The sequence below is a fragment of the Fictibacillus iocasae genome (assembly GCF_042665465.1).
Lineage (GTDB): Bacteria > Bacillota > Bacilli > Bacillales > Fictibacillaceae > Fictibacillus > Fictibacillus iocasae.
Genome location: NZ_JBHTCP010000049.1, coordinates 1 through 57671, shown reverse-complemented (window position 1 = coordinate 57671; position 57671 = coordinate 1). Strand labels below are relative to the sequence as shown.

At 44.4% G+C, this 57671-nt stretch carries 53 protein-coding genes and 1 pseudogene (1 of these 54 running past the window's edge); 46 read left to right on the top strand and 8 right to left on the bottom strand.

Annotated elements, in window-relative coordinates; genetic code table 11:
* The 5 genes from ACFQPF_RS15375 to ACFQPF_RS15355 all read left to right on the top strand — a co-directional run.
* Window positions 1-641, top strand: partial view of a class I SAM-dependent methyltransferase gene (locus ACFQPF_RS15375; protein WP_379750586.1) — the 3' portion only. 364 nt of this gene lie to the left of the window's left edge; 641 of the gene's 1005 nt are visible here — the last part of the coding sequence; its start codon lies beyond the left edge, outside the window; the stop codon is at window positions 639-641.
* Window positions 642-686: 45 nt separating this feature from the next.
* Window positions 687-1244, top strand: a complete 558-nt coding sequence (gene rfbC / locus ACFQPF_RS15370) for a dTDP-4-dehydrorhamnose 3,5-epimerase (RefSeq protein ID WP_379750585.1) — start codon at window positions 687-689, stop codon at window positions 1242-1244.
* A gap of 10 nt (window positions 1245-1254) precedes the next feature.
* The gene (locus ACFQPF_RS15365; RefSeq protein ID WP_379750584.1) at window positions 1255-3066 is read left to right on the top strand and encodes a glycosyltransferase family 2 protein; all 1812 of its coding nucleotides are present in this window, start codon (window positions 1255-1257) and stop codon (window positions 3064-3066) included.
* 49 nt (window positions 3067-3115) lie between these two features.
* Complete coding sequence (rfbG, locus tag ACFQPF_RS15360; protein WP_379750583.1) at window positions 3116-4198, top strand: CDP-glucose 4,6-dehydratase; 1083 nt, start codon at window positions 3116-3118, stop codon at window positions 4196-4198.
* A 110-nt stretch (window positions 4199-4308) separates the two neighbouring features.
* Window positions 4309-4617, top strand: coding sequence for a DUF5658 family protein (locus ACFQPF_RS15355; RefSeq protein ID WP_379750582.1), 309 nt, complete (start codon window positions 4309-4311; stop codon window positions 4615-4617).
* Between the two features lie 42 nt (window positions 4618-4659).
* Here the strand turns inward: ACFQPF_RS15355 and ACFQPF_RS15350 are convergent, their stop codons facing one another.
* The 3 genes from ACFQPF_RS15350 to ACFQPF_RS15340 are packed head-to-tail and all read right to left on the bottom strand — an operon-like array spanning window position 4660 to window position 7323.
* Window positions 4660-6453 carry a hypothetical protein gene (locus ACFQPF_RS15350; protein ID WP_379750581.1) on the bottom strand — a complete coding sequence of 598 codons (1794 nt, stop codon included), beginning with the start codon at window positions 6451-6453 and terminating at the stop codon, window positions 4660-4662.
* Window positions 6453-6920 carry a PulJ/GspJ family protein gene (locus ACFQPF_RS15345; RefSeq protein ID WP_379750580.1) on the bottom strand — a complete coding sequence of 156 codons (468 nt, stop codon included), beginning with the start codon at window positions 6918-6920 and terminating at the stop codon, window positions 6453-6455. Before ACFQPF_RS15345 ends, ACFQPF_RS15350 begins: the two co-directional genes overlap by 1 nt.
* Window positions 6910-7323 carry a type IV pilus modification PilV family protein gene (locus ACFQPF_RS15340; RefSeq protein WP_379750579.1) on the bottom strand — a complete coding sequence of 138 codons (414 nt, stop codon included), beginning with the start codon at window positions 7321-7323 and terminating at the stop codon, window positions 6910-6912. Before ACFQPF_RS15340 ends, ACFQPF_RS15345 begins: the two co-directional genes overlap by 11 nt.
* Before the next feature lie 153 nt (window positions 7324-7476).
* On the opposite strand from ACFQPF_RS15340, the gene ACFQPF_RS15335 reads away from it, so the two are divergent.
* The 16 genes from ACFQPF_RS15335 to fliT all read left to right on the top strand — a co-directional run bounded on the left by ACFQPF_RS15335 (window position 7477) and on the right by fliT (window position 21542).
* Entirely contained in the window at window positions 7477-8625 is a 1149-nt protein-coding gene (locus ACFQPF_RS15335) for a hypothetical protein (protein WP_379750578.1), read from the top strand.
* 57 nt (window positions 8626-8682) lie between these two features.
* Window positions 8683-9393: a PRC-barrel domain-containing protein gene (locus ACFQPF_RS15330; protein ID WP_379750577.1), complete on the top strand. Its 711-nt coding sequence runs from the start codon at window positions 8683-8685 to the stop codon at window positions 9391-9393.
* Between the two features lie 15 nt (window positions 9394-9408).
* Window positions 9409-10779, top strand: coding sequence for a VanW family protein (locus tag ACFQPF_RS15325; RefSeq protein ID WP_379750576.1), 1371 nt, complete (start codon window positions 9409-9411; stop codon window positions 10777-10779).
* Window positions 10776-12440, top strand: a complete 1665-nt coding sequence (locus ACFQPF_RS15320) for a GspE/PulE family protein (RefSeq protein WP_379750575.1) — start codon at window positions 10776-10778, stop codon at window positions 12438-12440. Before ACFQPF_RS15325 ends, ACFQPF_RS15320 begins: the two co-directional genes overlap by 4 nt.
* Window positions 12441-12449: 9 nt before the next feature.
* On the top strand, window positions 12450-13490 hold the full coding sequence (locus ACFQPF_RS15315; protein WP_379750574.1) for a type IV pilus twitching motility protein PilT: 1041 nt from the start codon (window positions 12450-12452) through the stop codon (window positions 13488-13490).
* A 3-nt stretch (window positions 13491-13493) separates the two neighbouring features.
* Window positions 13494-14705 carry a type II secretion system F family protein gene (locus ACFQPF_RS15310; RefSeq protein ID WP_379750573.1) on the top strand — a complete coding sequence of 404 codons (1212 nt, stop codon included), beginning with the start codon at window positions 13494-13496 and terminating at the stop codon, window positions 14703-14705.
* 38 nt (window positions 14706-14743) lie between these two features.
* Entirely contained in the window at window positions 14744-15160 is a 417-nt protein-coding gene (locus ACFQPF_RS15305; protein ID WP_379750572.1) for a type II secretion system protein, read from the top strand.
* Window positions 15161-15330: 170 nt separating this feature from the next.
* On the top strand, window positions 15331-16314 hold the full coding sequence (pilM, locus tag ACFQPF_RS15300; RefSeq protein ID WP_379750571.1) for a type IV pilus biogenesis protein PilM: 984 nt from the start codon (window positions 15331-15333) through the stop codon (window positions 16312-16314).
* Entirely contained in the window at window positions 16308-16913 is a 606-nt protein-coding gene (locus ACFQPF_RS15295) for a PilN domain-containing protein (RefSeq protein WP_379750570.1), read from the top strand. Before pilM ends, ACFQPF_RS15295 begins: the two co-directional genes overlap by 7 nt.
* Window positions 16903-17646, top strand: a complete 744-nt coding sequence (locus ACFQPF_RS15290; protein ID WP_379750569.1) for a hypothetical protein — start codon at window positions 16903-16905, stop codon at window positions 17644-17646. Before ACFQPF_RS15295 ends, ACFQPF_RS15290 begins: the two co-directional genes overlap by 11 nt.
* A 99-nt stretch (window positions 17647-17745) precedes the next feature.
* A complete protein-coding gene (locus ACFQPF_RS15285; RefSeq protein ID WP_379750568.1) occupies window positions 17746-17922 on the top strand; it encodes a YjfB family protein in 177 nt (58 codons plus the stop codon).
* A 74-nt stretch (window positions 17923-17996) separates the two neighbouring features.
* Window positions 17997-18761 carry a prepilin peptidase gene (locus ACFQPF_RS15280; RefSeq protein WP_379750567.1) on the top strand — a complete coding sequence of 255 codons (765 nt, stop codon included), beginning with the start codon at window positions 17997-17999 and terminating at the stop codon, window positions 18759-18761.
* Between the two features lie 112 nt (window positions 18762-18873).
* Window positions 18874-19215 carry a flagellar protein FlaG gene (flaG, locus tag ACFQPF_RS15275; RefSeq protein WP_379750566.1) on the top strand — a complete coding sequence of 114 codons (342 nt, stop codon included), beginning with the start codon at window positions 18874-18876 and terminating at the stop codon, window positions 19213-19215.
* Between the two features lie 13 nt (window positions 19216-19228).
* A complete protein-coding gene (locus ACFQPF_RS15270) occupies window positions 19229-20758 on the top strand; it encodes a flagellar hook-associated protein 2 (protein ID WP_379750565.1) in 1530 nt (509 codons plus the stop codon).
* A gap of 29 nt (window positions 20759-20787) precedes the next feature.
* Window positions 20788-21189: a flagellar export chaperone FliS gene (gene fliS, locus ACFQPF_RS15265; RefSeq protein WP_379750564.1), complete on the top strand. Its 402-nt coding sequence runs from the start codon at window positions 20788-20790 to the stop codon at window positions 21187-21189.
* Complete coding sequence (fliT, locus tag ACFQPF_RS15260) at window positions 21189-21542, top strand: flagellar protein FliT (RefSeq protein WP_379750563.1); 354 nt, start codon at window positions 21189-21191, stop codon at window positions 21540-21542. Before fliS ends, fliT begins: the two co-directional genes overlap by 1 nt.
* Before the next feature lie 7 nt (window positions 21543-21549).
* Here the strand turns inward: fliT and ACFQPF_RS15255 are convergent, their stop codons facing one another.
* Window positions 21550-21822, bottom strand: coding sequence for a YqhV family protein (locus ACFQPF_RS15255; protein ID WP_379750562.1), 273 nt, complete (start codon window positions 21820-21822; stop codon window positions 21550-21552).
* A 220-nt stretch (window positions 21823-22042) separates the two neighbouring features.
* Here ACFQPF_RS15255 and ACFQPF_RS15250 point away from each other — a divergent pair, with 220 nt between their 5' ends.
* Together ACFQPF_RS15250 and ACFQPF_RS15245 are read left to right on the top strand one after the other, a co-directional pair.
* Window positions 22043-22240, top strand: coding sequence for a cold shock domain-containing protein (locus ACFQPF_RS15250; protein WP_379750561.1), 198 nt, complete (start codon window positions 22043-22045; stop codon window positions 22238-22240).
* An 82-nt stretch (window positions 22241-22322) separates the two neighbouring features.
* The gene (locus ACFQPF_RS15245; protein ID WP_379750560.1) at window positions 22323-22586 is read left to right on the top strand and encodes a hypothetical protein; all 264 of its coding nucleotides are present in this window, start codon (window positions 22323-22325) and stop codon (window positions 22584-22586) included.
* Here the strand turns inward: ACFQPF_RS15245 and ACFQPF_RS15240 are convergent.
* Entirely contained in the window at window positions 22560-23057 is a 498-nt protein-coding gene (locus ACFQPF_RS15240) for a GNAT family N-acetyltransferase (protein WP_379750559.1), read from the bottom strand. The genes ACFQPF_RS15245 and ACFQPF_RS15240 overlap by 27 nt on opposite strands.
* A 774-nt stretch (window positions 23058-23831) precedes the next feature.
* Here ACFQPF_RS15240 and hpf point away from each other — a divergent pair.
* From hpf to ACFQPF_RS15225, 3 genes are all read left to right on the top strand, one after another.
* A complete protein-coding gene (gene hpf / locus ACFQPF_RS15235) occupies window positions 23832-24392 on the top strand; it encodes a ribosome hibernation-promoting factor, HPF/YfiA family (protein WP_379750558.1) in 561 nt (186 codons plus the stop codon).
* Window positions 24393-24710: 318 nt separating this feature from the next.
* Window positions 24711-25442, top strand: coding sequence for a LytR/AlgR family response regulator transcription factor (locus ACFQPF_RS15230; protein WP_379750557.1), 732 nt, complete (start codon window positions 24711-24713; stop codon window positions 25440-25442).
* Window positions 25443-25614: 172 nt separating this feature from the next.
* On the top strand, window positions 25615-25911 hold the full coding sequence (locus ACFQPF_RS15225; RefSeq protein WP_379750556.1) for an STAS domain-containing protein: 297 nt from the start codon (window positions 25615-25617) through the stop codon (window positions 25909-25911).
* 18 nt (window positions 25912-25929) lie between these two features.
* Here the strand turns inward: ACFQPF_RS15225 and ACFQPF_RS15220 are convergent, their stop codons facing one another.
* Window positions 25930-27912 carry an ATP-binding protein gene (locus ACFQPF_RS15220; RefSeq protein WP_379750555.1) on the bottom strand — a complete coding sequence of 661 codons (1983 nt, stop codon included), beginning with the start codon at window positions 27910-27912 and terminating at the stop codon, window positions 25930-25932.
* Between the two features lie 351 nt (window positions 27913-28263).
* Here ACFQPF_RS15220 and ACFQPF_RS15215 point away from each other — a divergent pair, with 351 nt between their 5' ends.
* From ACFQPF_RS15215 to ACFQPF_RS15155, 13 genes are all read left to right on the top strand, one after another.
* Complete coding sequence (locus tag ACFQPF_RS15215; protein WP_379750554.1) at window positions 28264-31311, top strand: PAS domain S-box protein; 3048 nt, start codon at window positions 28264-28266, stop codon at window positions 31309-31311.
* A complete protein-coding gene (locus ACFQPF_RS15210; protein WP_379750553.1) occupies window positions 31308-32042 on the top strand; it encodes a LytR/AlgR family response regulator transcription factor in 735 nt (244 codons plus the stop codon). The genes ACFQPF_RS15215 and ACFQPF_RS15210 overlap by 4 nt, the downstream gene beginning before the upstream one ends.
* A gap of 302 nt (window positions 32043-32344) precedes the next feature.
* The gene (locus tag ACFQPF_RS15205) at window positions 32345-33799 is read left to right on the top strand and encodes a putative bifunctional diguanylate cyclase/phosphodiesterase (protein WP_379750552.1); all 1455 of its coding nucleotides are present in this window, start codon (window positions 32345-32347) and stop codon (window positions 33797-33799) included.
* A 78-nt stretch (window positions 33800-33877) separates the two neighbouring features.
* Window positions 33878-34207, top strand: a complete 330-nt coding sequence (locus tag ACFQPF_RS15200) for an STAS domain-containing protein (protein WP_379750551.1) — start codon at window positions 33878-33880, stop codon at window positions 34205-34207.
* Between the two features lie 70 nt (window positions 34208-34277).
* Window positions 34278-35942, top strand: coding sequence for a sensor domain-containing protein (locus ACFQPF_RS15195; protein ID WP_379750550.1), 1665 nt, complete (start codon window positions 34278-34280; stop codon window positions 35940-35942).
* Between the two features lie 67 nt (window positions 35943-36009).
* The gene (locus ACFQPF_RS15190; RefSeq protein WP_379750549.1) at window positions 36010-36816 is read left to right on the top strand and encodes a sulfotransferase family 2 domain-containing protein; all 807 of its coding nucleotides are present in this window, start codon (window positions 36010-36012) and stop codon (window positions 36814-36816) included.
* A 118-nt stretch (window positions 36817-36934) separates the two neighbouring features.
* Entirely contained in the window at window positions 36935-37420 is a 486-nt protein-coding gene (locus ACFQPF_RS15185) for a DinB family protein (protein WP_379750548.1), read from the top strand.
* A 66-nt stretch (window positions 37421-37486) separates the two neighbouring features.
* Entirely contained in the window at window positions 37487-39049 is a 1563-nt protein-coding gene (locus ACFQPF_RS15180) for a fatty acid--CoA ligase (protein ID WP_379750547.1), read from the top strand.
* A gap of 20 nt (window positions 39050-39069) precedes the next feature.
* Window positions 39070-40689, top strand: a complete 1620-nt coding sequence (locus ACFQPF_RS15175; RefSeq protein ID WP_379750665.1) for a long-chain fatty acid--CoA ligase — start codon at window positions 39070-39072, stop codon at window positions 40687-40689.
* Between the two features lie 644 nt (window positions 40690-41333).
* The gene (secA, locus tag ACFQPF_RS15170; protein WP_379750546.1) at window positions 41334-43850 is read left to right on the top strand and encodes a preprotein translocase subunit SecA; all 2517 of its coding nucleotides are present in this window, start codon (window positions 41334-41336) and stop codon (window positions 43848-43850) included.
* 477 nt (window positions 43851-44327) lie between these two features.
* A protein-coding gene (gene prfB / locus ACFQPF_RS15165; protein WP_379750545.1) for a peptide chain release factor 2 occupies window positions 44328-45429 on the top strand; the annotation gives its coding sequence in 2 pieces (ribosomal slippage) (window positions 44328-44399 and window positions 44401-45429; 1101 coding nt in all).
* 307 nt (window positions 45430-45736) lie between these two features.
* On the top strand, window positions 45737-47491 hold the full coding sequence (locus tag ACFQPF_RS15160) for a DegV family protein (protein WP_379750544.1): 1755 nt from the start codon (window positions 45737-45739) through the stop codon (window positions 47489-47491).
* The gene (locus ACFQPF_RS15155) at window positions 47491-48321 is read left to right on the top strand and encodes a DUF1295 domain-containing protein (RefSeq protein WP_379750543.1); all 831 of its coding nucleotides are present in this window, start codon (window positions 47491-47493) and stop codon (window positions 48319-48321) included. Before ACFQPF_RS15160 ends, ACFQPF_RS15155 begins: the two co-directional genes overlap by 1 nt.
* 475 nt (window positions 48322-48796) lie before the next feature.
* On the opposite strand, the gene ACFQPF_RS15150 is transcribed toward ACFQPF_RS15155, so the two are convergent.
* Entirely contained in the window at window positions 48797-49429 is a 633-nt protein-coding gene (locus ACFQPF_RS15150; protein ID WP_379750542.1) for a response regulator transcription factor, read from the bottom strand.
* Window positions 49430-49642: 213 nt separating this feature from the next.
* Window positions 49643-49900, bottom strand: coding sequence for a hypothetical protein (locus ACFQPF_RS15145; RefSeq protein WP_379750541.1), 258 nt, complete (start codon window positions 49898-49900; stop codon window positions 49643-49645).
* Between the two features lie 271 nt (window positions 49901-50171).
* On the opposite strand from ACFQPF_RS15145, the gene ACFQPF_RS15140 reads away from it, so the two are divergent.
* The 7 genes and pseudogenes from ACFQPF_RS15140 to ACFQPF_RS15110 all read left to right on the top strand — a co-directional run bounded on the left by ACFQPF_RS15140 (window position 50172) and on the right by ACFQPF_RS15110 (window position 57506).
* Window positions 50172-50300: a hypothetical protein gene (locus ACFQPF_RS15140; RefSeq protein ID WP_379750673.1), complete on the top strand. Its 129-nt coding sequence runs from the start codon at window positions 50172-50174 to the stop codon at window positions 50298-50300.
* Window positions 50251-50667, top strand: a pseudogene (locus ACFQPF_RS15135) (DUF1796 family putative cysteine peptidase). Before ACFQPF_RS15140 ends, ACFQPF_RS15135 begins: the two are co-directional and overlap by 50 nt.
* Before the next feature lie 415 nt (window positions 50668-51082).
* Window positions 51083-51949 (top strand): YitT family protein, encoded by an 867-nt coding sequence (locus tag ACFQPF_RS15130; RefSeq protein WP_379750663.1) that lies wholly within the window; start codon window positions 51083-51085, stop codon window positions 51947-51949.
* A gap of 1145 nt (window positions 51950-53094) precedes the next feature.
* Window positions 53095-53781, top strand: a complete 687-nt coding sequence (gene ftsE / locus ACFQPF_RS15125) for a cell division ATP-binding protein FtsE (protein ID WP_379750540.1) — start codon at window positions 53095-53097, stop codon at window positions 53779-53781.
* Complete coding sequence (ftsX, locus tag ACFQPF_RS15120; protein ID WP_379750539.1) at window positions 53771-54664, top strand: permease-like cell division protein FtsX; 894 nt, start codon at window positions 53771-53773, stop codon at window positions 54662-54664. Before ftsE ends, ftsX begins: the two co-directional genes overlap by 11 nt.
* 46 nt (window positions 54665-54710) lie before the next feature.
* Window positions 54711-55916, top strand: coding sequence for a murein hydrolase activator EnvC family protein (locus ACFQPF_RS15115; RefSeq protein WP_379750538.1), 1206 nt, complete (start codon window positions 54711-54713; stop codon window positions 55914-55916).
* A gap of 129 nt (window positions 55917-56045) precedes the next feature.
* Window positions 56046-57506, top strand: coding sequence for a S41 family peptidase (locus tag ACFQPF_RS15110; protein ID WP_379750537.1), 1461 nt, complete (start codon window positions 56046-56048; stop codon window positions 57504-57506).
* Window positions 57507-57671: the final 165 nt, after the last annotated feature.

Genomic DNA, 57671 nt, shown 5'->3' with positions numbered 1-57671 from the left:
TTGATTCAAAATTTGATGCTATTAGTATAATTGAAGTATTAGAACATCTTGAACAACCTGTCCTTTTGTTTAAGCTAGCTGCAAATTTATTAAATGAAAACGGTATTCTTCTGGTCGAAGTTCCTAATGGACAACGAATTGTTGAAAACCGCCTATATTATAATTTATCCACAGACCATATTCAATATTTTTCTGTGAACAGCTTGGCCACTATGGCATACCGAGCAGGACTAACAATTGTTTGTGTTCAAGAATCTTTAAATGCTAATTTACTCGAATTATATGTGAAAAAAGTTCCAAAATCCTTAGATACTTTTAGCACTAGAAGGCAATTTGAGCTCGATAGGATTACTTCTCAAATACCTTGTAATGCTAAACTAGCGGCATGGGGAGGGGGAGCCGAATCAGCTTGTTTTCTCGCTATGCTTGAAGGGAAAATTAAAATTAACTGCATATTTGACAGTGATGAAGCTAAACATGGACGAAGTATTGCATGCATACCAATTGTAAAGCCAACAAGTGAAGCAGTATGCGAATTTGAAATAATTATTCTCTTTGCCAATGCACATAAGGAACAAATACAAGATCAGTTGATATCTCTAGGATTTAGGGGAAAGTTTTTAACATCAATAGATGTATAGTTATGAATTTGTATTGCATTAAATAAATTAACAAAGGGAGGCAAAATGGTTATACATCCTACACCATTGCATCAAGCAGTTATATTAGAAATGCAGCCAATATTGGACAATCGGGGTTATTTCGTTAGAAGTTTTTGCAAGAAAACATTGGATGATCACGGAATATCCTTTGATAATGTACAATCTAATATCGCATATAACAGAAATCACGGTACGCTAAGAGGGATGCATTTTCAATTACCACCTTATTGTGAAGATAAGATAGTTTCTTGCATTCAAGGTTCTATTTACGATGTTATTATTGATATAAACAGGGAAAGCCCTACTTTTGGAAAATGGTTTGGAATAACATTATCTGAGAACAACCACATGTCTTTATATGTCCCAAAAGGTTTTGCTCATGGTTACCTAACTCTAAGCTCTAATACTAGTATCCATTATATGGTTAGTAATTATTATGCACCATCCTATGAATCTGGAGTCCGTTGGGATGACAAAACATTTGGGATAAATTGGCCTTTAGAAGATAATCTTATTATTTCTGAGAAGGACAAACAGTGGCAAAACTTCAATATGATTACTGACGGGATAATATTATCTTAGGGGGTGAAACATGGATAATCAAACAGCAAAAAAAATTCTAACAGTTTTACAGGCAGGGCAAGAAGGTATTAATTATTTAGAAAACTGTATTAAGCATGGTGAAATAAGTTTATCTGATATAAGTATTTTAGATGTATTAGTTGAAATGCTGGAATCTGTTGGAAATTCTATTCTGCAAGTATCAGTGCCTAATCGTGTAAACAATATAATTAATAATATTCAATTTTATATTGATAGACTTAAACAAAATGCATATAACGATTATGTGGAGGTTTTCGTATACGATTTCCGCTTTCATTTGTGTTCGTTGTTTAAGATTTTAGAATATGAAATTGCATATATAGTGGAAGGCATAGTAAATAAAGAAGAATACCCTCAACTATATCCAAAAGTAGAAGTGGTTGACCATAACGATATTCTTTTAAAAGGATCCAAAGCCCGCTTTAAAGTTAGTATAGTTCTACTTGCATACAATAATTTGAGTTATACACGTAATTGTGTAGAAAGCATCTTAAAGAACACTAATGATATTGATTATGAATTAATACTCGTGGACAATGGTTCAACGGATGGAACAAAGGAATATTTTGATTCAGTTTCAGGTGCAAAAGTAATACACTTAAAGTATAACTTACATATTGTAAAAGGTTTCAACATTGGTTTAATGGCTGCTGAAGGAAAATATTGTGCTGCAGTTTGTAATGATTTTATTTTCACACCAAATTGGTTAAAAAATTTAATTATTTGTATAGAGTCAGATTCAAACATAGGTTTTGTTTCTCCAGGAGCGACATCCATTTCCAATATGCAACAAATATCTATTCCACACAATTCTATAGAAGATTTTTTAGAAAAGGCTAGAGATTACAATAATAGTGATTCTACTAAATGGGAAGAACGGGTTGTGTTGTTACCAAATGTCTTATGTTGTCCTACTGCTCTTTTGGAACGAATAGGATATTATGACACCCGATTTTATCGTGGTGAATTTTTAGACGATGATATTAGCTTTAAAATTAGGCGTGCCGGCTACAAACTTATCTACTGTGCAGATACAGTAACCTACCACTACGGAAGTTTAACCACTGCGAGTGACCATCAAACAAATTCTTTGGAAGAAGGTAGAAAAACCTTCTTGAATAAATATGGGTTGGATGCTTGGTTAGATGCGCGAATGACTGCATCTTATCTAAACCTTAATTATAATCAATTGAGCAATGTGAAGTCAATTATGGGTATAGATGTAAAGTGTGGAGCAACCTTATTACAAATAAAAAATCAAATATGGGCAAAATTTAAAATGAAACCGCATCTTTCTGTTTTTACTACTGAACAAAAATATGAAATCGATCTTAATACAATTAGTGAAGATGTGTTCATGTTTAATACTTTTGATCAGCTATCATGTGGATTTAACAGTAGTACAGATTTAATATATATTGAAAAGCCTCTCGATTGTTATTCTGATAATTTGGATATTATTTTCGGAAATCTAGCAAAGCTTATGAATACAAAGGGTAAAATAATTTTTATGGTCAACAATAATCTAAGTATTGCATCATTGTATGAGCAAATTAATTCGTTACACTCTATACATAGCCGTAAAATTTACATACGAGATATGGTTTGCTTAAAGGCAAAAGAGTATGGGTTTGACCATTTATCAATAATTAATTTTAAGGAAGAATTTAATCCTGAAAGTAATCAAGTTGTGGGGGAGTTAGCCCGACTTTTATCCAATGGTGAAGAATTACAAATTAAGTATTTGGAGTCATTATTTCATACTAATTTTACGATGTATCAAATGAACTATATTAACTAATAAATTATGGGAGAATAGTTAAATATTTTGGAAGGTCAGGAGTTTTAATATGTGCAGAGCAAGCATAGTGGATCATTCGTTTTGGGAAGGTAAGAAGGTATTCCTCACAGGTCATACAGGATTTAAGGGAAGCTGGCTCAGCATATGGCTGAATAGTATGGGGGCAAAAGTGACAGGTTATTCGTTGTATGCTCCCACTACACCTTCCCTTTTTGAATTAGGAAATGTAGAAGACGTATTAGTGGAATCCGTTAGGGGTGATGTAACCGACCTGGATATGTTAAAGCTTTCTTTACATAAGACCAATCCTGAAATCGTTATTCACATGGCAGCGCAACCATTGGTCAAAAAATCCTATGAGGACCCAGTTCATACTTATAAAACGAATGTTATGGGAACTGTAAATGTAATGGAAGCTGCGCGTACATGTAATTCAGTACGTGTAATTTTAAATGTAACAACTGATAAATGTTATGAAAATAAAGAGTGGTATTGGGGATACCGTGAAAATGAGTCATTAGGCGGGTATGATCCATATTCAAGTAGCAAAGCATGTGCAGAACTAATTACCTCAGCCTATCGTCAATCTTTTTTCAAAACGACTGATATTAAAGTAGCAACAGCGCGAGCGGGAAATGTCATTGGTGGTGGCGATTGGGCTGAAGATCGTTTAATACCTGATATCATAAGAGCCATGATAGAACAAGGGCAAATCCAAATTAGGAATCCTGAGGCTGTTAGACCTTGGCAACATGTGCTAGATCCGTTATATGGATATCTTTTGCTTTGTCAACATCTTTATTTAAAAGGTGTTGAGTATGCCCAAGCATGGAACTTTGGTCCACAAGAAACAGATGTGAGATCAGTAGATTGGGTGGTTAACCAAATGCTTAAAAAATGGCCATTTAAACACCAAGGCTATAAAGCGATAAAACAGGATGACTGGCACGAATCAAATGTACTTAAATTGGATAGCTCCAAAGCATTTAAAGAACTTGGTTGGACACCCAGGTGGAAATTGGACAAAAGTTTAAGTTCAACTATAGAATGGGTAATTCAATATTTAGATGGTAAAGATTTAAAGGAATTGTGTATTAAACAGATAGCTGAATACGAAAATACGGAATGGTAATTCGTTATTAAGTAAACCGTATTCTAGTAAAAATTAATTATAAGATAAAGAGTTTAGGAAACTTTTCCCCCACCCTGGGTATACTCCATAATAAAGGAGTGGATGATGGGGTGGAGAAGGTGTTGGTGGTTCAGCGGCATTTTGCGGTGTGTGTCTTATTGGCTGTCTTTAACGGGGCAGATGCCATCCTTACACATATGCAGCTGCAAAACGGGGCGAGTGAGCTGAACCCGATTATGCGTGTGCTGTATGAGCAGGATCCGTTCTTGTTTCTTGGCGTCAAGTTTGCTTTCTCGCTTCTCATCGTTCTCATCGGAACGGTCAAGATTCGCCAATCGATTCAATATCTGCTCATGTTCACGCTCATCACGTACACACTCGTTATCCTGTACCATATTTTGTTGCTGTTTATCACATAGAAAAGCCTTTCCAGTCATTTCTCTGGAAAGGCTTTTTTATGTTTATTTTATCGCCCTGTCTACCGTCGTCACGGCAAGGTCTGTCACTTTCGGCAGTCCTTGCGGCGGGTTCTTGATGAGCTCTGGGTTGTAGATGATCTTCAGCCTCGAACGGCTCGGTGAAAGGTTCTGTTGGTTTTGTTCATAAATGTCGGGTTCGTAGCCGATGAGTTTGTTCTTATCGTAGATCGGTGCGCCCTGGCGAACGGAACCGCGTGTTGCATTCAAAACCAATTTTCGCCCGAATACGCCCCCGTGAATTTCGACGTTGGAACCGACGCCGTATATTTGCATCATGTCTTCGGAATAAAAGAAGCCTCGGATGATGTTCGGTGTGTCGCGGTACACGTTATTGTTGGCGATGAGGATCGGCCCTTTGCCAAAGACGATAACCGATTGCTCGACGTTCTGGTTATCGCGTATGCCCTCTAGCCTGGAGTAGCGGATCGTCGTCTTTCCGGTCACATAGATGGAGGAGTTGAATTTCACGTTCGCTCCCCAGATGGTCAGGTCGCCGTCGATAAACATCGGGCCGTCAATGGCAAATTTTTGATAGCTGTCTGCGTTGTACTGCGTCTCAGACGTATTGCCGATCGTCACATCTCCGCCAAAATAGGCGCCGTTTGTGAATTTAATGCTGCTCCAATATGTGTCCTTACCACTAATGTAAGTAGAATTACCACTGGGTGTGCTCAAGCGCTTAAAATGATGGCTGCCGTTCATTTTAATGTCGTTCCGTGTGTTTGTATACACATTTTCGTTCATATACTTGTCACGAATGTGATCATGGTTCGGATTGTTGTTAAAATTACCGTCGTTCAGCTCCTCCACGATAAACGGTGCGCCTCGCAAAGAATACTGAAAGCGAGACCGCTGCCCCTCGATATCAATCGGTGTAAAGTTCGGAATGCGGTTGTCGACAACGGGTACATAATGTTTGCCAGCTTCAGTATAGGAAGTAAAGGCAGCAGAAGGGTCGTTTAAACTGATATTGCTGTAATTGTTTTGTGACGTAAACGTGGTCCGGTTAATGTGTGTGCTGTAGTCGGGCGAACCGGTGAGCTTGTACAAGCTGCCTGGAAGAATCAAGTGCGCCTTCGCTCCGTTTTCTCCCTCCACACTTGGCAGATCGGACGGAATCCATGATGTACTCGTGCCGTAGATACCAGTGCTCTTTGTGACCAGGTTGCGTTCCACGTACAGATCACCCTTGATCGCGACACCGCCGTGTATGAACATATTGCCGTCGTCAGGCTGTTCGGTGCAATTGGAGAATCCTCTGCACGGGTTATACGCCCCAAGCGCGTACTTTAACGCGTCTGGTACGGTTTTCGCTCCAAGTCGGATGGTGGAGGAGATGGTTTTAGAATATTCTTTGCCATTCTTGCCCATGACCTTGGACGTGCTGTGCAGCGTCATTTGCTGTGTCAGATCGTTCGGGTCTGCAGGATTCACGATACGGCGCTGGTCGATTTTCAGAAACACCTTGCTGTCCAGCTGCTTCCCCGTGTTTAACCCCGTTACCTCATACTCTCTGATGATGTCTGTAAGCTTTGTGTTGAATTCGGCTGCTGTCTTTCCCGCGAGTGACTTGGTCTGTGTTTCCAATAGCACGCTCAAGTAATCAATCCCTTTTTCCGCGAGCTCTGTTGCCTGCACGTCGCCTTCCCGCACGTCGGTCTTTTTCTTCCCGCTTAGTGTGGCGCTGAAAAGAGAGAGACCGGCGACGGTGAAAATGACGATCATGAGCAATACAATAATTAACGAGTTTCCTCTTTCATCCAGCAGCTTCCTCATCACTTGCCTCCTAATAGCCCGAACTGGCTTTTTAAGTTGAGCGGTTTATCAATTTTTTTACTTTTGATGATCAGATCAATCTGTACACTGCTTCCTTTAAGTGTGATTTCCGAACCAGTGAGATCGTAATCGGCTGAATGAAGCGGGGTGCCGTCAATGTATGCTGTATCACCGCTAAAGCCGATCGCTTTCGTCGTGCTGCCATTTTTGTATTGCAGCATGCTGCTGGAGCTGCCCTTCACTTCGGTCAGTTTGTCGGCGGTAAGCGGGTACAGCTCTTTAACGATCTGTGACATGACCAGATCCGCTTCATCCCGGACGAGTGTTTCGGTGCGTATTTTCTTTTCCGTGTTCAGACCGTTGATCAGGACATAATAAGCCATGTACCCGATAATCGAGAACAGCACGATGGTCACGAGCAGCTCGATGAGCGTCAGCCCTTGTTCGTTTCTCACGTTATTTTTCATAGCGCACAAATCCTTCTACCGAGGTGACGATGTCTTCCTGCTTGACGGTTACGGTGACAGGAAGGAGCTTTAGTGTTGTATCGGCAGCTGCCGCTGAAATCGTAATTTCATAGTCTTTGCTGTTGATCTTTTCAGCGAAAGCACCCTGACATGTGGTATCCGAACCGCATGTGGTTCTGTTGTAGTTATTTTTAAAGGGTGGCTGCACGCCATATGAAGTTGGGCTTTGCTGCAGCCGGTCAAGTGTCATGCGGGCAAGGTTCACGGCCACTAGCTTATTGTTGTTATCGGTGCTCACCTGCTGCGACTGCTGAAAGAAGCCTGAAACCGCCAGAAACGCGATGGACAGTATGGTTAACGAGAGTAACACTTCAAGTAACGAAAATCCTTTTTCTGACAGCATTTGCCGCACACCCTTTTTCAAATTAATCGAGTTACAATTAGTATACAATATACCTATTGTTTTTTTGTATAAATTGGCTATATTTGAAGAGATTTGTAGTATTATAGTAAAAAAGAGTGAAATCTGTAAAAAATATAGGATGGGAGAGGTAATGTGACGCAATTATTCTTGGTGATTATCAGTTCGTTGCTATTAATTCCAATTTTATATGTTCTTCCTAAAGGACTGTCTTTGAAACAAAAAATGATCATGCTCGGAGGAGCCTTCTTCTTATCACTCGGCAGTGTATATGCCATCCAGTCACAGACGCTGTCGTACAGCCTAGCTCTCCTCGCGATGACAGGACTCGCCTTTATCGCCGCGTATGTGACCGAGAAAAGACTCCCGGACGTGGCTATGCAAAAACCAATAAAGGCAACAGAGGACTATATCGTTCCGGCTGTGGTGACAGAGGAAATCGTTATCGAGGAGCAAGACATGATGCAGGACATTCAGCCTCAGGAAGTAGAGCTATCGCCGATTGAACTGCCGGCACTCGAGCTGCAAGACGTTCAGCCATTAGAGTCAGTGGACACTCCTTCTGTAAAAGAAGAAACGCTGCCGGTGCTCGCTCCTGAAGTGCCGAGTGTAGAGGATGAGTTCGATTTCCTGAAAAGTGAAAGAGAAGGATCGGACGAAACAGACGAAGTGGAACAACCACAAAGTATCGAAGCCGAGATCACGCCAGAACGAGCTGAATGGCTGGCTGAGATAGAAGAGCTCGAATCGATTCCACTTGTTCTGAATGAAGTGGCCGCAACCGTGGAGGTAGATGTTCTAGAGCAGATTCCTGTTTCAGAGGAGCTGCTAGAGTTAGAGGATTTAACGATTGTAGAAGAGGAAGCGCCAGAAACGGTGGTGCAAGAAGAGTCGGCTGAACCTGTGCTCGAGGAATTAGAAGAAGAGCTTCCTGCTGAAGCGGAAACAGCTGTTGCGGAACCAGAACACATAGAGATCGCGCTGGAAACACCCGAGATGGATAACGATGTACGAGAGCTGCTGCTGCAAACCTTAAATACCTATCAGTCATCGGGTGATGCGGCTTCGTTTCAGGAGATGGCTCAAGCTGTGTTGGATCAGCCGCTGCATGATAAAGACTATTATCTATTCGCCAATCAGCTATTTCAGTCGTATATCGCACATGGCCATCAACAGGAAGCTCAAACCCTCCTGATGGAGATGGGCTACCGATTAAGAGAATACGAAACAATAAATTCTGAAATTAAAGACTATTTTACTATCTTCTTTAATGGTAAAATATAGTACGATAATATCACAGATAGTGTAAAATAATAATTCACATAGAATTGGGTGGGGAAAATGAAGAAAAGCAATCAATTTATGAATCTTCCAATCATCAGCATACAGGATGGAACAGAAGTGGGAAGCGTGAAGTCGTTAGTGGTGAATTCGCAGCAGGGTACGGTGGATTTCCTGACGGTGGAACACGAAGACTGGCAGATCAGCGTGCGCGCTGTGCCGTTTAAGAAAATTGTTGGAGTAGGAGAGTTCGCTGTCACGATCGAGAACCGCAGTTCCATCTTTGATTTGACAGAGATTCCAATTGCAAACGAGCTTGTGCAAAAGAAGATCAGCATCACAGGAGCGAAATTGATTGACCGTAAAGGGCAATTTATCGGTGAAGCCACAGAGTTCTTTATTGATGAAGAAAACGGATTGATCCTTGGTGTCGCGATTTCCATGCAATCAAAAGAAGTGGTTCTTTCCTCTGAACAGGTAATCACGTATGGCCGTGATTTGCTTGTTGTTAAAGAAGAAGCAGAGCTTAAATTTTTTGACCATGCCGAACAGCTGCTGCAATCAGAAAAAACTGAAGCAACAGAGGCGGATCCTGTGAAAGAAAATCAATACAAGCTGCTTACAGGCAGAACGACGACAAAGGATATCTTTTCAAAAAGCGGTGTGCTGCTATTTCCGAACGGAACACAGCTGAAAAAAGAAGATATTGTGACTGCTCAGGAAGAAGGACCTTCTGTATTAGCTGAATTGACGATGAACGTAGTCGGTTAATGATGGAGAACGCCAATGGCTAAGCAGGAGTTTAACCCAAAACGGTTTCTACAGCTTTTTGGCACGATTGGCCTTTCTTCTTTTTTTATTTTCTCTACGAGTACGATAGCGTCACAACTATACTCTAATACATTCGCTGAGAAGAAGCTCGGTATGGGGGCAAGCGTCGCATCGGTTTCACTCGAAAATCTTACAAAAGAAGAAGCGGCCACATTGCTACAAGGAAAAATCGAAAAATGGCGCAGCAGCAGTGAGGTTGTGCTCATCCATAACGAGGAACGAAAGAACCTTCCATTAGATGCGTGGCAGTTTCAGCCGGAAGAAAGCATTCAAGCTGGCCGATCACAGCCATTGAAAACCGAACTGAACGAAAACCTTGTAAAAGAAGCCCTTCAAACCTTCAGCGACCCTAACCTGGAGAAGGTGCTCGATATGCCGCTGCTGTTGAACCACCTGAAGCAGAGCGGATCCCAGCTGACGGAAGGAACGATAGAAGTCCAGCTTGGGGATTTTCTTTCCACCGCGATAGAAGATGATATAGTGGTCAGTGAAATTGCTCTTCCATTAAAAGGGGAATACCGGCTGCTTACTGATTATGTGGCTGGTCTGAACGGATTCAAGATCAACGGCGGAGAATCTTTTTCTCTCCGACAGGCACTGGAAGAGGTTAAGATGACACCGCAGATTTCACCAGATCTGAACGCTCTGGCAGAAGGCATTCACCGGGCGGCGCTAACGACGAATTTTTCTATCGTGGAACGCCATACATCACGTGAGCTGCATGTAGAAGATATGCTCGGCTATGAGGTGAGCATGGATGATGAAGAACGAGACCTGATTTTGCATAATCCGAACACCGGAACGTACGAGCTCAGTCTTGTTGTCGTCGATCAAGTGCTTTCCGTTTCATTTGTCGGCGTGCCATTTCCGTATACGTATAAAACGATCGTCGAAAAAAAGACGTTTGAACCGAAGACGATCGTTCAGTTTAGCAAGGAGCTGTCCTCCTTTAACTCGATCTCGTTAAAGGAAGAAGGGCGAGAAGGATATTTGGCGGCCGTTTACCGTATTTCCTACGATAATGGCGGGCGGAAGACGGATAAGGTGAAGCTGTATGAAGATTTCTATCCGCCAAAGCATCGTATTGAAGAGCGCGGGTATCCGCTCGCAGCGGATCCAGTAGAAGGCATTCCGCCTGAGGCTGGCGATCTGCCACCGGCGTTGCCTTGGTATCCGCCGTATCCGTACCCTGAGAATCCAGAGAACCCGGAAACTCCTGCTGATCCAGAGACAGGCGATGAGCAGGAGCCGGGTTCTAGGAAAGACGGAAAATTACCAGATGACAGTGATGAAGATCCTTCCAAGAGAAGGGAGGTAACCAAGTGATCTCACAGCGCAAAAGGGTTGGCGACATTTTAGTGGAAGCAGGCATCATCTCACAGGAGATTTTGCAGCAGACGTTAAAAGAGAAAAGACGCAAGCAAAAGATTGGTGACGCCCTTATTGAAAAAGGTTATTTGACGGAGCAGCAGTTAATCGAGGTGCTCGAGTTTCAGCTTGGCATCCCGCATATTAGTCTGTTTCGCTATCCGATCGACGAAAAGGTGATCTCGGTTGTACCGAAGGAGTTTGCGCGAAGGCACTTTCTTATTCCAATCAAGATAGACAGCGACAAGCTCTTTGTGGCGATGGCCGACCCGATGGACTTTACCGTCGTGGATGATTTGCGCCTGAGCACAGGATTCCAGATTGAACGTGCGATCGCGGCCAAGGAAGACATCATCCGCGCACATAACAAATATTACGACCTGGATGATTCGGTCAGTGAACTGATGGACCTGCTTCCGCAAGGCACCTCGCTTGAGGAAGACAGCCGGATGACCGAGGAGAACTCGCCGATCGTCAAGCTTGTGAACCAGACGATCCTTCATGCGGTGCAGCAGAAGGCGAGTGATATTCACTTCGACCCGCAAGAAACGAAGCTTGTGGTGCGCTACCGGATCGACGGCGTTTTGCGCACCGAGCGGAATTTGCCGAAGCATATGCAGAACATGCTGACGGCGCGCATCAAGATCATGGCGAACTTGAACATCACGGAAAATCGTCTTCCGCAGGATGGCAGGATCAAGGTCAATCTTGATATGCATCCGGTCGATCTGCGTGTGTCCACACTGCCAGCCATCTACGGAGAGAAAATCGTGCTTCGTATTCTGGATTTGGGCAGCACGCTTAATAATCTGGATAACCTCGGCTTTAACCGGATCAACTATGAGCGGTTCACGTCGCTCATTAAGCAGCCGAACGGAATTATCCTCATTACCGGTCCGACGGGTTCAGGGAAATCGTCTACGCTGTATGCGGCACTGAACCGGTTGAACACCGAGGAGGTGAACATCGTCACGGTCGAGGATCCGGTCGAATACCAGCTGGAAGGCATCAATCAAATACAGGTGAACGCGAATGTCGGCCTGACGTTTGCGAGCGGTCTTCGTTCAATTTTGAGACAAGACCCAGACATCGTCATGGTCGGGGAAATCCGCGATACGGAAACAGCTGAGATCGCGGTCCGCGCTTCCTTAACCGGACATCTTGTGCTCAGTACGCTTCACACAAACGATTCGATCGGGACCATCGCTCGTCTTACAGACATGGGTGTCGAACCGTTTCTTGTGGCTGCCTCATTGTCCGGAGTCGTAGCGCAGCGTCTCGTGCGCAAGGTTTGCCGTGATTGTCAGCAGCATGTTCGCGCGACTGAACGCGAGAAAGAGATTTTTGCCAAACGCGGCATGAAAATTGAAAATGTCACGCGCGGCAAAGGCTGCGGGACGTGCAGCATGACCGGCTACAAGGGCCGTATCGCCATACATGAAATTTTAGTGGTGGACGAGCACATTAGGCAGCTGATCATGAACAACCGGCCGATACTGGAGCTGCGTGATTACGCGCTGAAAAACGGAACGATCTTCTTGATTGATGACGGACTTTTAAAGGTTAAAAAAGGCTTAACCACCACAGAAGAAGTGCTGCGGGTAGCCACGAATGAGTAGGTGCACGTTATGAAAGAAAAATTTGAGCAGTGGCTGAGAGCAGCTTTTCAGCTCAAAGCATCGGATGTTCATTTATCCGTCGGCATGCCGCCCGTGTTCCGGATTAACGGCAGCTTGAAGCGGTACGGCAGCGAGCCGCTGAAACCTGAAGAGACAGAGGAAATTTCACGTACCATCATTCAGGAAAAGTATTACGCTGTCTTCGATGAAAAAGGGGAAATTGACATCTCGTACGGCATTGCCGGCCTATCGCGTTTTCGTGTGAACGCCTACCGTCAGCGCTCGTGTGTGAGCCTTGCCATCCGTATCATCCCGACGAGCATTCCGAGTCTCGAGGAGCTGTCGCTGCCAGAAACGGTCCGCCGCATGACAGGCAAGCAGCAGGGTCTCGTGCTCGTGACCGGACCGACTGGAAGCGGCAAAAGCACCACGCTTGCCGCGATGATCGATTATATGAACCGAACCATGAGCCGCCACATTATTACCCTTGAAGACCCAATCGAGTATTTGCACAAGCATCAGACGTGTGTCATCGATCAGCGTGAGGTGGGATATGACACGAACTCGTTCGCGAACGGTCTCAGGTCCGCTCTCCGCCAGGATCCAGACGTTATTTTATTAGGTGAGATGCGTGACCTGGAAACAATCGCGACCGCGATCACGGCAGCCGAAACGGGACATCTTGTTCTTGCGACGCTTCATACAACAAGTGCCGCATCAACCATCGACCGGATTATCGATGTCTTCCCGCCAGGACAGCAGGGGCAGGTGCGCATCCAGCTGGCTTCCGTCCTTGTCGGGGTCGTCTCGCAGCGTTTGTTTCCGACCGCTGACCAGACCGGGCGCAGGGCGCTGACAGAAATTTTGGTGAACACACCGGCCGTGAGCAATCTGATCCGCAACGAGAAGATTCACCAAATTTACAGCGTCATGCAGACGAGCAAGGCGCTTGGCATGCATACGTTCGATATGGCCGTTAAAGAGGCGGTTGAAAAGAAAGAAATCCACAGCGAAGCGGCGGATCCTTATTTGCAGGAAATGAAGGTGTAGCAGATGGCGCAGTTCAGTTATGTCGGAAGAGACAAAAGCGGGAAGAAACGAAAAGGCAGCATTATCGGCCTGTCCAAACGCGAGGCTGTCCTGAAGCTAAAGGAGAAAGGCATCTCCGTCATCCAGCTGGAGGAAATGAAGGCGACGCTTTTGAACAAAGAGATCTCAATCGGCCGCAGAGTAAAATCGCAGCAGTTCGTCATCTTTTTGCGCCAGTTCGCCACACTGCTTCGTGCCGGCGTGTCAATCGTGGACTCGACCCACATTTTATCCGGACAGACCGAGAGCAAGGCGCTGAAAAACGTGCTGTCCGACGTTGAGGAAGAGCTGCGGCAAGGGAATGCCCTTTCTTCAGCAATGGCGAAGCATAAAGACATCTTTCCGGCTATCGTCATTAACATGATCGCAGCAGGAGAGCTCGGCGGAAGCCTGGATGAGACGCTCGATCAGCTGGCTACTTTTTATGAGAAACAGCATTACACGAAGCAGAAAATCGTCTCGGCAATGATGTATCCGATGATTGTAGGGGTTGTGGCAGTGTTTGTTGTCATATTCCTGCTGGCGAAGGTCGTACCGGCCTTTGCCGGCATGCTGGAGGATGCGGGAGGAGAGCTTCCTCCGATTACGAGGGCTGTACTCAGTGCAAGTCACTTTGTACAGAACTTCTGGTGGCTGTTTATTGCTTTAGCCCTAGTAAGCTATCTAGCTATTTATCTTATTAGACAAAAACCGTCTAGTAAATATTATCTAGATTATGCTATATTAAAAACGCCCATATTCGGTAAAATATTACAAAAGTCGTCAATTGCGAGAATGACGAGAACACTCAGCTCTCTCTTCTCCAGTTCCGTTCCCATCCTTCCAGCTCTATCGATTGTGGAGAAAGTTGTAGAGAATGAGGTGATCGCAAAGGTATTAAGGCAGTCAAGAGACGCTCTTGAAAGCGGACAGCGTTTAACCGAGCCGATGAAAAAGCACTGGATCTTCCCACCGCTCGTCACACAGATGATCGCGATCGGAGAGGAAACCGGTTCACTGGATGAAATGCTGTCAAAAGTGGCTGAATTCTATGAAAAAGAAGTCGAAAGCGCGACAGACCGGCTCAAAAGCCTAATCGAGCCCATCATGATCGTCATCCTCGCTTCCATAGTAGGCACGATCGTCATATCCATCATCGTGCCGATGTTCCAAATCTACAACACGGTAGGACAATAGCACTATATACATTAATTTTATTAAAAAGGGAGATTACCATGTTAAATCTACTAAAAAAACACTTAAAAAATGAAAAGGGACTTACCCTTATTGAGCTACTCGTTGTTATTGTTATTCTTGGGATTATTGCAGCGATTGCTGTGGTGAGTATTGGTAATATTATTGATAACACAAAAGAAAAAGCAAAAGTTACTGAAGCTGTTCAAATAATAAACGCTGCAAAATTGGCAAGAGCTGCTGAAGGTTCTGTTCCAGCTTCAGGTTGGGTAAGCACAGCTGCTGCAAATCCGTTATCGAACTACCTTGATAATGTTAAGGATAATACATGGACAGTGGGTTGGTCTAAAGCGGGGGGATACACAATTACTGGTCATGATTCAGCTACAATTGTATCAAGCAGTAATACAGCTAATACGGCAGTACTGGAAAAAGACTTAACTGATTTTATTGATTAATAATTATTAAAATAAAAGATAATAGGGAGTTTTTTAAAATAGAGCTCCCTATTATTTTGCTTATTTTAAATATGTCTATTCCTTTCACGATCCCACCTGAAAAACTACCAAGGTGGGATGGTCAAAGGAATTGCTAGATTAGCATCCATCATGACTTGAGGTGAAATGCCGTGAAGTTTGGTCTTGGTTTATTTAATAGAAAAAGAGTCAATTTGATCATCCAGGATCATGTTATTCGTTTTCTGGAGTATAAAGATCCTGAGGAGCTGGATGTGAGAAACTTCGGTGAGCGGTATCTTCCGGAGGGTCTGATCCAGGAGGGTGCGATCAAGGACCGTGAAACATTGCTTCTTATTTTAGAGGAATGTGTGTCTGATTGGGGCATTAAAGGCAGGGATGTGCAGTTTCTTATTCCTGACGGCCGTGTGGTCATCCGAAAGCAGCAGATTCCATCTGATCTGATGGAGGACGAGATTAAAGGCTATTTATACATGGAGCTCGGCAGCTCGATTCACGTGCCGTTTGAGGATCCGGTGTTTGAGTTTGCCGCCGTACAAGGAAGTGGGGAAGCACGCGAAATCCTGTTGTTTGCGGCATCCGAGCAATTGGTGCACGACTATTCCTCGCTCTTGGAGGAGGTCAAGCTGAAGCCGGTGGTTGCAGATATCTCTTGTCTGGCGCTGTACCGGTTTGTGTATGTGCAAAACGAGACGGAAAGCGACGATCACAGCCTTTGTGTGCAATTTGATCTCGCATCCGTTCAGATCAGCATCTTTCATTACCATATGCCTTTTTTCTATAACAGCTTGAAGCTGGAGCATGATATGAAGCAGTGGGATGTGAAGCACCATATTAGTGAGGTGCAGGACATCACGTTTCAAGGAGAATCCCAACAGCTGCTGGGCGCGATTGACGATAGTATTAAAGAAGTGGAACGCATTCTTAATTATTATAAATTCAACATGAATGCAGGACAGCAGGGTGTCACCAAAGTCTTTCTTACAGGAGATCACCCGAAATTAGCGTATGTGAAGCAGCAGATCGAGCAACAGCTGAACATGCCTGTCGTTCAGCTCGAAGACGATGTTCAGCGTCTGCCATCTAAATTTCACTCTGCACTTGGCCTGGGACTAAAAGAGGTGGAGCTATGCTAGTCGATATTAACCTGCTGCCGCAGCAGAAGCAGAAATCTCTTTCATTTGTCGTGACGGTTATCGCAGCGGCCATCATCATTCTGGGGTCCGGTACTTATCTTGGCTTGGATTATTATGTAACACAAGGTGAGCTTGCTGAGAAGAAAACAGAGCTTCAGCAGCAATCGAAGCTAATTGAGTTGCTTCAGCAAAAGCAAGAGCCTGACGCAAGTACGAGTGCTGAGCCGATTGAGGAGAAGGTAGCTTACATCCGGTCAAAGGACATTGAAGCGGCTGGGCTTTTGCAGCATCTGACGTCTCTTTTGCCGGAGAGGGGCTATTTCCTTAATTATGAGTACAGTGAAGGCACGACCATCACGTTAAACGTGCAGTTCGATTCAATGGCGCAGTCAGCGGAGTACCTGCACCAGCTCACGTCATCACCTTATTTGTTTAACGTAACACTCGAAAAAATGGAAACGACGAATTTAGAGGAAGTAGAAGCAGGCGAAGACATGTCGGCGTTTGAAGAGCTGCTTCCTCGTTATAAAGGACAGTACAAAATGGAGTTGCAGCGTGAAAATCTGAAAGAGCTGACGGTGAGAGCTGATGGCGAGTGACAAGCTAAAATCCTATATTGCGGGAGGCGCGCTTCTCCTTTTTCTATTGTTAGGTGTGATGTTCTACCTTCTTTACCTATCACCGCTAAAGCAGCAGGTAGAGGATACAGCGGACCAAGTGAATCAGCAAAAATCATTTCTCGAAAAAAACAGCACGCCAGCAGCTGAAAAGCCCGTTGTTGTGACTGATACTGCTGCATTGCAGCAGGAAGTGCCGGTTAAACCGCTCATGGACCAGCTACTGCTGCAGTTCGAAAAAGCTGAGGTGCTGTCAGACAGCCTGATTTTATCGATGCAGTTTACGGACGGTGAAGAAGCGGCTGCTGAACCGGCGGAAAATGAGGGAGAAGGGGATCAGGAACAGCCAGCTGCTCCTGACGAATCCGCTGCCGCGCCTGAGGTGCTGCCATCAGGGGTGAAAAAAATCACAGCCGAAATGACCGTCATGTCCAAGGATTATGAGGGATTGCTCAGTTTTCTGCAGGTGGTGCAGGAGCTGAAGCGAATTACCGTGATCGAAGGCATTACCTTTACAGGGCCTGCAGATTTGAACGCCGAATCTGAGGATGCGCCTGAGAATCAATTTAAGTATGACCTGCAGGTTTCGACGTATTACCTGCCAGAGCTGACCGATTATCTAAAAGACACGCCGACCGTACCGTTTCCTGCCCCATCAGGCAAAAAGAATCCGTTAAGCGGAAGCGAAACCGAAACCGAGGGTGAAACCGACTGATCACTTTTTCATGAAAAAGGAACGCTTGCAAGCCGATAGTAAAGATACGTATCTTTACTTGATACGCAGGACTAACACTTCACGAAGGAGCTGAGTACCATGGACATTGCCGCTTTATCGATCGCGATTAACCAGTCGAGCGTAAGAGAACAGGCGAATCTGTCTGTCATGAAAATGGCGATGGATTCTTCTGAACAAACAGCTGTGAACATGGCGAAAATGCTGGAATCGGCTGCACAGCCTCACCTCGGCAGCACCATCGATCTAAAGGGTTAAGCAGGAGGCACGGGTTGAGTAGACTCGTGCCTTTCCCTTCTTGTTTTCTTAACGAGTAGAAAGGTTTGATATGTGTGATATACAATCTTCTTTACACCTACCTTTTCATAGCTGGATCTGTTTTCGGTTCGTTCTATAATGTGGTCGGTCTTCGCGTGCCACAAAAAAAATCAATCATCACGCCAGGATCTCATTGCGTCACATGTGACCGCTCGCTGCGCTGGACCGAGCTCGTTCCTGTATGGTCATGGCTGCTACAGGGCGGAAAATGCAAAGGCTGCGGCACACGCATCGCCATTCTTTATCCGCTTATCGAGCTCACAACAGCTATCCTCTTTGCTCTTTCTCCGCTTGTAGTCGGGTGGTCAAAGGAATTGCCTGTCGCTCTCGCACTCGTTTCCTTGCTCATGATCGTTCTGGTGTCGGACATCACCTACATGATCATTTCGGATAAAGTGCTGCTGTTCTTTTTGCCACTATTCGTCCTATTGCGTGTACTTTCACCGCTTGAACCGTGGTATAACATGATTGCTGGCGCTGCGCTTGGGTTTATTCTTTTATTGCTCATCGCCATGATTTCCAAAGGCGGAATGGGCGGCGGTGACATTAAGCTGATGGGCGTGCTTGGCATCGTACTTGGATGGAAAGGGGTGCTCATGGCCTTTTTCCTCGCATCACTATCGGGTGCGCTCATCGGCATGGCACTTATGGCTGCCGGCATCGTGAAACGCCGCGAGCCGATTCCGTTCGGTCCTTTCCTTGTGCTAGGCGCACTTTGTTCATACTTTTTATACGATGAACTCATGTCGTTCTATTTTTCCATCATGACTTTCTCATAAACCGGCTAACCGCTTCTTCAAGAATGCTGTGGCCGGTTTTTCTTATGAAGCTAAATGTTTTTCACATTTTACCGATAGAAGTAACAGAAGAACATGATCAGGGGGAAAGAGGATGGAGCTATTATCGGTTGGTTCGTCCAAGATACCGGCAAAGGAAATTCTGCCAGGGAAGCCTCAACAGCAAGAAACAACATCATCAGAAGCAGGCAAAAAAACGGATAAGCCAGTATCAAAGGAAAGCATTCAAAAAACAATCGAAGGGATCAATGAGTTCTTGAAAAGCTCTCATACATCCACTCGTTTCGTATTGCATGAAAAATTAAACGACTATTACGTGCAGATCGTGGATGACGCCACAAAGGAAATCATGAAGGAAATTCCATCAAAAAAATTCCTCGATTTATATGCAGAAATGATTGAACGAGTAGGCCTCTTTATTGATAAAAAAATATAGGCGGTGAACAGATATGGCAATTAGAATCGGCGGACTAGCAAGCGGCATGGACATCGACACAATGGTTAAAGACCTCATGAAAGCAGAAAGAATGCCATTGAACAAGCTTTCTCAGAAAAAGCAGATTTTGGAGTGGCAGCGGGATGATTTTCGTGAGATGAATAAGCTGATGGATAAGTTCGATCAGTTCATTTTCAAGGAAACTGGAATGCAGAGTACATTTACAAAAAAGAAGGTTACGAGCACGGATGAAACAGCCGTAACCGCAACAGGTTCAGGTGCTGCTGCAAATTTCACTTCTACAATTTCAGTGACAACACTAGCAAAACCGAACCAATGGATTTCGGGAGGAGCTACACTAGCAGACGGGATTACAAAACCTGCAGGGACTGCAAAGCTAAACGAACTGGATGCCTCGCTTCCAGCAACGTTTGATATTACTGTTAAAGTTCAAAAGCCAGGAAGCACTGTTTATGAGGCTCCCGTTAAGATTTCTGTGAATTCAGCAACGGACACCATTGATTCGTTAGCAGCAAAATTGAATAGCGCTGGATTACAGGTCTCAGCTTTTTATGATGCATCCTCAGGGAAATTTGCAATTTCCAATAATAATACAGGTACAGGTTCAAACATATCTCTTGAAAATGCGGATACAATAAAGGTTTTTAGTAAACTTGGGTTTAGTAGCCCCGTGTTAAATGGATCGGGTGGGGAAGATGCGAAGTTCAGTTTAAACGGTGTTTCCAACATGACAAGTAAATCTAACACCGTTACCATCAGTGGTGTTACTTACAGCCTAAAGAAAGAAGGAGTAAGTGCAACAATTACCTCAAACACAGACACAACAGCCATTTTCGACTCAGTCGTTAAGTTTGTGGATGAGTATAACAAAATGGTTGAAGGTGTAAAAGGGAAACTGACAGAAGAGCGGTTCCGTTCCTATCAGCCTCTTTCAACAGAGGAACGAAAAGAACTGAGTGAAAAAGAAGCTGAGCTGTGGGATAAGAAAGCGAAGAGTGGCTTGATTAAAGGGGACAGTATTCTTTCAAGCGGGCTTCAGCAGCTAAGAAGCAAGATGTATGAAAAAGTACCAACTGGATTTGTTGGATTTGAACAGCTTACCAGCTTTGGAATTACTACAACAAACGCCGATCGATCCACAGGGAAACTGACTATTAAGGATGAAGCAAAGCTGAAACAAGCGATTGAAACCAATCCTGAAGCAGTCATGTCATTCTTTACCGGTATACCCGCAAAAGATGGAGTACCTGAAGTAGATGGTATGGTAGATAAATTACGTAAATCTATTAAAGACACGTTAGAGAAGATGGAGAAAAAAGCAGGTACTGCGCTTTTGAACAACTCTCAATTCACCATCGGAAAAGAATTGCTAAACGTAGACAAAAGCATCAACGCATTCGAAGATCGTCTTCGCCGCACGGAGGATCGCTATTGGCGCCAGTTTACGGCGATGGAGAAAGCGATTCAGCAGTCCAACCAGCAGAGCACGTATTTAATGCAGCAGTTTAGCGGCGGGCAGTAATTGATTTGTCATGAAGGAGTGAACGTACTATGTCATTAGCTAATCCGTATCAAGCTTATCAAACCAACTCAGTCCAGACAGCCCCACCCGGGGAGCTGACTTTAATGCTTTACAACGGATGCCTGAAGTTTATTGCAGCCGGAAAGAATGCCGTTCAAGAAAACAACATCGAAGAGAAAAACAAAAATCTTTTAAAGGCGCAGAAAATCATTCAGGAGCTCATGGTCACGCTGAATATGGATGTGGCTGTCTCACAGAACCTGATGCAGATGTATGATTACATGAACCGCCGATTAATCGACGCGAACATTCAAAACTCTGTGGAGATTCTGGAGGAAGTGGAGGGGTATGTAACGGAATTCCGCGACATGTGGAAGGAAGTCATCCAAGTCAACCGCAAGCTTCAGCATGGGGAAGGCGGTAGAGCATAATGTCGATGGTGAACATACTCCTTCAGGTGACGGAAAAGATACATGCTCATGTGACGAGTGGACTGCCGGAAGAGGATGGCCGTGAGGAATACATCGAAACGCTGAACGAGCTGATCGTGAACCGGCAGCTCGTCATCGAGCAGCTTCCCGACCTTTATACCGAGGAAGAGTTGAAGATGGGCATGACGATCCTTCACCTAAATGAAGTGATCGACCCATTGCTGGAAAAGCATTTGAACAGCATTCGAAACAGCCTTTCGCTGCTGAATAAAAAGAAACAGAAATCCTCCCAGTACGCCAATCCGTATCAAGCGGTGTCCGGCGATGGGATGTTTTTTGACAAAAAGAAATAGTTTTAACTCATTTCTTGATGCCATAGACGATCAGGATGATTCCGGCCATGATCCAGACTAAGTTCGAAGCATTCATTTTCGTGGAGATGCCGTAAAGGCCGAGTGTCATGGTCGAGAAAAAGATGATCGGTCCGACCATGGAAAGCAGGGAATTGACGAGGAGCGCCCGCTCGACGGTGTTGTAATGAAGCATAAAGAGAGCGGCCGTTATCTCAAACAACCCGGAGAAAATGCGGATTGCGGCCATTCCGAGTACGATCTTTTCGATGGTTTGCAGCATGTTGCCCACTCCTGTCCTGTGCTGATAGTACAAGTATATGAGCGGGGCATGTGAATAGAAGTGGAATGTAAAAGCGCTCGAAATGGCGTTTTTTCGACAAAACTAGTTGAATTTCGCTAATTTTAAGTCTTTGACAACTTTTTCTAGCCTATGTCATACTATACACATATAGGGCTTAGGCTTCTATACAGATTGTTGAGATGAAGGGATAGTGAAATGCATGCTAGGTAAAGTAAAATGGTTTAACGCAGAAAAAGGATTTGGATTTATCGAGCGCGAAGACGGAGACGATGTGTTTGTACACTTTTCCGCAATCAATTCTGACGGTTACAAGTCGCTTGACGAAGGCCAAGAAGTAGAATTTGATATTGTCGATGGAGCTCGTGGGCCGCAAGCGTCTAACGTAACAAAGATCTAATCTTGCCACCGACTATAACCTTTACCCGCCTGAGTTTTCAGGCGGGTTTTTATTTTAGGTTTTTTTGAAAGGATGACTTCCAATGAAAATCACATTTCCGGTCAAGTTTTTTATAGCCATGACCTTGATCAGCGTCCTCATAGTCTTCAATCATCATGTTATCTTAAACCCACATCCCATTTGGGAAGAGATAGAAGGCATTGCAGCTGCGTTTTTCGTTTTCTTTTTTATAAAAGCAATTAACCGCAAAGGCCACCTCAACCGCTCCTTTCCTGATGCAGTGAATGTTCTTTTCATCACGGGAGGTGTCGTGCTGCCATTAGTTATCTTGTTCTCCACCATATGAGTAAGCCGCTCTTATCGCTCCCCAGTCAAGTGGCCGCTCTAGACGATTTTCAGGCTTGTCGATCGGTTTAAACCCAAACTGTTCATACAATCCATGAGCATCATCCGTGGACAAACCAAACCTTGTTCCTTTCAACTGAGGATGCTCCAAAACACAGCTTAACAGCCACTTGCTCAATTCTTTCCCTCGATGCTCTGGCAAAATAAACACATCAGCCAGCCACGAAAACCGAACAAAGTCGGTCACCACACGAGCAAGACCCACCTGCTGCCGCACGGTCGTTCCATCCTCCAGCAACTCTTCATGATACACCCCATAACAAAGCGGCGTGTTCTCAATCATCACCTCCACCACATGACGCTCAATCCCCTGCGCCCAATACGACTCCTCACTCAAAAATTGATGAATCACATCTCTGTCCAAATCATCTTTATTCATGCTAATGACATATCCATCGCCCCTGCGCCACATAAGAATCCTCCTGAACTATTAAGTTTTAGCTAATATACTCAATATGACATGAGAGCGAGGAAGACTCAATGAAAAGTGGGGTTGTTTTCGTTTTCGTTCGCCGCGCGGGCGTATTCGACACCGCCGCGGCTAAGTTGAAGCGTGGCGCGGGCGACATTGGAGCTCGCTCGGCTGACAAAACACCATTTACGGCTGAGATCCAGCTAGCATCGGACGACTTTCCTTAATTTTACAAAAAGCACTTAAAATAAATTAGAACTAATTGATCCATCCCCGCGCGGGCGCAATCGACACCGCCGCGGCTGAGCTGGTGCAGTGCGCGGGCGACATTGGAGCCCGCTCGGCTGACAAACCACCATTTATGGCTGAGATCCGGCTAGCCTCGGACAACTTCCCGTAAATTTACAAAAAAGCACTTAAAATAAATTAGAACTAATTGATCCATCCTCGCGCGGGCGTATTCGACACCGCCGCGGCTAAGCTGAACCAGCGTGCGGCCTACATCTGAGCCCGCTCGGCTGACAAACCACCATTTACGGCTGAGATCCGGCTAGCCTCGGACAACTTTCCGTTTTCCTACAAATTCCCCCGACGGCGCCACTACAAAAAAAATTTTCCTATACTCAACCAGCCATCAATCACCCATAAATACAGCTAACTAGCGGCATTTTGAAAACCTTGTCGAAAGATGTAAAAATTTTTTAAAGGTTTAGCAGGAATGACGGAAGGGGATATCGAAATATATTAACATCACCGAAAGGAGGAGTTTAAGTTATGAACTTTAACATTCGCGGAGAAAACATCGAGGTAACTGAAGCTCTAAGGAACTATGTTGAGAAGAAGGTCACGAAGCTCACGAAGTACTTTAACGAAACTCCAAACTCCGACGTTCACGTTAACCTGAAAGTCAACAACAGTGAACAGTCCATTGAGGTGACCATTCCGATGAAGGGGCTTTTGCTCCGGGCTGAGGAACGACATCTTGATTTATATGCTGCGATCGACCTGGTCGTCGAGAAGCTCGAACGCCAGATTCGCAAACATAAAACGAAGGTGAACCGCAAATTCCGTGCGGCGGACAATGCCAAGCATATGTTCACGAACGGAACAGAAGGGATCTCGACTCAAGTTCTTGAGGAAGAAGATGAAGAACTCGAAATCGTGCGCGAAAAGCGCTTTGATTTAAAACCGATGGATGCGGAGGAAGCCATCATGCAGATGGATCTTCTTGGCCACAGCTTCTTCGTTTTCAGCAACGCTGAAACGAGCAAGACCAATGTGGTGTACCGCCGAAAAGACGGTAAATATGGATTGATTGTACCTGAAGAAGTGTAGAACGGCCGATAGAATAAGCCGCAGCTGGGTTTCCAGCTGCGGCTTCATTTTTGCGTGTTAAAACGGTGCTAGTACTTTTATTAACAAAGTTTCTACAATAAGCGACAAAAATGGTAGTGTATCACACAAAAAAAATGATAAAATTAAATTATGAAAAAACATTGGTAATACTTTCTATTTACGTAAATGGAATAAGAACTCCTACAGCCGTTGATTTATACAGCCAGCACGACTTTGCTTTTTCACTTTTTAATTACTTCTACTTTACATTGCAGCCCGATTTTCTAGTTGAAAAACAAATAAAGCAGGTGGTGAATCATGAAAACGTATAACCTATTAATCGCAGATGACGATCCCACATCCCGAAACGTGTTAAAGCAGCTTCTTCACCCTTTGCCGCAATTTGTAGTTTGTGGAGAGGCAGAGAACGGGGAAGAACTCATTAACCAGGCGGCTGCACTGCGCCCGGACTTAATTTTGCTGGATATTAATATGCCTCAAACCAATGGAATAAATGCCATTAAAGAGATTATGAAATTTTCGAGCAAAATGAAATTTATTATCATTACGGGGCATGACGAGTATGCAGTAGAAGCATTCAGTTTATCTGTACTTGACTATATCATGAAGCCTGTAGAACGCTCACGGTTGTTTTCTGCCCTTCAAAAAGCGGAAGTGCAATTCAATATGATGCAGAACGATCAGAATCGGAAAGCTACTAAAAAGCTGTTGATGAAAAATAAGGGATCCGTCAGTTTCATTGCCTTTGAGGACATTCTCTTTATTGAAAAAGCGGAGCGAAAAGCTCATATTCATACACTCGACACCGTTTATGAGACGACGGATACATTAGAAACATTGGCACGCAAGATTGATCAACGTTTTATCATGGCTCATCGGTCCTATATCATTAATATGGATTGGATAGAAAACATTACCCCAGTAGATGAAACATTTCGTGTCAGCTTTAGGCATTATGCTGAAATCGCTCATATTTCCAAGCATAAGATGAGTAATGTGCAAAAAATGATTCAAAGTTACATTAGATAAATTTTATGTGGGTCGCCGTGTGAATGGGTACCATTATCTTACAAAGAACAGTATCGCTCGCATGAAAGGGGACAAATGGTACGCAACAGGGTCATTCATGGTTAGACATATGTGTCGAAATACCTGTAAACTTCTTCTATAGTTGAAAAATTCCGAACATGAAGGAGTACCCATGCTGACCTACGATTTAAAAGTAGATCCAGAAACCATTTTAGTAGAATTTCAAGGGGATATTGACACCTACGCTGCGGACTTATTTTACAATGGCCTTTATATCATTGCCGACCATGAAAACCGTTCCTTTTGTCTGCAGTTTGAACATGTAGAGATGATTGACCCAGAAGGTCTGGAGTTCATTCTTACGATGATCAGCAAGGTAACGGCAAAAGGAAATCAAGTGAAAGTGGCTAACTTAGCTTCAGATATACATCATGTGTTATTGCAAAGAAACGCCCGTCTCTGTATATAGAGGCGGGCGTTTCTATTTTTAGTTCTTAAGGTGTTTCTTTATGGACTCTAGCAGTACGTCAACATTAACAGGCTTTGTTACATATTCGCTTAATCCCATGCTCAGCGCCTTTTGAATGCTTTGCGGCATTGCATCGGCACTTACAGCAATAACGGGGATATAAGCGGTGACAGGATGGCTGTTTAATGCGGTGAAGACCTCATATCCGTTCATTTTGGGCAATTGAATATCCAGTAAGATTAAATCGGGCTTGATTTTTTTAGCTAATATTAGCCCGTCTTCTCCTGTTAGGGCAATCTCCAGGTTAACGTTCGGCAATAGTTTAATAATGTTCTTCATCAATGAAATATTCATCTTGTTATCTTCTATATACAGTACGGTACCGGATATAACTGCATTTTCCGTAGAAGTGGAAACACGTTCCTTCGCGACAGGCAGAGAAATCCAAAATGTACTTCCGTGGCCATGCTTGGATTCCACCCCAATATGGCCGCTCATCCGATCCATCAGCTCTCTAGCTAAAGAAAGACCGATGCCTGTTCCATCTGTTAGATCACTATGCTCTTCACCGCGGTAGAACGGATTGAAGATAAAGGGCAGGTCCTCGCTTGAAATACCGGTGCCCGTGTCAGCTATGGAAATTTTCAAGCTGTCTTCCGTCCATACATGGCTGATTTGTATACTTCCTCCAAACCGATTGTATTGGACGGCATTCATTAACAAATGATGAAGCACGCGTTTCAGTTTTTCTGCGTTCGCGCTCACCAATGGCATCGATGCTTTTTGGTCAAGAGAGCGAGATATGGCCACCTTTTTCATGGCTGCCTGTTGCTGGATGGACTCTATGGCAGACTCGAGTACCGTTTCGGCTTTCACTGGTTCTAGTTTATATGTGATAGGGCTCTTTCTGTCGCTCGCTTCTGCATATTCAAGTATCTCATTAATAAGCCAAAGCAGGTGTGAACCGGCATTCTGTACATCCATCATATGATTTAGTTGATTCTCGCTTAGAGTATCAACCCGATCAGCAAGGAGAAGGTCCGTAAAGCCTATTATGGAGTTTAATGGTGTACGAAGCTCATGACTCATCATAGAAAGAAACGCTGTTTTTGCTTGATTGGCCCGGTCTGCGGCCAGCTTTTTCATACGAAGCCGTTCCATCCATAAGCTTCTTTCTATGGTAATGGCAGCCTGGCTGCAAATGGTGTTCATCAGCTCGAGTTCATCTGGCGTAAAGCAAGCCTTTTTAAAGGAACCAAACGAAAGGGTGCCAATGAATCTGTTAAAAGCGACAAGCGGATAGCAAGCATACGATTGGACGCCTAATTTTTTTATAATATGTACTTTTGGATCGTTGGAGCAGTGAACATTTTCAAGCGTCATTTTTGTCTTGGATTGAGCGACAAATCCACAAACGGCTTGTCCGAATTCCAGACGCTCTAGTGCTATTGCGTCTTTTTCTGATATGCCGGCATAGTTCGTTAGCCGAAGTATGCCGTTTTCTTCTATATAATTAATGTACACATCAAGCTGCAGTATATCGGTCAGCTGCGTAAACAGATTATCAAGGATAATCTTTGGATCATGCTGCATGATCATCTCGTTCGCTGCTTCTGTCAATATCGTTAAGTAACGTAAATCAGGTGTTGTTTCTCCGATGTTATTCTCGGGTCTTAACAACCGCATGATAATGGTAAAGGTATTCTCACCCGGATAAACATTTACTTCCTTCCAATGAGCGCTAGGTGAAGTTACTTGATAATGAAACTTTGAACTTGCTGTTTGCTGTTCCGCTGCCCGGAGATTGTCGACGAGTATAGGGTTCGCCTCCTTTAAAGCATCCAGGAGTGATTTACCGGCTAAGTCAGTAGGATCAACGCTTAAGAAGAGCTCAGCTTCCGCGTTAGATTCCATTATGTTCCAATTTTTATCCGTTACGATGAATAGATCCTGGTTCGTTGCTTGATTAAGTGCGGTAGGCATAAGTTGAGTAGATGACATTTAACCATCTCCAATTCTAGAATCCTATCTATTTTAAACCATAATATGGATGATTGCTGTAAGTTTTCTTGAAAAGGTTTGAAAGATGTTTCAATGGTCCTTATTTTTCATTTTTCTATACAAATATGCTAGGACAAAAGAAAGGAATATTGCATTACAATGAAAATAATCGGTCTTTCAACCTATCATTATGTAATGTGAATGAAACAATTTAGCTTTCATGCGTCTGTAATCATACTTTTTGCCTATATAACATTACATAATTCGACAAAAATGGTTATTACGTCTCTAAAGGTTGTAAGCGATTTATTGTATCATTAAATCAATATTTAATTAAACGGGGTATATGACATGCACGTTACACATTACAACAGCTATTTAGTGCTGTTATCACTATGCATCTCTGTATTTGCATCCTATGTGGCCTTGTATTTTGTGGAAAAAAGTACTGCGCAAAAGTTTGGATATCGCATCCTTTATGCCGGTTCCGCTTTTGGTTTGGGAATATGGGCGATGCATTTCTTAGCGATGACGTCGATGGAAATTGAGCAGCAATATGACCCCATCATGACGATTGTCTCGCTGCTTATTGCCATTGCCGCCTCGTCGCTTTCCTTCTTCCTGTTGTTTTATTTTAAGAGAAAGATGATTGGCTTGATCTTTTCCAGCCTTTTATTAAGTACAGGGATTACCTCCATGCATTATATAGGCATTTACGCGATGGAATATAAAGGGCTGCTTGTTTTTAATTTGTTCTATATTGTTTTATCAAAAATTATTACGTTCTTTATATGCTTCGGCGCGTTGAATATCTTTTATTTTGTTAAGGATGGTTCGAAGCTATTGTTTATTAATAAATGGACAAGTGCCTTATTCATGGGTTTGAGCATTCCTTCTATGCATTTTGTCGCAATGAACGGGTTAAGCTTTCTGCCTGATGAATCCCTTTCTCTTTCACCCGGTTCTATTGAGGAGTCTATGCTGCCAGTCGTAGTTGTCTTCATAACCGCTACGATTATCGTGGCTAGTCTGTTGTTAGCCGGATATGAGAATAAGGTGGCGAAGGAAGCAGCCAAGTGGGGAGAAGAACGTTATCAATCACTGTTCCGTCATAATCCGGATGCCGTATTCACTCTGGACTTGGACGGGCGTTTCATGTCTATTAACCCTGCTGGAGAAGCATTAACTGGCTATAAAGCAGAAGAGCTTATTGGTCAATCTTTCGCTCCGTTAATTTCAGTAGAAGACATAGAGCGGACGTATTATCATTTCAAAAAGTCGTTAGAGGGACACTCTCAGGAATATACCATTTGGGCGATTAACAAGCAGAACGAGAGAAGATTGGTAAGCGTCAAAAATGTTCCGATGATCTGGCGGGAGAAAATTGTCGGAGCTTATAGCATTTGCACCGACATCACTCAGCTTCATCAGACACAAAAGGATTTGAAAAAAGAACAGACACTATATAAGACCATTCTTAGTACCATGTCAGACGGTCTTGTTGTGATTGATCAAAAAGGGAAAATGATACTGGCTAACGAGAATGCCGCCAATATGATGAACATGAGCTATGAGGACTTTTTAAAAACGAGCCCGCTGAATCCTTCATGGCAGCTCATTCGGGAAGACGGATCCGATTATCTGCCGGAAGAAAAACCTGTTTTCCAATCATTGATGACAGGTGAAACCTTTAATCGCAGAGTAATCGGTGTCAAACAGACGTTGCAAGGTGATCTTAAATCTGTACTATGGGCTTCTGCTAACGTTTCACCGATGATGATGGATGGTGTATTGAAAGGTGTCATCATAACTTTCAGGGACATTACGAAGCAAAAGGAGCAAGAAGATGAATTGAAGGTTTCCAATGAAATCATGAGCACCTTGATCGAGAACCTTCAGTTCGGAGTGCTGGAAGAGGATGAACACCGCAATATTCTGCTCGCCAACAAGGAATGCTTTAAAATCTTCGGTTCCACCGCTGATCCGAAAACTTTATATGGACAAAATATCAGTAACTTAGCACAGCATCTTCGCCGTCTGTTTCCGGACCACCTAGAGGTAAAGCGGAATACAGATGCGTTAATTGAAAATCAAAAAGTAGTGACAGACGAAATTACGATTAACACAGGCAGGCTTATTAGAAGAACGTATATACCGATATTTTCCAATGAGGTGTATAAAGGACATTTCTGGAAAGTGGAAGATATTACAGAAGAGCGAAAGCTGGAAGAATCACTTTATTTAGCAAAAGAAGAAGCGGAGAAGGCGAACCGGACAAAGTCAGAGTTTCTGTCCAAAATGAGCCATGAGCTGCGCACACCGCTTAACGCTATTTTAGGTTTTGCGCAAATATTGGAATTTGACTTAGAAGAGCCATTAACGCTCCAGCAAAACCAACGAGTACAAGAAATCTTGCAGGCTGGAAGACACCTCCTGCATTTGATTAACGAAGTACTGGATCTTTCGAGGATAGAAGCGGGCCATACAGCTTTTGAATTTCAGCATGTGGTCTTTCAGGATCTGTTGAACCAGTCACTGGCACTCGTCCAAAAACAGGCAGCGGAGATGGATGTGAGGATTTCCATCAAGGAACTTCCTGAAACGCCAGCTATTCTTAACGTGGATGCAACTCGATTCCAGCAAATCGTATTAAACTTGCTGACAAACGCGATTAAGTACAATAAGGAAGAAGGCCGTGTTCAATTGTCAGCTGTTTTAAAGGAAGATTATTTAACTCTTCATGTTGAGGATACGGGAACCGGAATACCGGAAAGTGAACTTCCCTTCATCTTTGATCCTTTTTATCGAGGAAGCTTCGTCAAAAGAAGCATTGAAGGAACGGGAGTAGGATTATCCATTGCTAAAATGATGACAGAAAAAATGGGCGGAGAGATGCTTGTTCAAAGTGAGGAAGGTACAGGAAGCTTGTTCACCATCCGGTTTCCTGTCGCTAATCAAATCATGGATGCTCTGCTTCCCGAAGAACGAAAAGAATCTTACCATTTTTCCTCTAAAAAAATCTTATACATTGAAGACAATGCTTCAAACACGGCAGTAATGAAGCAGTTTCTGCGCAGTGTTGACGGCATAGAGCTGACGACAGCACGGTCTCCTGGTGAAGGGTTGATGCTTGCTAAATCGGTTGTTCCGGATCTTATCCTGCTCGATCTTCATATGCCAGGAATGAGCGGCATGGAAGTGTTTGACCTATTAAGAAGAACAGGGACGACACAGTTAATTCCCATCATCGCTGTTAGTGCTGCTGCTATGGAATCGGATATTCAACAGGCTATGGCAGCAGGGTTCACGGACTACGTTACCAAACCAATCGATGTGAACAGATTGTTGAACATATTAAGCAAACATTTGAATGAAGAGGTAAATGAGGTGATTTCTTGAACCAGTATAAAGTCATTATTGCAGAGGACCATGGCCCCTCGAGAGAAGTGTTAAAGCACTTTATGAAAGGGCTGACGGAGTACGAAATATGCGGAGAGGCCTCAAACGGTGAAGAATTGATCGGTCAGGCCATCATTCATCAGCCCGATCTGCTGCTGCTGGACATCCATATGCCAGGATTGAATGGAATTGATGCGATTAAGAAAATTATGCAGATTGTTCCGCCTATCAAGTTTATTTTTATTACAGGCTATGATGAATTTGCTGTAGAAGCGTTTAACCTTGCAGCGGTGGATTACATTGTTAAACCTGTAGAACGGGACAGATTACTGACCGCTCTTCACAAATTTACCGTCACCTCATTAATAGGTACTGGAGAACCAAAAGACCCAATCACTGTATCCAAGCTCGTGTTGAGGCATAGAGGGAGCAGGCACTATATCAACTTCAGCGACATCATTTTTATTGAAAAGGCAGGCCGGAAAGCGATGATTCATACAGCAGAAGATGTCTATGAATCGGGAGAAACATTGGAGTCACTGCTGAAAAAACTTAATCACACCTTTTTGCTGACACACCGGTCGTATATTATTAACTTGGAATGGATTGCTCACATTACGGCAGTGGATGAAACGTATCGAGTCAGCTTTAAAAAATATCCTTTAAAAGCCATGATCTCAAAGCACAAAATAGCTCAGACGCAGCTAGCATTGCAGCAGCACTTAAACTAATAGAAAGAATACCACTTGATGAACGGTCTGCTCTGAACGGTTTACATTCCATTTATTCATCAATTGTTCTTAAAAATTACCGAGCGATGGTTAGTCGCTCGGTTTTTTGCGTTTTCTGGCTATAGGATGTATATCAATTTCGGTTTTGGTGGCTTGAATGGTCGAAAACGTGTATTGAATGGCGCTTCAAGCATTCGACATCATTAGACATTTATAGGTAAAATGATACAAAAAACAGGATTAATTAGGTAATGCAGTAAAAATATGAATTTCATTTTTAGTAAGGAGGGAACAATTCAGCGATGATTCAGAAATTTGGAATAAAAACTCACATGCTATTCTTGGTGGGTCTAACGTTTATATGGGGAACTTGCTATGTCAATTCTGTCTTTTCATTGAATATGCTGATTGCAGCGGTTGCGCTAACTCTCCTTACAAGTAAAGCTGCTGCTCATTTTCAGCACCCTTCAAAGGAGCTGCAGCTAACACCAATACATAGATTACCCTGTCGTAAGGAGTTCGAAACCTTTGTCCAGGAAAAAATTAACGATAATTCTTCATTCTCAGTAGCTTTGGTGGATATCGACTGTTTTAGGTGGGTTCATCATTTGCTGGAGCATCGCTGGGGTGATGAGATGCTGGAGCTTATTGGAGATAGGCTTAACGAAATGGTTCCTTTCGGAGGCATGATTGCCTCTCAAGGTGGAGACACGTTTTTGATCTATTTGCCAGAGACTGAAGGCGAAAAGCTTGAACAGTGGTCCAAGCAGTTATTCCGCCATATCGCAAAGCCATTCTTTATTAGAGAAAGAGAATTTCATCTAACATGCTGTGTTGGGATGAGCACTTCTAAAATTCATGGTAGGAGTCCGGAGCATTTATTGGCTAATGCCAACATTGCGCTGCATCAGGCCAAAAGCAAAGGGAAGCATTCATTCTGCCTGTTTTCCCTGGATGATCAAGAAAAGATGAAATACAGAATGCATTTGGAGAGAGAATTAAGAAAAGCGATCCATAACAATGAACTGCATTTGTATTATCAGCCGCAAGTCTGTTTAAAGACGCATCAGCTAAAAGGAGCAGAAGCATTGCTCAGATGGCATCACTCAGAGCTAGGGCCGATCTCACCAGCCGTATTTATCCCGATTGCCGAAGAAACTGGGCTGATTGAGCCGATGGGACTTTGGGTGCTGAATAAGGCTGTGAACCAGCTGGCAGGCTGGAGGAGCGAGGGGATTATGCTGGATAGCATTTCGGTCAACCTGTCGCTAAGCCAGTTTAAAGAAGAACGATTTGTAGAAAGAGCGAAGGACATCATTCTGAGGTCCGGCTTAAGCCCGAACCTGCTAAAGATGGAAATTACGGAAAGTGTAGCACTGCTTGATGAATCGGATTTAATCGACAAGTTAAATGACCTGAAAGCGTTCGGTGTTCAGCTCGCCATGGACGACTTTGGGACAGGGTATTCCTCCTTGCATTACCTGCAGGCGCTCCCGATTGACTATCTGAAAATTGATCAGTCGTTTATCAGGCAAATTCACTCGGATTCTTCAAGTCATACGATTACCTCGTTCATCATTCAGCTGGCCAAAAGCCTGAATTTGAAAATCATCGCTGAAGGGGTAGAAACACAAGTGCAGCTCGAATTTCTGCATCAGCATGATTGTGATGAATGCCAGGGCTTTCTATACTCTCCTGCTATACCGGCCAATCAGTTTCAGTCCTTATATCAGCGCATGAATGCTATTCATACATAATAAAAGTGAAGAAACATCTCACGTCTATGCACGGCTCAATTCAAAAGACCGACTTATCTTATAGTAGAAGGTGCTGCCTTGTTAACCTATACAACAACATTTCAAAAAGACGTTATACAAGTCACATTCCAAGGTGACATTGATAGTGAATCGACTGATATCTTCCAAGAGGAGCTTGCTGCTTTATTTTTGTTAGAAGCTGAATCGGTCGTAATTGAACTGGAGGACGTCGGGTTTGTCGATTCAACAGGGATAGGCTTCATTTTAGGCTTTATTGAAACATTAAAAACTGCAGGTAAAAAAGCAGTGATGGCGTCTATAACGGAAGATGTTTACGAGATTTTTCAGCTCCTTCAAATTGAAGAAATCATCGGGGATGAAGTATTTGAAGGAATAAGAATCGTCTGATGGAGCTTGCCCATAGTGGCAAGCTTTTTTTCCACCAGCCATATGTGAGGCACGAAATGGAGGGTATGAAATGCAGAAAACGAAACCGGAATATGTTGAAATTCACGAAGGGTTGCTGCCTGTTTTTCAATTACTTACTGATATTGTCGTCATCTTGGAGAAAACAGATCAAACCTTTTTCTATTATTTTGTTAACGAAGCCGCAGAGAAAATCGGCATTGTTAAAGAGAGGGTGGGAACGTGCCATGCACTCTATCATGAGGGCGATGTTTTTGAGCATTTTCAGCAAACATTAAACCAGGTAATTCAGGAAAATTGTCCGATTCGACAAAAAGTAGCGCATGTGACAGGTGACAAGGAATATGTTCTTGATATGACGATGACCCCCTACGTCAATCAATCCAGCGGGCGTCAGTTCGTGATGATTCTAGCGCGAGATATGACAGATCAAGTTCAAACCCAAAGACTGCTGAAGGAGAGTGAGGAACGCCTTCAAAAGGTCCTGCACTATTCTCCGATGGGAATGGTCATCTTTTCATTGGACGGTATGATTTCTTATGCGAACAAATCGACCTATGAAGCACTGAAGGCAACGTCCTCTTCACAGGTAATCGGCCGGTCCATTTTTGAATTCATACCGCGTGATGAGGTGGTGCTAGCCAAGGAGCGTCTGGCAGAGGTGATAGCAGGGAAGGATGTTGACGCCTATGTTCTTCAATTAAACGATTGTTTAAATGGAGGGATGTATGCTGAAATCAAGGGGATCCTTGTATCTTTAGGAAATAAAGATGAAGTGATCGTGATGCTGCGCGATGTGACGGAAAGGGTGAACACATTAAGTGCATTGCAGGAAAGTGAAGAAAAATACCGGCTGATTGCAGAGAATACGAAGGATATGATCGCGATAACAGATGCAGAAACATATGGCCGGATTTTGTATGCTTCTCCTTCCCATCAGAGACTTTCCGGCTGTGATTCTGAGGACTTCATTGGCATGCATGCCTCTATGCTTGTGCATCCAGAAGACAGGGAACGGACACAGACCGAATTCGATCTGAAAAGCCTTCTCGGTGAGCCGTTTATGCTTCAATATCGGTACAATACAGTAAGTGATTCAGCTGAAGTATTTGTTGAATCCTCCTTCAGCCCCATTTTTGATGAATACGGAAAAATTGAAAAATACTTGATGATTTCACGTGATGTGACAGAGCGCAGAAACTATGAAAGAAACCTTTTAAAGCTTGCCTATTATGACTCGCTCACAGGATTGCCCAACCGGTTGAGATACCGAGAAGATTTGCTCCTTGAAATCAAACGAGCAAGTAAAGAAGGACTGTCATTTGGCTTGATTTATTTAGATATTGATTCCTTTAAGGTCATTAACGATACGTATGGACATGACGCAGGTGATCAAGTTCTCCAGGCATTCAGTAAGCGAGTGCGTTCCGCGTTAGGCTCAAAAGGAACGCTGTACCGATTGGCAGGAGATGAATTTGTCATCATTACACAGCCAGGTTCAGTGAAGGAAGAGCTGGGCGAGATCGCAGAGTCCATCATGCGAAGCTTAAGTGAAGCCATTTCTTACAAAAATGAAGCGTTCACAGTGTCTTCCTCTATTGGCATTGCCCTATACCCGGATGATGGATTAACGAGGCATGAACTATTAAAAAAAGCGGACAAAGCCATGTATGACGCAAAGCAAAAAGGAAAGAACACGTATTGTTTTCATTCATAAACCGTGATAGATGTACAAGCCAAACCTCTTGCATTCGCATTTACTAAAAAATGTAGAGGTGATAACAATGTTTGATCGCAAAAGTACGGTTAGCTGTATGATTCATGTTGCGGATCCAGTACCACTGTTTAATGAAAAATTTCCTATTATCTTTTTATGGAGCCCAAAAAGTGGATGTACATCGTTGATAAAATGGTTTTACTTTCAAACTGGGGTACTGGAACAGGCTTTGAATTATAAAAAGTATATAGATTCAACCGGAAAGCATTATCCATGGGTGCATGGGTATCGTATGGAAATTCATCAGCAGCAAAAAAGGTATAAAGAAGATCTATTAGCATACCTTTTGAATGGCGGTAAGGATGTGTACAAACTGGTACGAAATCCTTATACACGGGCTGTCAGCTCATTCTTTATTTTTCTTGCTATACCAGCATTACATGAAACCGTTTTTCCAGAAGAGGTCCAAGAGGGCGTTTCATTTAAACAATATCTTTATAGAATAAAAACAATCGGTTTAGATAGAAAGCTTATTAATTACCATATAGCAAAGCAATACACAGAACATGAAGAATATATCGTGCGACAGTTTATTAGGTTAGAAAACTTTGAAACAGAAATCAGGGCGATTGAAAAAAATCATCAGCTGATTCATTCCCCAATCAGCACCCTCGTCCAATCGTTCCATCATAAGGCACCAAATATGAAATTGAATTCTAAACTGAATTATTCAGAGGTGAACATGCCACTAAAAAAACTGAACGGCCACCTACCACACTATCAATCTCTTTATGATGCGGAATGCAAGGATTTGGTTTGGGAATTGTTTAACGATGATTTTGTTAAATATGGATATCATAAGCATTCAATATAAGTAACTGATCCTGTTGTTAACAGGGTCTTTTTTCATAAACATATAACTTTTTTAAAAAGGTTTTTGTCAGAATTAATAGAATAGTTAAAATAACAACTGTGTTAGGAGGGATTTTGTTTTGTACCACGATACTTTGCTGAAGCAGCTGGCGGCTTACCGGCATAACACATTGTCTGTCGTGGTTGATGTATCAGAGGAGATGGCGGATATTGTGCCGGATGGATTTAACAATAACATTCGCTGGCATCTCGGCCACGTTTATCTTGATCAGTATGATTGGCTGTATCACAACATTAATGAAGAGTCCCCGGTTCCAAAACATTACCGTGAGCTTTTCGGTTTTGGGACAAAGCCAGCAGACTGGAAGCTATCGCCGCCGACTCTCAATGAGCTCAAAACTCGCCTTTCCGATCAAGCAGAACATATTGCACAGCATTTCGGATACAGGCTTGACGAAGAGCTAAATTCTCCCACAGTTCTAGGTATGAACACCTTCGCAGAAATTCTTCCGCGCACCTTTTACCATGAAGGTGTACATATGGGCCATATCATTGCTCTGAAAAAAGCCGTGACTGCCCAGACGTCCGCACCATCGCAAGCTTAATCTCTCACAGCCTATGATTCTCTTCATAATCAGTACCAATACGTACAGAATTAGGAGGAACGATGAATGTATGTGACGATTGGCCAAGTATTTGAACAGACAGTGAGGAAATATCCGAACAAAGAAGCGCTCGTTGATTTAGCTAAAAATCAGCGCTGGACGTTCACAGAGTACGACGAGGACGTGAACCGGCTCGCTAACGCGTTAAAAGAGTCTGGCATCCAAAAAGGTGACGTTGTATCCACGTTTCTATTCAACACGAGCGAGCTGGCCATCACGTATTTTGCGTGCGCCAAAATTGGTGCGGTGATCAACCCGATCAATTTCCGTTTAAAATCACAGGAGGTTGCCTTTATCCTGCAAGACTGCCAGCCTCGGCTCGTACTCTATGAAACCATGACCGAACCCCATGTGAAGACACTGCAGCAAGACTTTCCTGCCATTTCATTCTGGTCAATTTCACCATCTGACCAGCCAGACACCATCTTTTTTCATGACCGGCTGCAGTCTGCGAGCAGCGAACATCCGAACATCTCGGTAAAAGAAGACGATCTGTACGCCATCATGTATACGAGCGGAACGACAGGCCGTCCGAAAGGCGTGCTGCATCGCCATCGAGAGATGATCGACATGAGCCTGATCGGCATGAACGCCCTTCATCTCCGGCCGGATGATATCGGACTCGTCGCGGCACCGATGTTTCATTGCGCCGAGCTGCATTGTGCCTTTTTGCCCCGCGTTCATGCGGGCTGCACCAACGTCATCCTCCACCATTTTGATCCAAAAGCCGCACTCTCTGCAATTGAAACCGAGCGGATCTCCATTATGTTCGCCGCTCCGACGATGTGGAACATGATGCTTCAGGAAAATCTCGCAGACTATGATCTGAGCTCGATGCGCTACTGCCTGTATGGCGCCGCACCGATGGCTCCGGCACTCGTGACCAAGCTGAAGGAAGAGATGGGCATGCAGCTCGTCCAAGCATACGGCATGACCGAGATGGGTCCGGCGATCACCTTCCTCGCTGAAGACGAACAGTTCACAAAAGCAGGGTCAGCCGGCAAGGCCTGCTTTAATCATGAAGTCCGCGTTGTGCGCACGAACGAAGACGGACCGAGTGAGCCTGATGCTCTCTGTCCGCCTTATGAGGTCGGAGAGATCATCGTGCAAGGACCTTGTGTGATGAAAGGGTACTTAAACCGTCCAGAGGCGACAGAAAAAGCGTTGTACAAAGGCTGGTATCATAGCGGTGATCTCGGGTTCATGGACAGTGAGGGCTACCTCTATATCTCGGACCGTGTCGATGACATGATCATTTCAGGCGGCGAGAACATCTATCCGCGTGAGGTAGAGGATGTGCTGTATGAGCACCCTGGTGTTCTCGATGTGGCTGTGCTTGGCGAACCGCATGAGAAGTGGGGTGAGCAGGTAACCGCCATCATTGTGAAAAAAGATGGTGCGCTCACTGAAGAAGAGCTGGAGGCGTTCTGCCGCAGCAGCGACAAGCTTGCCTCATACAAGCGACCACGGCGGTTCATTTTTATGGAAGCGCTTCCGCGGAATGCGAGCGGCAAGATTCAAAAGTTTTTGCTTCGCCAACAATACACGGCCAAAAGTGCCGCTAATTAAAAGGAGGAAATAAAATTATGATGATGAATGTGCCTTTACGTGTGACGATGATGCTTGAGCACGCCGAACGTTATTTTCCGAAAAAATATGTGACGAGCCGAACGATGTCAGGCATCCGCCGTTTCACGTACCGTGAGATCGGCGAACGAACGCGCAGGCTTTCCAGTGCTCTCGTCAAGCTTGGTGTTCAAAAAGGCGATAAAGTAGGAACGCTCGCATGGAACCATCACCGCCATCTGGAGGCATATTTTGGAATACCAGGAGCCGAAGCGGTTCTTCATACCATCAACATCCGTCTGTCACCCGAGCATATCGCCTACATCATCAACCATGCGGAAGACAAAATTTTATTGATCGACCAAGATATCCTGCCGCTCGTAGAGGTGCTCAAAGACCACATTCCGAACGTTGAAGCGTTTGTTTTAATGACCGATGACGACAAGCTGCCAGAGTCCCCGCTTCAGCCGATGTATCATTATGAAGAGCTGATCGCTGGCGGTGATCCTTCGTATACGTTTAACGATAAAATTGATGAGAACGATCCGGTCGGCATGTGCTATACCTCTGCGACGACAGGCAATCCGAAAGGTGTCACTTACACACACCGGTCCACCGTGCTTCACAGCCTTGCGCTCGGGCTGACCGACTCTGGCGGTGTGTCAGAGAGCGACATTATCATGCCGGTCGTGCCGATGTTCCACGTGAACGCATGGGGCTTGCCGTTTGCCGCCACCTGGTTCGGCACATCCCAAGTGATGCCTGGTCCGCAGTTCACGCCAAAGCTTTTAGCCGAGCTCATTGAGATGGAGCAGGTTACGTTGGCTGCGGGCGTGCCGACGATCTGGCTCGGGCTGCTGCGCGAACTAGATCAAGGCAGCTATGACACGAGCTCACTCCGTGCCATCCTTTGCGGGGGATCAGCTGCACCGCGCGGCATGATCAAGGCCTTTGAGCAGAAATATAACATCCCGTTCATCCACGCATACGGCATGACAGAAACAAGTCCGCTCGTCGTACTGTCTCGTCTGAAAAGCCATCAGATGGATCTCGACCAAGAAGCGATTCTCGACATCCGTGCGATGCAGGGCTATGTCGTGCCAGGCGTCGAGATGAAGGTGATCGGAGCGAACGGCGAAGTGAAATGGGACGGCCAGGAAATGGGCGAGCTCGCACTGCGTTCGAACTGGGTATGTGACGAGTACTATAAAGACGATGATAAAAGCGCCTTCTCTGATGGCTGGCTCTACACGGGTGATGTGGTAACAGTCGATGAAGAGGGAACAATAAAAATCGTCGACCGGACGAAGGACCTGATCAAGAGCGGCGGCGAATGGATCTCTTCCGTTGATCTTGAGAATGCGCTCATGGCACATGAGGATATTTTTGAAGCGTCCGTCATCGCCATACCTCATCCAGAATGGCAGGAACGCCCGCTTGCTTGTGTCGTCTTGAAGCCTGAAGCACCAGGGCGCGTCACGAAGCAGGATATCCAGGATTACCTAAGGCCGATGTTCGCCAAGTGGTGGATTCCAGACGATGTGGTGTTCTTGAGCGAAATTCCAAAAACGTCTGTAGGGAAATTCCTGAAACGCGCACTGCGTGACCGATTGAAGGATCATTATAGTGTCATTAACAACTAAAATGAGGGCTCCGCATGCTGATGTCATGCGGAGCTTTTTATTTTGTTGGTTGTTCATGTGGGGAGCAAGGGTGGATAGGATTGGCTATGCTAAGACTACGGCGATGGCGCGAAAGTTGTGAATAGTGGCGCGCAAATTTAGATTCGGATCAGAAAGCCGCTTGTGTGAGAATGAATATGGCATGCAAAAGCGGAACGGCACGAAAAATGTGAGAACTCGCGCGGAAAAATACTGATGCTGCGAGGAAAATGATGATATGGCGTGCAATCTAGAAATTTGGCGCGAAAGCTAATGAGAAGAGTGAATAGAGTTGTAGTCATAAGCCGAAAAGTGCAATTGGTGTGAAAGCATCAAAAACTCGCTTGCATCCTCTTTAAAATGGCGCGGAACCGTTTGAAAAATCTTTGTAACAGCGTGCAAGGAAAAGAAAGAGAATTGTTACTTATTAAGAGCGTCGGCGATCTCAACTGCTGCACTAAAAACCTACTTTCCATAGCATGAAAAACGCACGAATGCGAATCGTTTAATTTCCTTATATTGTTTAATCTCTTCGGGTATTGCCCTTGTTTCCTTGTAGCAGCCTGTACAAACTGATAAAATGGAGAAAGATCATATTTTCTGAAAACAGAGGAGCGTTAACGCCGATGATTCAATTTTTAAAAAAGATTTTTCCAAATGCAAACGACCGCAACTTAAATAGATATCAGCGAATTGCGGAACAGGTGGAAACGGCAGGCGAAGCGCTTAAGAATTTGAGTGACGAAGAACTTGCCGGCAAGACAGATGTGCTAAAAGGGCGGTTGAAAAACGGTGAGACGCTGGATGACATTCTTGTCGACGCGTTCGCTGTGATCCGTGAGGCGTCCACACGTGTTCTCGGACAGCGCCACTATGCCGTTCAGATCATGGGTGCGATGGCTCTTCATGAAGGCAACATCGCTGAGATGAAAACCGGTGAAGGGAAAACCCTCATGGCTACACTGGCGATCTACTTGAACGCATTGACAGAAGAAGGCGTTCACGTTGTCACAGTCAACGAATACCTGGCTCGCCGTGACTCGGAAATCATGGAGCCGCTATTCAACTATTTGGGACTTACTGTCGGATTGAACATTTCGAACATGTCAAAGGAAGAAAAAGCCGCTGCTTATCGCTGTGACGTGACATACGGCACGAACAACGAATACGGCTTCGACTATTTGCGTGACAACATGGTCGTGTATAAAGAGCAGATGGTTCAGCGTCCGCTTAACTTTGCGATCGTCGATGAAGTGGACTCCATCCTTGTCGATGAAGCACGTACACCATTAATTATCTCCGGGTCTGCTGCAAAATCGACCCAGCTCTATGGAATGGCGAATCATTTCGTGCGCATGCTGAAAAAAGAAGAAGATTACACGGTGGACGAGAAAACAAAGAACGTCCAGCTGACGGAAGAGGGCATCAACAAGGCTGAGCAGATGTTCAGCATCGACAACCTTTACGACTATGCGCACGTGACGCTGAACCACCATATCAACCAGGCGCTTAAAGCGAACGTGATCATGATCCGCGACGTGGATTACGTGGTGCAGGACGGAGAAGTGGTGATCGTTGACCCGTTCACAGGCCGTTTGATGGCGGGCCGCCGATATAGTGACGGGCTTCACCAGGCGATCGAAGCAAAGGAAGGGCTCGAGATCCAGCGCGAGAGCATGACGCTTGCGACAATCACGTTCCAGAACTATTTCCGTATGTATAAAAAGCTGTCCGGGATGACCGGTACGGCGAAAACGGAAGAAGAAGAATTCCGCAACATCTATAACATGGAAGTCAACGTTATTCCGACGAACAAGCCGATCGCACGTATTGACAGCAGCGATTTGATTTACAAATCAATGGCCGGCAAATTCCGTGCAATCGTAGAAGAGATCGCGAGCCGCCATGCGACAGGACAGCCTATCCTCGTCGGTACGGTTGCCGTTGAAACGTCTGAGCTATTGTCTCAGATGCTGACGAAAAAACGTATCCCGCATAACGTCCTGAACGCGAAGAACCATGAACGCGAAGCCGAAATCATTGAAAATGCCGGTCAGGTCGGAATGGTCACGATCGCGACGAACATGGCAGGACGCGGAACGGACATCAAGCTTGGAGAAGGGGTTCGCGAGCTTGGAGGCCTTCACATTTTAGGTACAGAACGCCACGAGTCTCGCCGTATCGATAACCAGCTGCGTGGTCGTGCCGGACGTCAGGGAGACCCGGGTTCTTCACAATTTTACATTTCTATGGAAGACGAGCTCATGCGCCGCTTCGGGTCAGATAATCTGATGAACATGATGGAGCGACTCGGCATGGATGAGGATACGCCGATCGAATCCAAGCTTGTCACAAAAGCGGTAGAATCTGCTCAGAAGCGAGTGGAAGGATCGAACTTCGATGCGCGTAAGCAGCTTCTGCAATATGACGATGTGATGCGTCAGCAGCGTGAGATCATCTACGGCCAGCGCCAGGATGTTCTAGATGCTGACAACTTGAGCGACATTATCATACGCATGCTCGATTCGGTCGTAACACGTGTTGTGACCGCTCATACTCCGGATGAAACGGTTCAGGAAGAATGGGATCTGAAGGAAATCGCAGACCACATCAATGGCGTCATGTTCATTGAACCGGTTTACAGCGAGAAAGACTTCAAGAACATCGACCGTGAAGAAATTATCGAGAAAATCACGGAAAAAGTGCATGCCGCGTTCCGTGAAAAAGAGAGCTTGATGCCGGAAGAACAGCTTCGTGAGTTTGAAAAAGCCGTTATCCTTCGCGCGGTTGATACGAAGTGGATGGATCACATCGACCAGATGGAGCAGCTGCGCCAAGGTATCCACCTTCGTGCGTACGGCCAGATTGATCCGCTGAGAGAGTACCAGTTCGAAGGCTTTGAGATGTTTGAAGCGATGATCGCCGCGATCGAGGAAGAAGTGTCCATGTACATCATGAAAGCGCAGGTCGAACAAAACGTCCAGCGTGAACAGGTGGCAGAAGGAAAAGCGGTCGTACCAAGCGACAAAGCCGAAACGAAAAAACAGCCAACACGCAAAAAATCCGACATCGGACGCAACGACCCATGTCCATGCGGAAGCGGGAAAAAATATAAATCATGCCACGGCGCAGCAGCCGAATAACATGTAAAGAGAGTCTGTAAAAAGACTCTCTTTTAGCGGTTATAGACATTAAGAGTGATTTTTTCCATTAAGTGCTACTAAGCATAATGAAACGAGAATATTATACAAAAGCACTTATTTTATTTGTTGTTATCCACTTTGAATACTTCATTGAAAAGTTGATCGGAATGAAAGGTGCCGACTACAGCGGGATGAGTGAGACAGGTGAGACCCTTCAAAGGCGCTTAGCTAGCGGAAGGGCTCACCATGTCCAGCAGAAATGGCTAGCCCCTCGAGGTCAAATGAGCAAGTGCCCAATAAGTCAAAGAACGACTTACCGGACCATTTCTCATTTGCTTGTCGTGGCTGAACGAGCCATTCCTGCTTTTCGCCTCACCCCGCGGAAAGCGTGCAACTGTAATGGAGATCACCTTCTTCCTAGAATTCTTTCAAGCAAAACAGTATATACAAACAATAATATTTTGTGGGGTGTTTTCCATGGACTTAACAGAAGTTAAACAAGAATTAGCAGTAATGGTAAAACGGTTAGAAGACTTTAGGGGGTCTCTTTGACCTCGATACAAAGAAAGCCAAAATAGCTGAGCTCGACGAAAAGATGAGCGCACCGGAGTTCTGGAACGACCAGAACGCGGCACAGACGGTCATCAACGAAGCGAACGGCTTAAAGGATCAAGTCAACGAATTTGAAAAGCTGTCTTCTTCGTATGAAGATATTGAGGTCGCTTATGAGCTTGTAAAAGAAGAAAACGATGATGACATGATGAAAGACCTCGTGAAGGATTTGAAAACTCTGGTCAAAGACTTGAACGATTTTGAACTGACACTACTTTTAAGTGATCCGTACGACAAAAACAATGCGATCCTTGAACTCCATCCGGGAGCGGGCGGTACAGAGTCACAGGACTGGGCGTCCATGCTGCTTCGCATGTATACGAGATATGCCGAGCGCCAAGGATATAAGGTGGAAACGCTGGATTATCTTCCGGGAGACGAAGCAGGCGTCAAGTCTGTTACGCTGAGTATTAAAGGACATAACGCATACGGCTACCTGAAGGCAGAAAAAGGCGTGCACCGTCTTGTGCGCATCTCGCCGTTCGATTCATCCGGACGCCGCCACACGTCGTTCGTGTCGTGTGAAGTGATGCCGGAATTGAACGATGATGCAGCTATTGAGATTCGTACAGAGGATCTGAAGGTCGACACGTACCGTGCGAGCGGTGCGGGCGGTCAGCACGTCAACACGACAGATTCTGCCGTCCGTATCACGCATACGCCGACAAACACGGTTGTGTCGTGCCAGACGGAGCGTTCGCAGATCAAGAACCGCGAGCGCGCGATGAAAATGCTGCAGGCGAAGCTCGTGCAGCGCCAGATCGAGCAGAAGCAGGCTGAGCTTGATGAGATTCGTGGCGAACAGAAAGAAATCGGCTGGGGCAGCCAGATCCGCTCTTACGTGTTCCACCCTTACAGTCTCGTAAAAGATCACCGCACAAACAAAGAGATCGGCAACGTACAGGCGGTCATGGACGGAGAAATCACGCCGTTCATCGACTCTTACTTGCGCTCAAGAATTAAATAAGACTTTAAAAAAAGATGCCGATTGAGGCATCTTTTTTTTGTTCTAGTGTGCACGGCTGGGCACAAGCTATAGGATAAAAGTAGGGGATGACGTCTCCAGCTAACTTCATTGAGCTACCAAAAGATTGGATATTTATAACTTTAAAGCCGATATGAAGGGTGTAAGCAGAAAAGGAGGATGTTGCAGTATTTACCAAGTGCATTAAAACTAGCTGGTAAAGAGGAATCATGGTACATTATACTCATATACTCTGTGTATAAGTTATTTTTAACTTTTTTACAAATGAATGTTAAGTGGGTGAAAAGACGTGAATTACAAGATCGACTTATTGTACAGAGGCTGCTTGAATGTACTCCCCTTTACAGAAGAACTTAATGCTATGAATGTTTTCCCTGTGCCAGATGGTGATACCGGAAGCAATTTATTTCACTTGTTTTCTGCCATAAAGGAGCAGTACGAAGAATATGAAATAGACAAAGAGTTGTTCATCGACACGATTTTAACTTATTCAAAAGGAAACTCTGGAGCCATCTTCAGCCAATTTATGATGTCCTTCCTATCGTTTAGTGATGAAGAAAATCAAAAGGCTTTTATCACAGCAGCCAATCATGCTGTGATCGAAACGGTTTCTTCTGTAACGGAACCTAAAGAGGGGACAGTACTGACTGTTATGAAAAGCTGGATTCAAGCTCTTCAACAAAAAATGGACCATGGAAAAAGCATTCTTGAGCTGATTCAGGATTCACTTGGTGCTGTAAAAGATTCTGTCGAGAGAACGAAAAACCAGATGGAGCTTCTGGCGAAGAATAACGTAGTAGATGCTGGTGCGTATGCCTTCTATCTTTTTTTGGAAGGGATGTCCTCCACTAAAGTGAAGAACCATACACGCACAGCTTCATCTGTCCGTAAGACAATCATGCCAGATAAAATGATGGACCATGGATTTGACTCTGTGCATCGTTTTTGCACAGAGGTACTCATAAAAAATGTAGCGGATATCAATGAAATCAAACAAAGGCTGATGGATTATGGTGACTCCATCTCATGCATTGGCGATGCGAACACACACCGTATCCATCTGCACACGAACGCTCCTGATCAAGTTCTGGGATATTTAAAAGAAGAAGGGTCCATCGTTTACCAAAAGATCGATGATATGCAGCGGCAGTATGAAATGAGAAACGCAAGAAAAGGAAACATTGCCATCGTGGTAGATTCCGCGTGCGATATCCCTCAAAAAGATCTCGATCATCACCAAATCCATCTGCTGCCTTTACAGATTGAGGTGAACGGAATGACGTACCTGGATAAAGTAACGCTCACACCAGAGACCTTTTATGATCTAAATGAAACGAGTGACGTGATGCCAAAAACGTCTCAGCCTGCGATCAAGAAAATTAAAGAGACCTATGAGAGCTTGCTTCAAAATTATGATTATGTTTTGTCCGTTCACGTTTCAAAAGAATTAAGCGGGACGTATAACCTTTGTAGGCAAGTAGCGAAGGATACGGGAGATGATCGCATAACTGTGTTGAATTCAAAAACATTATCAGGATCTTTCGGGCTTTTTGTCCTCGAACTGGCTGAGATGATTGAGCATGGCCATTCGATTGATGAGATTGTAAACGAATCCGAACAGCTTATTAAAAAAACAGAAATTCTCGTAAGTGTACCTTCATTAGAGTATATGGTGAAGGGCGGCCGCGTACATCCTGTTCTCGGGAAAATCGGCTCTGCGATTAACTTGAAGCCTGTTGTTTCCGTGGACGGGGAAGGGCGTTCATTATTGTATGGAAAGACAGTCTTTAGAAAATCGAATATGAATACGATGCTTAAACAGATCAAAGCCGTCCATAAGAGGCATACGATCGATAAATATGTCCTGCTGCACGCTCATGGAGAGAAATGGCTGCCTATACTAGAAAAAGAAATGACGGCGATCACCGGTAATGCGCCACTTTATACGACTAGCGTATCACCAGTCATCGGGATGCATGCGGGTAAAGGGGCAGTCAGCGTCGCCATGTTATTAAAAGAAGAAAACAAACGAGGAGAAAAATAATGGGAGAACTCTATCTTTACAGTGGTTTAGCGATTTTCATTTATATGGTGGCTCTGTATCTTGTCGCTCAGAAAATCAAAGACAATTCAATCGTCGACATTGGCTGGGGAATGGGATTTGTCATCATTGCAGTGATCAGTTTTCTCGTTGCCGGTGAGTTCAATCTAAGGCAATGGGTGGTTCTGCTTTTAGTGGGGTTATGGGGCATCCGTCTTGCCGTCCACCTTTATATTCGGTCAATTGGACGAGGAGAAGATTTTCGTTACGCAAATTTCCGAAAAGCATGGGGAGAGAAAGCTGCTGTTATTGCCTTCTTCCGAGTGTTTATGCTGCAGGGAGCATTCATGCTCTTGCTCGCTTATCCAATCGTACGTGTGAATGCAGCGAATGAGAATAACGAGATGACATTCTTGCTTCTTGGAACATTACTTTGGATCGTCGGATTCATCTTCCAAGTGGTCGGAGATGCTCAGCTCGAAAGTTTCAAGAAAAACAAAAAGCATAAAGAAGAAGTGCTGGATACAGGGTTATGGAAGTATTCAAGACACCCGAACTATTTTGGGGAAGCTGCCATGTGGTGGGGCATCTTCGTGATCGTTCTCCCAGTGGAGCTTGGATGGACTTCCGTATTCAGTGCACTGTTCATTAACTTTTTGCTGCTAAAAGTATCCGGTGTGCCATTTTTGGAGAAACGGTACAAAGATAACAAAGCCTATCAAGAATACAAGAAAAGAACCAATCGCTTCATTCCTTGGATTCCAAAAAGTAATGGTAGAACAGAAGCTCATGCTGCGGTTTCAGAACGTAGACAACACCCTATTCAAAAATGATAAAAAGAATCGGAACAAAGCTGCAAGTACAGGGAAAGAGTATCTTTCAGAAGATAAAGTAGCAGCATAAAAAAGAACTCGCAGGATTGCGGGTTCTTTTATTTCTAAAGGCTTTTTTCATAGAGATTGTTGTTTTTGAAAAGTCTGATTGTGCAAACTTATTGCTGCTGGATTGCATCTGTGAAAGTTCACTATCTTATTTTCTACACATAATTCTAGGATCGCTTGTACGTCATCTTACCAGGTCTTTTATCTTAATCAACTTTGAATCCTTCATTAAGAAGTTGATCGAAGTGAAAGGTGCCGACTCCTGCGGGATGAGTGAGAAGGTGAGACCCTTCAAAGGCGCTTGTGACGAAGGGGCTCACCGCTCACCCCGCGGAAAGCGTGCACCTGTAACGGAGATCAATCACTTCTTAGAATTCTAAAAGCAACAAAGTTTGCGAGAAAAGCCTTTCTAAAAAATCATTTAGGTTCAGGACACCCAATTGTTTCTGATTGCTTTAATGACAGCGGCTGTCCGGTCGTTTACCTTCAGCTTGCGCATTATCGAGCTTAGGTGGTTTTTAACCGTGCTTTCTGACACATACAGGCGGACCGAAATGCTTTTGTTGTTCATGCCATCCGCCAGCAGCTGTAGCACCTCCCACTCACGGCGCGTCAGATTGTTGGAGGGAAGAGTTTCATGTGTATAGCTAGGCTGCTCGGTGAGGCTGTATAAATGCGGAATAATATCATGGTGCACATACGTTTTTCCATTTAATAAAACGGAAAACGCGTACTTTAAATCATCATAATCGGTTTGCGAACAAAAGTACCCAGCGCATTTCAGCTCGAGCATCATTTTGCAGTATTCTTTGTTTTGTGAAGGCAGCCAAATCGCTGTTCTAATGTTCTTTTCCAATAGTGTTTCAATTAAAGAATGATGATCTGTACCTTCAGGCGACGCATCGAGCATGACAAGATCACCTTCCTGCAGTGCAGCAAGCGCTGCGTGTGTCAGTTTGTCATAAACGTTAACCTGCAGCTGTGGCTGTTCTTTGTTAATAAATTGCCGTATGCCTTCTCTTAAAAAAGCATTCTTGTGAATGATGACGATTGTTTCCACGATGATTACCCCTTTAAAAACATATGTATATAAAAATTATAACAATGTTATGTTTGAAATTGTCTGAAAAAATATATTTGTAAACATTTACATGTTTATTCATAGAGCGCATAAATACTTAATGATATGGGGGTCCGGTACCTGGCGCACAAAAAAGCCCGGCAATGCCTGCCAGGCTGTGTTTCTTACTATTTGTGTACCGGACCCCTGACGTTATTGAAGGGTTACGGCTGGTTCATCTGGATACTTATTGTCTAGAAGATATTCAATCTGTGCTTCCAAGAATTTGATGCGTTCCTGCATTTCCTCGAATTTGACCACAACCGCTGAATGATAGCGACCCATCTCGTTTTCCATTATGTCAAAGTTTCGTTCCATTATATCGAGCTTAGCTTGAAAGCGGTCAAGCCTTCCTAATGTTTCATCAAGTTTATCAAGAATCAGCGGGTTTATGTCTTGCTCTTTCTTCAAAAAGATCATCCTCCCTGTCCGTATTAGATGATAATGATGATAGCGACTTTATTTTTCAACATTTCGGCAAATGCCGTAACGTTTTTGTGATAAATATCATTTTAGCACGAATAGTGTAGCAATTGGAAAAAAGGGTTCGACAAACCTATTTGTAATGCTTGAGCGGAATTTTTATTTCATGGGTACAAGCCTGTCCAAATCAAGGAAAAAAACAATAAACTATATCATCACACACTTTGTGATGAAAAAATGTATTGAAGGTGGTATAAAAATGCTGCTTCCAGATTTAGCAGGGCATATGATGGGTCTACAGTCTAGGGATGAATTGCATGCCATCGATGCAGCTGTAAATGATAAATTTAAGAAATACTTCTGGAGTACTAGATTGGACGATATCTAACGATTTAGCAGGTGTAACGAGATTGTTGAAAAATCGTTTCCGCAAGTTTATGGATTACTCGCAACTCGAGCTTGTTACTTTCAATGCCCCAAATCCAGCAAATTAATATGTAAATGATAAACGATATAATATTATCTCTGCTCATGATTTTCCCATTACTATAAATAAAAGCCTTTCCCATTTAGATTCATATCCAGAAGTGATAGCAAAATATAATCGAAGAATTCAGCGCTTTCTTGAAAAAATAGAGACAAGCCATAACCTGCTGTTTATTCGAATTGGAGGTACACCTGCTGAGGCAGCAGAGCTCGACAATGTGCTGAAAGGAATGGTAAAACACAAGTATAAAACCTTCTTCTTCATTTAAGTTCAGTGCCGCATCTAACCTATGATTCATGGGCTATTTCACATCCGACTATTTGTTCCTTTCAAACTCCAAGTAGCCAATTATTAACTGGTGCGAGTGACTATTCGGCTTGGGATTTTATGCTGAAAGACATCAAACTAATGACTTGAAAATCTCATGAAAGTGAGGTTTTTTTTTCATTGCATCTGAGAGAAAACGAGTTAAAAGGATAACACTAGTATAAACAGTTCAGCCCTTTAGCGCGGCAGTCTGGCTGCGTTTACAGTAGATCATAGCGCTGATATAATTTTTAAGGCAGCTTTTAAGGGCGGGGTCCGGTACCTTTACCATTAATCGGTTCATAAAGCTGAATTTTGAAAGAAAGGTACCGGACCCCGGAAATTATTTGAAGACAGGCAGTGAGTCAGACATGATGATGGCAATCAGAAGAAGAAAGGCCATTCTCCCGACTTGGGCTGAAGTGGCACTTGAATATGTATATGTCATAATTGGATCCGCGTTTGTAGCGCTGGCATTTTCCGTTTTCCTTTTACCGAATGCCATCGCCTCAGGCGGAGTGAGCGGGATCAGTACCATCCTTTACGGACTGTTTGGCTGGAAGCCTTCTTATGTTCAATGGGCCTTCAACATCCCGCTCTTTATAGCAGGCCTCGTGTTTCTCGGCAGGCGATTCGGTGCGAAAACACTCGTCGGTACAATCGTGCTGCCGCTTTTTGTATACGTGTTTGAAGACTGGGGAGCAGCGACGAAAGATCCGTTGCTCGGAGCGCTGTTTGGCGGTCTTGGAATCGGCGCAGGACTGGGTATCGTCTTCCGCGGGAAGGCATCAACCGGCGGTGTGGATCTGCTTGCCCAGATCATTCACAAATATATTGGCATTTCTCTCGGTACAATCATTCTCCTGATTGATGGTACGATTGTCCTTTCGTCCGCGATCATTTTCGGAATCGAACAGGCGCTTTATGCGCTGATCGCGATGTTTCTGACCGCGAAGACGATTGACGTTGTGCAGATGGGTCTAGGCACGTCCAAAATGGCACTTATCATATCTGATCATGAAGAAGAGCTGAGAAAAGGAATCTTAACCGATATTTACCGCGGTGTGACGAAAATCAGCGCGTTCGGCGGCTATACACAGGATGAGCGCCCGATGCTGATGTGTGTCGTCGCACAGCACGAAGTCACGAAGCTCAAGCAATATGTACGAGATATCGATCCATCCGCCTTCATTATTGTCGTGAACGCCCATGAAGTGCTCGGCGAAGGATTTAAACGATCTTAAAGTTAAGTTTATATGAATGTCCCAAAGCGCTGATTTTTTGCGTTTTGGGACTTTTTTTGATCAGTGGCCAGATGGATTAGCGCAGTTCAAGCAAATGTCGTGACATCGGCTGAAATTGTCGTGACTTTTAGCTGAATTGCTTTAACTTTTTCCAGAATTCATGTGAGTTTTTTCTGAAATGTTGTGAGAAACCGAAAAAGTGTTGTAATGGCTTGATCCAACCCCAATTTAATGAAGAATTAAATCTGTAAATAAGCAAAAATGGATAGGGAATCACTAATTTGATCATCTATGAGTCCATTAATCAAGAGATAAGAAGATAATCTGGAGAAAATAACGCTTTGTTGATTATGCTTGAAATGATAATAGTGTACATGACCCCATTAGGCGTACCGCTTTTAAGGAAATGGCCAGTACAGTTGCGTCAGTTAGGCAAATGTCGTGACATTTGGCTAAATTGTCGTGACTTTTAGCTGAATTGCGTTAACTTTTTCCAAAAATGCTGTGAGTTTTTCCAGAATTGCTGTGAGAAACCGAAAAAGTGTTGTGATAACTTGCTCCAAACCAAAATTTTTAATAAAAGCAAGACCAAAAATGAGCAAGATACGGTACGAAAGCTCTACTTGATCATCATGTGAAACGGATATGAGAGTAAATTAACAAGATAATTTGAAAAAACGGATACTTTAACGAGATTCAACCTAATAAATAGATGTACCGGACCCCAATTACTTTCAAACACCATTCAACCCCAATAAATTTACGCTCCCATCAACTCACCGCCACACCAGCCAGAGTGACCTTTTTACTATTTTGATATGATAACCCCCTGTTTTGTGTGGGGATGTCGAAAACTTTTAGCGTTGTTAACCCCGATGTTTAAAGGAATTCCTCGAATTGTGTCGTAATTTTTATTCAAAAGAATTCATTGAATATCCGCCTATTGTCACTTGTTGACGGAAGATGAAACATAACTGTAATAAAATTTACGGATATGGATGTTATAATAGGAATTACGGAAAAAATGACAATTCTTGCAAAACCGCTGACTAATTTCGCGGTTTACCAATATAGAGATTAGATGAACATCTCAGCCCTTATGCGGGGAGATAGGGAAATAGCTTAGCAGTTAGGATGTGAGACGTTTGATCGAAATGATTGACGTATGGAAGACGTACCCGAACGGTGTTATGGCACTGAATGGGATTGATGTAGTGATTGAAAAAGGTGAATTTGTTTATGTGGTTGGGCCTAGCGGAGCAGGTAAATCTACTTTTATTAAGTGTATGTACCGCGAAGAAAGACCGACAAAAGGTGCGATCATGATTAATGGAACGAACCTGGCGAAAGTGAAGGAGCGCCAAATTCCAAGAGTACGCCGTAAAATCGGCGTTGTCTTTCAGGATTTCAAGCTGCTTCCTAAGCTGACCGTCTATGAAAATGTGGCGTTCGCACTTGAGGTTATTGAAGAATCACCAAAGGTAATCCGCCAGCGCGTGATGGAAGTGCTTGATCTTGTTAAGCTGAAAAGCAAGGCGCGAATGTTTCCGGACGAACTGTCTGGGGGAGAACAGCAGCGTGTTTCCATCGCCCGATCCATCGTGAACCGGCCGCCTGTCATCATTGCTGATGAGCCGACGGGGAACCTGGATCCTGAAACAGCGTGGGAGATCATGGATATCTTTAAAGAAATCAACGAACGCGGCACTACTGTCGTGATGGCAACACACAACAAAGAGATCGTTAACACAATCAAGCATCGCGTTATCGCCATTGAGGGCGGAAGAATTGTACGCGATGAGGCAAAGGGGGACTACGGCTATGAAGATTAGAACCCTGAAACGCCACTTCGCAGAGTCAGGTAAGAGTCTTGTGCGAAACGGATGGATGACGTTTGCATCTGTCAGTGCGGTAACCGTCACACTCTTGCTCGTAGGGGTATTCTTGGCCATCTTGCTTAACATCAACCATGTGGCAAGCCAGATCGAGAAGGATGTTCATATCCGAGCTTACATTGATCAGACAGAAAAGAAAGAGAACTATGCAAATTATGAAAAAGAGCTAGAAAAGATTCAAAAAGTAAAATCAGTCAAGTTTGAATCAAAAGAACAGGGTCTGAAGAACTTGATCGAGGACCTTGGGGATGAGGGCAAGGTGTTCTCCGGCCTTCAAAAAGAAAATCCACTTCCAGACCGGTTTGTCATCGAAACGGTGAAACCGCAGGACACAGCACTCGTTGCTAAACAAATTGAAAAATATCCTTTTGTTTATAAGGTTGAATACGGCAAAGGAACGGTTGAAAAGCTGTTTGAGGTGACAGGTGCGGCAAGAAACGTCGGTATCGCCTTAGTTATCGGCTTGATTTTCACCGCTATGTTCTTGATTGCCAACACGATTAAATTGACCATCGTTTCAAGACGCCGAGAGATCGAGATCATGAAGCTCGTCGGTGCGACGAACGGTTTTATCCGCTGGCCATTTTTCCTAGAAGGATTTGCGCTTGGCGTGATGGGAGCATTGCTGCCAATCATTGTGCTTATCGTCGGGTATCAATTCATATTTGATTCAGTCAGCCAGAAGCTTGGAACCGTCTTTATTGACCTTCTGCCTGTTTATCCGCTTATTCCTCAGCTGTCGCTCCTTATGGTGGCAATTGGCGGAACAATCGGTGTTTGGGGAAGTGTTACATCCGTCCGTAAGTTCTTAAAAGTTTAATGACACGCGACATAACAATTCGGGGTACAAGGGGGAAACGTTACACATGAATCGAAGGATTGCAGGTATTACGCTTTCTATCAGCTTAGCGCTTGGCACGCTCGCTTTTTATCAGGAGCCCGTGTCAACGGTTAAAGCGGAAACACTATCGGAAATAAAGAAGAAGCAGCAAGCCAACAAGCAGCGCGGTGCGGCTGCTGAAAAAAAGCTTGCTCAAAACGAGCATAAGCAAGAGGCGCTTGAAGCAGAGATTGAGCGGCTGGATAAGATCTCTACTGAAACAGATGAGAAAATCCGCGCCAAAGAGTCAGAAATTGCGGACACTAAGGAGCAAATCGCTGAACTAGAAAAAGAGATTGCCGTCGTGCAAAAGCGCATCGACGAACGCGATAAAATGCTGAAAGACCGCGTAAAAGCGATGTATGAAAACGGCGGAGCGGTTAACTATCTTGATGTCGTTTTAGGATCCAAGGATTTCGGCAACTTCATTGAGCGTGTGTTCGCGCTGAATATGATTGCAGAGCAGGACAAGCAAATTTTAGAAGAACAGAAAAAAGATAAAGAGCTATTAGAGAGCAAAAAGTCCCAGATTGAAGCAGCTCTTACTAAGCTTCAGATCGCGGCTTCTCAGCTGCAAGAGCTCCGCAAGCAGCTTGATGCACAGATGGCTGCAAAGGACAAGCTGATGGGGCAGCTTGAAAAAGAACATTCGCACCTTGAGCACGAAATCCACAAGGTCGAGAACGCTGATAAAATTCTTGCCTCTCAAGAAGCAGCGATTCGCGCTGAGATGGAGCGTGCCGCGCGGGCATCTATGAACAATAACAACAGCGGCGGAGAGAGCTCACCACCTCCGACTGGAAACGGCATGATCATCAAGCCAGCTTCTGGTGCGTTAACATCCGGTTATGCTAACCGTTTTGATGGCATGCACTATGGAGTGGATATCGCACAAGGCGGAACTGTGCCGATTCATGCAGCAGCAGACGGTACCGTTATCCGTTCTGAGTACTCGAACTCTTACGGAAACGTCATCTATATCTCGCACTATATTAACGGACAGACGTGGACTACGGTTTACGCGCACATGAGAAGCCGTGCGGTTCAAGGCGGATCCGTGAAGCGCGGCCAGATGATTGGCTATATGGGGAACACGGGTCAGAGCATGGGTCAGCATCTGCACTTTGAATTGCACAAAGGACCATGGAACCAGGCGAAATCGAATGCTGTGAATCCAGCAGCATACTGGTAAAATAAAATCATAATGTAAACAAGCTGTTCATATAGTACAGTAGGAGCAAGGAACATCTTTCTCTTACAACAAAAGGCATCGCACTGGCAAGGTGTGGTGCCTTTTCCTGCAGAAAAATGAGGTGACGACATGAATGTAAACAAAAAGATGCTTGTAGCGGTAGTCGTTCTTGCGATGCTGATTGGCGCTGGCGGAATGTATGCGGGCATGGGTTATTTTGGCGCGAAAGAGGTTTATCCTGGGACGAATGTAAAAGAATTACCGAAGTCATCTGCCAAGTTTGATGAAAACGAAGAATTTTCCAAGCTCCAGCGTACGTATGAAATCATTTCTTCCCGTTATGTGGAGGAAGTAAGCGAAGAAAAGCTGTTAGAAGGCGCCATTCAGGGAATGGTGAAAACGCTGAAGGATCCGTATTCTTCCTATATGGATGAAGAAACGGCAAGCCAGTTCAGCCAGTCGCTCGACTCCTCGTTTGAGGGAATCGGTGCAGAAGTGAGCATGGTGAACGGAAAAGTGACGATTGTGGCACCGTTTAAGGACTCGCCGGCTGAGGACGCAGGATTGAAGCCGAATGATCAGATTATCACAGTGGACGGTAAAAGCCTCGAAGGCCTCGATCTGTATAAGGCCGTCCTGAAAATTAGAGGCAAAAAGGGCTCAACGGTCACACTTGGCGTCAAGCGAAATGGCGTCGACAATGTGATGAATGTAAAAGTAAAGCGTGATGAAATTCCGATCGAGACCGTTTATTCTGATGTGAAAGAAGTGAAGGGCAAGAAGGTCGGCGTTCTGGAGATCACCTCCTTCTCGGAAGAAACGGGCAGTGATTTTAAGAAAAAGCTTGCCGAATTAGAGAAGCAGGACATTGACGGACTTGTCATTGACGTGCGCGGAAATCCAGGCGGCTACTTAGAAGCGGTGGACCGCATCTTAAAGCAGATCGTAACAGATAAGAAGCCGTTCGTTCAGATTGAGGACCGCAAAGGCAACAAGCAGGAATACGTGTCTCAGCTGAAAGAGAAAAAGGATTATCCGATCATCGGGCTCATTGATGGAGGAAGTGCGAGCGCGTCTGAAATTCTTGCAGCCGCATTAACCGAAGCAGGCGGCTATGATCTTGTTGGAGAAAAGTCTTTTGGAAAAGGTACTGTTCAGCAGTCCATTGACTTAGGAGACGGCAGCAACATTAAGCTGACACTCTTTAAATGGCTGACACCGGACGGAAACTGGATCCATAAAAAAGGCGTGAAGCCGACGCATGCGGTTAAGCAGCCCGCCTATTTCTATACGAATCCGCTGAATATTGAAAAGCCGATCGCGTTTGACAGCAATTCCGAGCAGGTGAAAAACGCACAGATTATGCTGAATGGACTTGGCTTCTCGCCAGGACGAAACGACGGTTATTTTGATGATAAAACGCAGACGGCTGTCATCGCCTTCCAAAAGGCGAACAAGCTGGAGCCGACTGGGAAAATTGATAAGAAAACGGCAGCTAAGATGGAGAGCGAGATCATCGAGCAGATTCGCAGCGAGAAGAACGATGTCCAGCTGCAGACCGCGATTCAGCTTATTTTGGAAAAGCAGTAAGGCAGGAAAAACGACATACTTCACGAATACTATCCGTAGGGGCAGTCTGCTCCTGCGGAATTTTTTGGTGTGCCCGGCATGGGTACAGGCTATAGGGTGTGAGTCCCGAACTGTGAAGGCAGTAGTAACAGTAGCTTAAGACAAGGTGGTGCGGGGCGACCCGCA

Bases quoted from the DNA above. Each gene is read 5' to 3' on its own strand.
- rfbC (WP_379750585.1), top strand. From the start codon at position 687: ATGGTTATACATCCTACACCATTGCATCAAGCAGTTATATTAGAAATG.
- ACFQPF_RS15365 (WP_379750584.1), top strand. From the start codon at position 1,255: ATGGATAATCAAACAGCAAAAAAAATTCTAACAGTTTTACAGGCAGGG.
- rfbG (WP_379750583.1), top strand. From the start codon at position 3,116: ATGTGCAGAGCAAGCATAGTGGATCATTCGTTTTGGGAAGGTAAGAAG.
- ACFQPF_RS15350 (WP_379750581.1), bottom strand. From the start codon at position 6,453: ATGAGGAAGCTGCTGGATGAAAGAGGAAACTCGTTAATTATTGTATTG.
- ACFQPF_RS15345 (WP_379750580.1), bottom strand. From the start codon at position 6,920: ATGAAAAATAACGTGAGAAACGAACAAGGGCTGACGCTCATCGAGCTG.
- ACFQPF_RS15340 (WP_379750579.1), bottom strand. From the start codon at position 7,323: ATGCTGTCAGAAAAAGGATTTTCGTTACTTGAAGTGTTACTCTCGTTA.
- ACFQPF_RS15330 (WP_379750577.1), top strand. From the start codon at position 8,683: ATGAAGAAAAGCAATCAATTTATGAATCTTCCAATCATCAGCATACAG.
- ACFQPF_RS15325 (WP_379750576.1), top strand. From the start codon at position 9,409: ATGGCTAAGCAGGAGTTTAACCCAAAACGGTTTCTACAGCTTTTTGGC.
- ACFQPF_RS15315 (WP_379750574.1), top strand. From the start codon at position 12,450: ATGAAAGAAAAATTTGAGCAGTGGCTGAGAGCAGCTTTTCAGCTCAAA.
- ACFQPF_RS15310 (WP_379750573.1), top strand. From the start codon at position 13,494: ATGGCGCAGTTCAGTTATGTCGGAAGAGACAAAAGCGGGAAGAAACGA.
- ACFQPF_RS15305 (WP_379750572.1), top strand. From the start codon at position 14,744: ATGTTAAATCTACTAAAAAAACACTTAAAAAATGAAAAGGGACTTACC.
- ACFQPF_RS15295 (WP_379750570.1), top strand. From the start codon at position 16,308: ATGCTAGTCGATATTAACCTGCTGCCGCAGCAGAAGCAGAAATCTCTT.
- ACFQPF_RS15290 (WP_379750569.1), top strand. From the start codon at position 16,903: ATGGCGAGTGACAAGCTAAAATCCTATATTGCGGGAGGCGCGCTTCTC.
- ACFQPF_RS15285 (WP_379750568.1), top strand. From the start codon at position 17,746: ATGGACATTGCCGCTTTATCGATCGCGATTAACCAGTCGAGCGTAAGA.
- flaG (WP_379750566.1), top strand. From the start codon at position 18,874: ATGGAGCTATTATCGGTTGGTTCGTCCAAGATACCGGCAAAGGAAATT.
- ACFQPF_RS15270 (WP_379750565.1), top strand. From the start codon at position 19,229: ATGGCAATTAGAATCGGCGGACTAGCAAGCGGCATGGACATCGACACA.
- fliS (WP_379750564.1), top strand. From the start codon at position 20,788: ATGTCATTAGCTAATCCGTATCAAGCTTATCAAACCAACTCAGTCCAG.
- fliT (WP_379750563.1), top strand. From the start codon at position 21,189: ATGTCGATGGTGAACATACTCCTTCAGGTGACGGAAAAGATACATGCT.
- ACFQPF_RS15255 (WP_379750562.1), bottom strand. From the start codon at position 21,822: ATGCTGCAAACCATCGAAAAGATCGTACTCGGAATGGCCGCAATCCGC.
- ACFQPF_RS15250 (WP_379750561.1), top strand. From the start codon at position 22,043: ATGCTAGGTAAAGTAAAATGGTTTAACGCAGAAAAAGGATTTGGATTT.
- ACFQPF_RS15245 (WP_379750560.1), top strand. From the start codon at position 22,323: ATGAAAATCACATTTCCGGTCAAGTTTTTTATAGCCATGACCTTGATC.
- ACFQPF_RS15240 (WP_379750559.1), bottom strand. From the start codon at position 23,057: ATGTGGCGCAGGGGCGATGGATATGTCATTAGCATGAATAAAGATGAT.
- hpf (WP_379750558.1), top strand. From the start codon at position 23,832: ATGAACTTTAACATTCGCGGAGAAAACATCGAGGTAACTGAAGCTCTA.
- ACFQPF_RS15230 (WP_379750557.1), top strand. From the start codon at position 24,711: ATGAAAACGTATAACCTATTAATCGCAGATGACGATCCCACATCCCGA.
- ACFQPF_RS15225 (WP_379750556.1), top strand. From the start codon at position 25,615: ATGCTGACCTACGATTTAAAAGTAGATCCAGAAACCATTTTAGTAGAA.
- ACFQPF_RS15220 (WP_379750555.1), bottom strand. From the start codon at position 27,912: ATGTCATCTACTCAACTTATGCCTACCGCACTTAATCAAGCAACGAAC.
- ACFQPF_RS15215 (WP_379750554.1), top strand. From the start codon at position 28,264: ATGCACGTTACACATTACAACAGCTATTTAGTGCTGTTATCACTATGC.
- ACFQPF_RS15205 (WP_379750552.1), top strand. From the start codon at position 32,345: ATGATTCAGAAATTTGGAATAAAAACTCACATGCTATTCTTGGTGGGT.
- ACFQPF_RS15195 (WP_379750550.1), top strand. From the start codon at position 34,278: ATGCAGAAAACGAAACCGGAATATGTTGAAATTCACGAAGGGTTGCTG.
- ACFQPF_RS15190 (WP_379750549.1), top strand. From the start codon at position 36,010: ATGTTTGATCGCAAAAGTACGGTTAGCTGTATGATTCATGTTGCGGAT.
- ACFQPF_RS15180 (WP_379750547.1), top strand. From the start codon at position 37,487: ATGTATGTGACGATTGGCCAAGTATTTGAACAGACAGTGAGGAAATAT.
- ACFQPF_RS15175 (WP_379750665.1), top strand. From the start codon at position 39,070: ATGATGAATGTGCCTTTACGTGTGACGATGATGCTTGAGCACGCCGAA.
- secA (WP_379750546.1), top strand. From the start codon at position 41,334: ATGATTCAATTTTTAAAAAAGATTTTTCCAAATGCAAACGACCGCAAC.
- ACFQPF_RS15155 (WP_379750543.1), top strand. From the start codon at position 47,491: ATGGGAGAACTCTATCTTTACAGTGGTTTAGCGATTTTCATTTATATG.
- ACFQPF_RS15140 (WP_379750673.1), top strand. From the start codon at position 50,172: ATGCTGCTTCCAGATTTAGCAGGGCATATGATGGGTCTACAGTCTAGG.
- ACFQPF_RS15130 (WP_379750663.1), top strand. From the start codon at position 51,083: ATGGCAATCAGAAGAAGAAAGGCCATTCTCCCGACTTGGGCTGAAGTG.
- ftsX (WP_379750539.1), top strand. From the start codon at position 53,771: ATGAAGATTAGAACCCTGAAACGCCACTTCGCAGAGTCAGGTAAGAGT.
- ACFQPF_RS15115 (WP_379750538.1), top strand. From the start codon at position 54,711: ATGAATCGAAGGATTGCAGGTATTACGCTTTCTATCAGCTTAGCGCTT.
- ACFQPF_RS15110 (WP_379750537.1), top strand. From the start codon at position 56,046: ATGAATGTAAACAAAAAGATGCTTGTAGCGGTAGTCGTTCTTGCGATG.